This is a genomic window from Thermocatellispora tengchongensis, from assembly GCF_014202315.1.
GTDB classification, from domain to species: Bacteria; Actinomycetota; Actinomycetes; order Streptosporangiales; family Streptosporangiaceae; genus Thermocatellispora; species Thermocatellispora tengchongensis.
The window spans coordinates 225,556-280,481 of sequence record NZ_JACHGN010000001.1; the positions used below are offsets into that span (position 1 = coordinate 225,556).

The 54,926-nt window shown below is 68.9% G+C and carries 60 protein-coding genes and 2 pseudogenes (1 of these 62 running past the window's edge); 34 read left to right on the top strand and 28 right to left on the bottom strand.

The window, feature by feature from the left end; translation table 11 throughout:
• From HNP84_RS01100 to HNP84_RS01135, 8 genes are all read left to right on the top strand, one after another.
• Positions 1–448: the 3' portion of a hypothetical protein gene (locus tag HNP84_RS01100; protein ID WP_185047417.1), read on the top strand. The gene continues 53 nt to the left of window position 1, outside the view; only the last 448 of its 501 coding nucleotides appear in the window; its start codon lies beyond the left edge, outside the window; it ends in the stop codon at positions 446–448.
• Positions 449–462: 14 nt separating this feature from the next.
• Positions 463–759, top strand: coding sequence for a hypothetical protein (locus tag HNP84_RS01105; protein WP_185047418.1), 297 nt, complete (start codon positions 463–465; stop codon positions 757–759).
• On the top strand, positions 746–3,409 hold the full coding sequence (locus HNP84_RS01110) for a hypothetical protein (RefSeq protein WP_185047419.1): 2,664 nt from the start codon (positions 746–748) through the stop codon (positions 3,407–3,409). The genes HNP84_RS01105 and HNP84_RS01110 overlap by 14 nt, the downstream gene beginning before the upstream one ends.
• Positions 3,393–4,667 carry a hypothetical protein gene (locus HNP84_RS01115; protein WP_185047420.1) on the top strand — a complete coding sequence of 425 codons (1,275 nt, stop codon included), beginning with the start codon at positions 3,393–3,395 and terminating at the stop codon, positions 4,665–4,667. The genes HNP84_RS01110 and HNP84_RS01115 overlap by 17 nt, the downstream gene beginning before the upstream one ends.
• A gap of 15 nt (positions 4,668–4,682) precedes the next feature.
• Positions 4,683–5,198, top strand: a complete 516-nt coding sequence (locus HNP84_RS01120; RefSeq protein WP_185047421.1) for a hypothetical protein — start codon at positions 4,683–4,685, stop codon at positions 5,196–5,198.
• Positions 5,195–5,542 carry a hypothetical protein gene (locus HNP84_RS01125; RefSeq protein ID WP_221335720.1) on the top strand — a complete coding sequence of 116 codons (348 nt, stop codon included), beginning with the start codon at positions 5,195–5,197 and terminating at the stop codon, positions 5,540–5,542. The genes HNP84_RS01120 and HNP84_RS01125 overlap by 4 nt, the downstream gene beginning before the upstream one ends.
• Positions 5,543–5,544: 2 nt before the next feature.
• Entirely contained in the window at positions 5,545–6,363 is an 819-nt protein-coding gene (locus HNP84_RS01130) for a peptidoglycan recognition protein family protein (protein WP_185047422.1), read from the top strand.
• 108 nt (positions 6,364–6,471) lie between these two features.
• Positions 6,472–6,693, top strand: coding sequence for a hypothetical protein (locus HNP84_RS01135; protein ID WP_185047423.1), 222 nt, complete (start codon positions 6,472–6,474; stop codon positions 6,691–6,693).
• 86 nt (positions 6,694–6,779) lie between these two features.
• Here HNP84_RS01135 and HNP84_RS01140 read toward each other — a convergent pair whose 3' ends face one another.
• Positions 6,780–8,033 carry an NsdA family TPR-like regulatory protein gene (locus HNP84_RS01140; protein ID WP_185047424.1) on the bottom strand — a complete coding sequence of 418 codons (1,254 nt, stop codon included), beginning with the start codon at positions 8,031–8,033 and terminating at the stop codon, positions 6,780–6,782.
• Between the two features lie 228 nt (positions 8,034–8,261).
• On the opposite strand from HNP84_RS01140, the gene HNP84_RS01145 reads away from it, so the two are divergent.
• The 3 genes from HNP84_RS01145 (at position 8,262) to HNP84_RS01155 (ending at position 9,115) form a co-directional block, all read left to right on the top strand.
• Positions 8,262–8,474 carry a hypothetical protein gene (locus HNP84_RS01145; RefSeq protein ID WP_185047425.1) on the top strand — a complete coding sequence of 71 codons (213 nt, stop codon included), beginning with the start codon at positions 8,262–8,264 and terminating at the stop codon, positions 8,472–8,474.
• Positions 8,471–8,785, top strand: coding sequence for a hypothetical protein (locus HNP84_RS01150; protein ID WP_185047426.1), 315 nt, complete (start codon positions 8,471–8,473; stop codon positions 8,783–8,785). The genes HNP84_RS01145 and HNP84_RS01150 overlap by 4 nt, the downstream gene beginning before the upstream one ends.
• A gap of 123 nt (positions 8,786–8,908) precedes the next feature.
• On the top strand, positions 8,909–9,115 hold the full coding sequence (locus HNP84_RS01155; RefSeq protein WP_185047427.1) for a hypothetical protein: 207 nt from the start codon (positions 8,909–8,911) through the stop codon (positions 9,113–9,115).
• 304 nt (positions 9,116–9,419) lie between these two features.
• Here the strand turns inward: HNP84_RS01155 and HNP84_RS01160 are convergent, their stop codons facing one another.
• The 6 genes from HNP84_RS01160 to HNP84_RS01185 all read right to left on the bottom strand — a co-directional run bounded on the left by HNP84_RS01160 (position 9,420) and on the right by HNP84_RS01185 (position 13,998).
• The gene (locus tag HNP84_RS01160) at positions 9,420–11,630 is read right to left on the bottom strand and encodes an FtsK/SpoIIIE domain-containing protein (protein WP_185047428.1); all 2,211 of its coding nucleotides are present in this window, start codon (positions 11,628–11,630) and stop codon (positions 9,420–9,422) included.
• The gene (locus tag HNP84_RS01165) at positions 11,627–11,797 is read right to left on the bottom strand and encodes a hypothetical protein (protein ID WP_185047429.1); all 171 of its coding nucleotides are present in this window, start codon (positions 11,795–11,797) and stop codon (positions 11,627–11,629) included. Before HNP84_RS01165 ends, HNP84_RS01160 begins: the two co-directional genes overlap by 4 nt.
• Positions 11,798–12,256, bottom strand: coding sequence for a DUF3307 domain-containing protein (locus HNP84_RS01170; RefSeq protein WP_185047430.1), 459 nt, complete (start codon positions 12,254–12,256; stop codon positions 11,798–11,800).
• Positions 12,253–13,272, bottom strand: coding sequence for a hypothetical protein (locus HNP84_RS01175; RefSeq protein WP_185047431.1), 1,020 nt, complete (start codon positions 13,270–13,272; stop codon positions 12,253–12,255). Before HNP84_RS01175 ends, HNP84_RS01170 begins: the two co-directional genes overlap by 4 nt.
• A gap of 86 nt (positions 13,273–13,358) precedes the next feature.
• The gene (locus tag HNP84_RS01180; protein WP_185047432.1) at positions 13,359–13,739 is read right to left on the bottom strand and encodes a hypothetical protein; all 381 of its coding nucleotides are present in this window, start codon (positions 13,737–13,739) and stop codon (positions 13,359–13,361) included.
• 88 nt (positions 13,740–13,827) lie between these two features.
• Positions 13,828–13,998 (bottom strand): hypothetical protein, encoded by a 171-nt coding sequence (locus tag HNP84_RS01185; protein WP_185047433.1) that lies wholly within the window; start codon positions 13,996–13,998, stop codon positions 13,828–13,830.
• 146 nt (positions 13,999–14,144) lie between these two features.
• Between HNP84_RS01185 and HNP84_RS01190 the strand changes: the two genes are divergently transcribed.
• Positions 14,145–14,423 (top strand): hypothetical protein, encoded by a 279-nt coding sequence (locus tag HNP84_RS01190; protein WP_185047434.1) that lies wholly within the window; start codon positions 14,145–14,147, stop codon positions 14,421–14,423.
• Positions 14,424–14,617: 194 nt separating this feature from the next.
• Entirely contained in the window at positions 14,618–15,037 is a 420-nt protein-coding gene (locus HNP84_RS01195) for a GntR family transcriptional regulator (protein ID WP_221335721.1), read from the top strand.
• Positions 15,038–15,237: 200 nt separating this feature from the next.
• On the opposite strand, the gene HNP84_RS01200 is transcribed toward HNP84_RS01195, so the two are convergent.
• From HNP84_RS01200 to HNP84_RS01210, 3 genes are read right to left on the bottom strand one after another with little or no spacing between them, the layout of a single operon-like run.
• A complete protein-coding gene (locus tag HNP84_RS01200; RefSeq protein WP_221335722.1) occupies positions 15,238–16,473 on the bottom strand; it encodes a site-specific integrase in 1,236 nt (411 codons plus the stop codon).
• Positions 16,470–16,673 (bottom strand): helix-turn-helix domain-containing protein, encoded by a 204-nt coding sequence (locus tag HNP84_RS01205; protein WP_185047436.1) that lies wholly within the window; start codon positions 16,671–16,673, stop codon positions 16,470–16,472. Before HNP84_RS01205 ends, HNP84_RS01200 begins: the two co-directional genes overlap by 4 nt.
• A complete protein-coding gene (locus HNP84_RS01210; protein ID WP_246517696.1) occupies positions 16,670–18,184 on the bottom strand; it encodes a replication initiator in 1,515 nt (504 codons plus the stop codon). The genes HNP84_RS01205 and HNP84_RS01210 overlap by 4 nt, the downstream gene beginning before the upstream one ends.
• 113 nt (positions 18,185–18,297) lie before the next feature.
• Here HNP84_RS01210 and HNP84_RS01215 point away from each other — a divergent pair, with 113 nt between their 5' ends.
• The gene (locus HNP84_RS01215; protein WP_185047437.1) at positions 18,298–19,158 is read left to right on the top strand and encodes a GntR family transcriptional regulator; all 861 of its coding nucleotides are present in this window, start codon (positions 18,298–18,300) and stop codon (positions 19,156–19,158) included.
• 226 nt (positions 19,159–19,384) lie between these two features.
• Here HNP84_RS01215 and HNP84_RS01220 read toward each other — a convergent pair whose 3' ends face one another.
• Both HNP84_RS01220 and HNP84_RS01225 read right to left on the bottom strand, forming a co-directional pair.
• Positions 19,385–20,323 carry a DUF6414 family protein gene (locus HNP84_RS01220; RefSeq protein ID WP_185047438.1) on the bottom strand — a complete coding sequence of 313 codons (939 nt, stop codon included), beginning with the start codon at positions 20,321–20,323 and terminating at the stop codon, positions 19,385–19,387.
• A gap of 395 nt (positions 20,324–20,718) precedes the next feature.
• Entirely contained in the window at positions 20,719–20,976 is a 258-nt protein-coding gene (locus HNP84_RS01225; RefSeq protein WP_185047439.1) for a hypothetical protein, read from the bottom strand.
• A gap of 578 nt (positions 20,977–21,554) precedes the next feature.
• On the opposite strand from HNP84_RS01225, the gene HNP84_RS01230 reads away from it, so the two are divergent.
• Complete coding sequence (locus HNP84_RS01230) at positions 21,555–22,823, top strand: NsdA family TPR-like regulatory protein (RefSeq protein WP_185047440.1); 1,269 nt, start codon at positions 21,555–21,557, stop codon at positions 22,821–22,823.
• A 227-nt stretch (positions 22,824–23,050) separates the two neighbouring features.
• Here the strand turns inward: HNP84_RS01230 and HNP84_RS01235 are convergent, their stop codons facing one another.
• The 8 genes and pseudogenes from HNP84_RS01235 to HNP84_RS01270 all read right to left on the bottom strand — a co-directional run bounded on the left by HNP84_RS01235 (position 23,051) and on the right by HNP84_RS01270 (position 28,528).
• Positions 23,051–24,148, bottom strand: coding sequence for a site-specific integrase (locus HNP84_RS01235; RefSeq protein WP_185047441.1), 1,098 nt, complete (start codon positions 24,146–24,148; stop codon positions 23,051–23,053).
• Positions 24,149–24,215: 67 nt separating this feature from the next.
• Positions 24,216–24,395 (bottom strand): excisionase family DNA-binding protein, encoded by a 180-nt coding sequence (locus HNP84_RS56650; RefSeq protein ID WP_185047442.1) that lies wholly within the window; start codon positions 24,393–24,395, stop codon positions 24,216–24,218.
• 10 nt (positions 24,396–24,405) lie between these two features.
• Positions 24,406–26,021: pseudogene (locus HNP84_RS01245) on the bottom strand (replication initiator).
• The gene (locus HNP84_RS01250) at positions 26,018–26,203 is read right to left on the bottom strand and encodes an ADP-ribosylation factor GTPase-activating family protein (RefSeq protein WP_185047443.1); all 186 of its coding nucleotides are present in this window, start codon (positions 26,201–26,203) and stop codon (positions 26,018–26,020) included. The pseudogene HNP84_RS01245 and the gene HNP84_RS01250 overlap by 4 nt, the downstream one beginning before the upstream one ends.
• Positions 26,200–26,874 (bottom strand): annotated as a pseudogene (locus tag HNP84_RS01255) (cell division protein FtsK); the annotation flags it as partial. The pseudogene HNP84_RS01255 and the gene HNP84_RS01250, both read right to left, overlap by 4 nt.
• Positions 26,805–27,110: a hypothetical protein gene (locus HNP84_RS01260; protein ID WP_246517697.1), complete on the bottom strand. Its 306-nt coding sequence runs from the start codon at positions 27,108–27,110 to the stop codon at positions 26,805–26,807. The gene HNP84_RS01260 and the pseudogene HNP84_RS01255, both read right to left, overlap by 70 nt.
• A 115-nt stretch (positions 27,111–27,225) precedes the next feature.
• A complete protein-coding gene (locus tag HNP84_RS01265; protein ID WP_221335723.1) occupies positions 27,226–27,939 on the bottom strand; it encodes a GntR family transcriptional regulator in 714 nt (237 codons plus the stop codon).
• 304 nt (positions 27,940–28,243) lie between these two features.
• On the bottom strand, positions 28,244–28,528 hold the full coding sequence (locus tag HNP84_RS01270) for a hypothetical protein (protein WP_185047445.1): 285 nt from the start codon (positions 28,526–28,528) through the stop codon (positions 28,244–28,246).
• A gap of 350 nt (positions 28,529–28,878) precedes the next feature.
• Between HNP84_RS01270 and HNP84_RS01275 the strand changes: the two genes are divergently transcribed.
• From HNP84_RS01275 to HNP84_RS01295, 5 genes are all read left to right on the top strand, one after another.
• Positions 28,879–30,075, top strand: coding sequence for a helix-turn-helix transcriptional regulator (locus tag HNP84_RS01275; RefSeq protein ID WP_185047446.1), 1,197 nt, complete (start codon positions 28,879–28,881; stop codon positions 30,073–30,075).
• Complete coding sequence (locus HNP84_RS01280) at positions 30,024–30,275, top strand: hypothetical protein (protein ID WP_185047447.1); 252 nt, start codon at positions 30,024–30,026, stop codon at positions 30,273–30,275. Before HNP84_RS01275 ends, HNP84_RS01280 begins: the two co-directional genes overlap by 52 nt.
• Positions 30,272–30,814 (top strand): flavoprotein, encoded by a 543-nt coding sequence (locus HNP84_RS01285; RefSeq protein WP_185047448.1) that lies wholly within the window; start codon positions 30,272–30,274, stop codon positions 30,812–30,814. The genes HNP84_RS01280 and HNP84_RS01285 overlap by 4 nt, the downstream gene beginning before the upstream one ends.
• Before the next feature lie 394 nt (positions 30,815–31,208).
• Positions 31,209–32,357, top strand: a complete 1,149-nt coding sequence (locus HNP84_RS01290) for a DUF4365 domain-containing protein (protein ID WP_221335724.1) — start codon at positions 31,209–31,211, stop codon at positions 32,355–32,357.
• A 257-nt stretch (positions 32,358–32,614) separates the two neighbouring features.
• A complete protein-coding gene (locus HNP84_RS01295) occupies positions 32,615–33,397 on the top strand; it encodes a transposase family protein (protein ID WP_185047449.1) in 783 nt (260 codons plus the stop codon).
• 503 nt (positions 33,398–33,900) lie between these two features.
• Here the strand turns inward: HNP84_RS01295 and HNP84_RS01300 are convergent.
• Together HNP84_RS01300 and HNP84_RS01305 are read right to left on the bottom strand one after the other, a co-directional pair.
• Positions 33,901–34,053: a hypothetical protein gene (locus HNP84_RS01300; protein WP_221335725.1), complete on the bottom strand. Its 153-nt coding sequence runs from the start codon at positions 34,051–34,053 to the stop codon at positions 33,901–33,903.
• Positions 34,054–34,212: 159 nt separating this feature from the next.
• The gene (locus tag HNP84_RS01305; protein WP_185047450.1) at positions 34,213–34,614 is read right to left on the bottom strand and encodes a RidA family protein; all 402 of its coding nucleotides are present in this window, start codon (positions 34,612–34,614) and stop codon (positions 34,213–34,215) included.
• A gap of 101 nt (positions 34,615–34,715) precedes the next feature.
• On the opposite strand from HNP84_RS01305, the gene HNP84_RS01310 reads away from it, so the two are divergent.
• The gene (locus HNP84_RS01310) at positions 34,716–35,099 is read left to right on the top strand and encodes a winged helix-turn-helix transcriptional regulator (protein ID WP_185047451.1); all 384 of its coding nucleotides are present in this window, start codon (positions 34,716–34,718) and stop codon (positions 35,097–35,099) included.
• A 276-nt stretch (positions 35,100–35,375) separates the two neighbouring features.
• Here HNP84_RS01310 and HNP84_RS01315 read toward each other — a convergent pair whose 3' ends face one another.
• Genes HNP84_RS01315 through HNP84_RS01330 form a run of 4 tightly spaced genes read right to left on the bottom strand, consistent with a single transcriptional unit; the run spans position 35,376 to position 40,877 of the window.
• Positions 35,376–37,181 (bottom strand): alpha-amylase family glycosyl hydrolase, encoded by a 1,806-nt coding sequence (locus HNP84_RS01315; RefSeq protein WP_221335726.1) that lies wholly within the window; start codon positions 37,179–37,181, stop codon positions 35,376–35,378.
• A gap of 5 nt (positions 37,182–37,186) precedes the next feature.
• Positions 37,187–38,020, bottom strand: a complete 834-nt coding sequence (locus tag HNP84_RS01320) for a sugar ABC transporter permease (RefSeq protein WP_185047453.1) — start codon at positions 38,018–38,020, stop codon at positions 37,187–37,189.
• Positions 38,020–39,612: an ABC transporter permease subunit gene (locus HNP84_RS01325; RefSeq protein ID WP_185047454.1), complete on the bottom strand. Its 1,593-nt coding sequence runs from the start codon at positions 39,610–39,612 to the stop codon at positions 38,020–38,022. Before HNP84_RS01325 ends, HNP84_RS01320 begins: the two co-directional genes overlap by 1 nt.
• Entirely contained in the window at positions 39,609–40,877 is a 1,269-nt protein-coding gene (locus HNP84_RS01330; RefSeq protein ID WP_185047455.1) for a sugar ABC transporter substrate-binding protein, read from the bottom strand. The genes HNP84_RS01325 and HNP84_RS01330 overlap by 4 nt, the downstream gene beginning before the upstream one ends.
• A gap of 164 nt (positions 40,878–41,041) precedes the next feature.
• On the opposite strand from HNP84_RS01330, the gene HNP84_RS01335 reads away from it, so the two are divergent.
• The 8 genes from HNP84_RS01335 to HNP84_RS50920 all read left to right on the top strand — a co-directional run bounded on the left by HNP84_RS01335 (position 41,042) and on the right by HNP84_RS50920 (position 49,259).
• The gene (locus tag HNP84_RS01335; RefSeq protein WP_246517698.1) at positions 41,042–42,061 is read left to right on the top strand and encodes a LacI family DNA-binding transcriptional regulator; all 1,020 of its coding nucleotides are present in this window, start codon (positions 41,042–41,044) and stop codon (positions 42,059–42,061) included.
• A 119-nt stretch (positions 42,062–42,180) separates the two neighbouring features.
• Positions 42,181–43,425 carry an ABC transporter substrate-binding protein gene (locus tag HNP84_RS01340; RefSeq protein ID WP_185047456.1) on the top strand — a complete coding sequence of 415 codons (1,245 nt, stop codon included), beginning with the start codon at positions 42,181–42,183 and terminating at the stop codon, positions 43,423–43,425.
• Positions 43,426–43,436: 11 nt separating this feature from the next.
• A complete protein-coding gene (locus HNP84_RS01345; protein WP_185047457.1) occupies positions 43,437–44,327 on the top strand; it encodes a carbohydrate ABC transporter permease in 891 nt (296 codons plus the stop codon).
• Positions 44,318–45,130 carry a carbohydrate ABC transporter permease gene (locus HNP84_RS01350; RefSeq protein WP_185047458.1) on the top strand — a complete coding sequence of 271 codons (813 nt, stop codon included), beginning with the start codon at positions 44,318–44,320 and terminating at the stop codon, positions 45,128–45,130. The genes HNP84_RS01345 and HNP84_RS01350 overlap by 10 nt, the downstream gene beginning before the upstream one ends.
• Before the next feature lie 7 nt (positions 45,131–45,137).
• Complete coding sequence (locus HNP84_RS01355; protein WP_185047459.1) at positions 45,138–46,466, top strand: glycoside hydrolase family 13 protein; 1,329 nt, start codon at positions 45,138–45,140, stop codon at positions 46,464–46,466.
• Between the two features lie 7 nt (positions 46,467–46,473).
• Positions 46,474–47,490, top strand: a complete 1,017-nt coding sequence (locus HNP84_RS01360; protein WP_221335727.1) for a LacI family DNA-binding transcriptional regulator — start codon at positions 46,474–46,476, stop codon at positions 47,488–47,490.
• Positions 47,491–47,568: 78 nt separating this feature from the next.
• The gene (locus HNP84_RS50915; RefSeq protein WP_221335728.1) at positions 47,569–48,231 is read left to right on the top strand and encodes an alpha-amylase family glycosyl hydrolase; all 663 of its coding nucleotides are present in this window, start codon (positions 47,569–47,571) and stop codon (positions 48,229–48,231) included.
• Positions 48,171–49,259 carry a CBM20 domain-containing protein gene (locus HNP84_RS50920; RefSeq protein WP_221335729.1) on the top strand — a complete coding sequence of 363 codons (1,089 nt, stop codon included), beginning with the start codon at positions 48,171–48,173 and terminating at the stop codon, positions 49,257–49,259. Before HNP84_RS50915 ends, HNP84_RS50920 begins: the two co-directional genes overlap by 61 nt.
• Positions 49,260–49,394: 135 nt before the next feature.
• On the opposite strand, the gene HNP84_RS01370 is transcribed toward HNP84_RS50920, so the two are convergent.
• Complete coding sequence (locus HNP84_RS01370) at positions 49,395–49,790, bottom strand: winged helix-turn-helix transcriptional regulator (RefSeq protein ID WP_221335730.1); 396 nt, start codon at positions 49,788–49,790, stop codon at positions 49,395–49,397.
• 148 nt (positions 49,791–49,938) lie between these two features.
• Between HNP84_RS01370 and HNP84_RS01375 the strand changes: the two genes are divergently transcribed.
• The 3 genes from HNP84_RS01375 to HNP84_RS01385 all read left to right on the top strand — a co-directional run bounded on the left by HNP84_RS01375 (position 49,939) and on the right by HNP84_RS01385 (position 52,921).
• A complete protein-coding gene (locus HNP84_RS01375) occupies positions 49,939–50,772 on the top strand; it encodes an enoyl-CoA hydratase/isomerase family protein (RefSeq protein ID WP_185047461.1) in 834 nt (277 codons plus the stop codon).
• A 163-nt stretch (positions 50,773–50,935) separates the two neighbouring features.
• Positions 50,936–51,325, top strand: a complete 390-nt coding sequence (locus HNP84_RS01380; protein ID WP_221335731.1) for an AQJ64_40280 family protein — start codon at positions 50,936–50,938, stop codon at positions 51,323–51,325.
• A gap of 513 nt (positions 51,326–51,838) precedes the next feature.
• On the top strand, positions 51,839–52,921 hold the full coding sequence (locus HNP84_RS01385; protein ID WP_185047462.1) for a lipocalin-like domain-containing protein: 1,083 nt from the start codon (positions 51,839–51,841) through the stop codon (positions 52,919–52,921).
• Positions 52,922–53,012: 91 nt separating this feature from the next.
• Here the strand turns inward: HNP84_RS01385 and HNP84_RS01390 are convergent, their stop codons facing one another.
• Positions 53,013–53,426: a MarR family winged helix-turn-helix transcriptional regulator gene (locus tag HNP84_RS01390; RefSeq protein WP_185047463.1), complete on the bottom strand. Its 414-nt coding sequence runs from the start codon at positions 53,424–53,426 to the stop codon at positions 53,013–53,015.
• 165 nt (positions 53,427–53,591) lie between these two features.
• On the opposite strand from HNP84_RS01390, the gene HNP84_RS01395 reads away from it, so the two are divergent.
• The gene (locus HNP84_RS01395) at positions 53,592–54,080 is read left to right on the top strand and encodes an NUDIX hydrolase (protein ID WP_185047464.1); all 489 of its coding nucleotides are present in this window, start codon (positions 53,592–53,594) and stop codon (positions 54,078–54,080) included.
• Between the two features lie 134 nt (positions 54,081–54,214).
• The gene (locus HNP84_RS01400) at positions 54,215–54,886 is read left to right on the top strand and encodes a Crp/Fnr family transcriptional regulator (protein ID WP_185047465.1); all 672 of its coding nucleotides are present in this window, start codon (positions 54,215–54,217) and stop codon (positions 54,884–54,886) included.
• The last annotated feature ends 40 nt before the right edge of the window (positions 54,887–54,926 follow it).

Sequence of the window (54,926 nt, forward strand, 5' to 3'; positions counted from 1 at the left end):
GTGCCGCCTCCAGGTGGACGACACCGCCGCCGCTCAGCGGGCGGCGGAGGAGGCGGTGGTGGCGCTCCGGCTGGCACAGGCGCGCGGCGCGGCCCCGGAAGAGGTGACCGCCGCCCGCGAGGCCGTGACCGCGGCTCAGGCGGCGCTGGAGGCGTGCTACGCCACCGTGACCGTCACCGCGCTCCCACCGGGGGACCTGGAGGCGCTGGTGGCCGCGCACCCGCCGCGCGAGGGCAGCGACGACCGCGAGTGGAACACCGACACGTTCCCTCGGGCGCTGCTGCTGGAGTGCCTGCCCGGCGACATGACCGGCGAGGAGTGGGCGGAGTTCCTGGCCACCTCCTGCTCCGATGGTGAGGTGGCGGCGCTGGAGCAGGCCGCGCTGGCGGTTAACGTGCGGGCACCGGACGGCACGCTCCCAAAAGGCTGGATCGAGACCATCAGCTAGCGCTGGAGGTCGAGGTGGCGGCCCGCTACCGCATCCCGCACTCGGTGTTCCTGTCGTGGGATGCCGACGACCGGGACAAGGCGATCTGGCAGCACGTCCGCGAGCGGCAGACATGTGGCGGGTGCGGGACGCGCCGCGCCGAGTGGGACCCGGCGCAGGGCGGCCGGGCGGATGCCTACACCCCGAAGGCCGAGCAGTGCCCGGGGTGCGCGCGGATCGAGGTGCTGTCCAAGGGCCTGCCCGAAGGGGCCGGTCACCGGATCGTGCTGGTGCCGAACGTCGAGGAGGAGGTGAGCCGTGCCCAAGCGTGACCTGAACGTCAAGATCGATGGCGATCCGAAGGGGTTCATCGCTGCGGCCCGCGCCTCCCAGGGCGCCGCCAAGCGGTTCTCCGACGAACTGGACCGGCTGAACAAGAAGCGCGCCCTGGACAGCGTCACCAAGGGCGCGGCCGACGCCAACCGGACCTTCACCGACCTGTTCGGCACCATCGGCAAGATGGGGCCGGGCAGCGTCGCCCTGCTCGCCGCGGCCATCGCCGCCCTGCCGGCGACCGCGGGCGTGGCGGCGGCCGGGGTGACGGCCGCGCTCGGCGGCGGCCTGGCCGCGGTCGGCCTGGTCGCCGCCGCCCAGTCCTCCCAGGTCAAGCGCGAGTTCTCCGACCTGGCCGCCGACGCCAAGACGGAGCTGGCCGACATCGCCGAGCCTCTGGAGGGCAGCCTGCTACGGGCGGCCGGGGTGGCGCGCGAGGTCGGCCGCGACCTGGCTCCCGATCTTGAGGACGCGTTCGCCAAGCTCGCCCCCAAGATCGATGGCTTTGTGGCGCGGGTCGGGGCGGGAGCGGCTGAGAACCTGGGGCCCGCGCTCGACCCGGTGGCCGAGGGCTTCGGCACGCTGCTCGATGCTCTCGCCAGTCGATCGGATGTGGTCTTCGGGAACATCGGTGACGCGATCACCGAGCTGGCCGAGACCACCGAGGAGCACGCCGACGACATCGCCTCGGTGGTCGAGCTGCTGTCCTCGGCGGGCAAGGGGGCGGCCGACGGGGTGGGCCGGCTCGCGGATGAGTGGGACGGCCTGCTGTCCGGCATCGAGGACTGGTATGAGTCCGCCGGGGCGGTCGGCCCGGACCTGGACAGTTCCGGCGATGCTGCCCGCCGCGCCGCCGAGGGCGCGTTCGAGGCCGCGCGGGCGTTCGCCGAGGCCGCCACGGGCGCCGGCGACGCCGCCAACGACGTGGACCGCCTGACCACCGCTCTGGAACGGTTCTTCGAGCCCGCGCTGGCGGCGCTGTCAGCGTCGAACAACTGGCGCGACAGCCTGGCCGAGACCCGACGCGCCCTGAAAGAGGGCAACGTCAGCGCGCTGGAGCGGTCGCAACTGCTGGAACGGCTGCTCGGCGACCTGGCCAACTGGGCATCCGCCGAGGCCGAGGCGACCGGCGCCACCAAGAGGTCCAGTGCAGCCTTCGAGGCCAACGCCGCGATGCTGGTGCGGCTGGCCGGCAGCAGCAAGCAGGGCCGCGCCGCGCTGGACGCGCTCGCCGGCGGGTTCGGGTACACGATCGAGCGGGCCAAGGGCGCCACCATCGTCACCGACCGGTTCGGCAACCGGGTCAAGGTGCTGCCCTCGGGCAAGGTCGTGAAGATCGAGGCCAACACCCGGGCGGCGAACAACGCCCTGAACACAACTCGGACCCTGCTCGGGCGCATCCAGAACAAGACCGTCACCATTACCGCCGTGCGGCGGGGCGACTGGTCCACGCCGCGCAACCCGGGCACGTCCCGGGAGTTCCACGGCTCCACCGGCGGCATGGTGTCCGGGCCCGGCACCTCGACCAGCGACAGCATCCCCGCATGGCTCAGCGACGGGGAGTTCGTCGTCAACGCCCGCGCGACCGCCAGGCACCGCCAACTGCTGGAGGCGATCAATGCCGGGAAGTTCGCCCGCGGTGGACTGGTGCGCGGGTACGCCACGGGTGGCCTGGTCTCCCGGGTGCCGATCTCCGAGTTCATCGACCGGTGGCTCGGCGCGGCCGAGGGCACCACCAGATCGGACGTGACCGAAGCTCTGCGGCGGCGTAAGGATGCCGTCGAGCAGTTGCGCCGCGCCGAGCGCAAGCTACGGGAGGACCGGCGCGAGAACCGCAGCGCCCGGACCATCGCTGACTCTGAGGCGCGGGTGGCTAAGGAGCGGCGCGACCTGGCCGCGGCCACCGACAAGCTGCGCACCGTCGAGGCCCGCTACAACCGTGCCCGGTTGTCGCCGGTGGCGAAGCTGTCGGCCGGGCTCGCTCTCGGCATCAAGAACATGGCGGCGTTCATCCGCAACATCAAGCGGATCGAAGAGCGCGGCTACCCGGAGCTGGCGCAACAGCTCGTGGCCATGGGCGGCCCCGAGGCCGAGAAGATCGCCGCCGAGGCGGCCAAGCTGCCCGATGCCAAGCTTCGCTCGTTGAACAAGCAGGTGAGCACGGCGGCGCGGCAGCAGCGCACCCTGGACTACCTGCCGCAGATCCTCGCCGTCCGCGAGGCACGGCGGCGCGGCGCGTCCAACCCGGCCGCGCTGGCGGCGGCCACCGGCATGAGCGAGGAGGAGATCGCCGAGGTCCTGCGCGCGATGCAGGGCTACGCCCGCGGCGGGATCGAACGCTACGCCGCCGGCGGACGCCGCCCGGGCCCCGGCATCACGTCGAGGCCCACGGTCCTCTTCGGCGAGGGCCGCCACCCCGAGGGGTTCGTGCCCTACGACCCGGCGCACCGGCCCCGCGCCATGGGGCTGGTAGCGCAGATGGCCCGCGACTTCGGCATGACCGGCGGCGGCCACGTCACCCAGGTCACCAACGTGCACGTGACGGTCCAGGTGGCGCCGACCGCCGACCGGGCCGCGATCGGGCGGGAGATCAACCAGGCGCTCACCGAGTACGCGCGGAAGGGGGGCCGGCTTGTCACAGCTTCCTGAGGTGCACATCGAGGTGGCGTTCAGCACCGGCGCCGTCATGGGGACCGCGCTGCACCTGGACGACGCCTCGCGCGGCCTGCTCGACATGGGCACGCTGGCCGGGTCGGACCTGTGGGAGGACGTGTCGGCCTACGGGCGGGGCGTGTCCACCTCGCGCGGCTCCAGCCGCATCGAGGGGCCGGTGATCCGGTATGAGGCGGGCCGGGCGACGATCCGCCTCGACAACGCTGACCGCCGGTTCGACCCGACGAACATGTCTGGGCCGTACGTCGCGGCCGGGCGCACGCAGGTCACCCCGATGCGTGAGGTCCGCATCCGCGCCACCTGGGCGGGGGTGACCTACCCGGTGTGGCGCGGGTTCGCCGACTCGTGGGACCTGGAATGGGACGGCCCGGAGTGGGCGGAGACGACCGTGCCGTGCACGGACGGCTTCAAGGTGCTCGGCAACCGGAGGAGGGCCGCTGTCGCCCCGGTCGGTGCCGGGGAGGACTCCGGCGCCCGCGTGAACCGCATCCTCGACTCGGCGAACTGGCCGGAGCTGGACCGCATGGTTGCCGCCGGCGACTCGACGTTGCAGGCCACCACCTTGGAGGGTGACCCGCTCGCCGAGCTGCAGCTTGTCGCCGACTCCGAGGCGGGCGAGCTGTATGTGGACGGGTCCGGGCACGTCACGTTTCGGGGGCGTCTGGCCCTGCTGCAGGACGAGCGCTCCAATACCCCGCAAGGGGTGTTCGGTGACCAGGATGGTGAGCTGCGGTACGCCGACAAGGGGCTGTCCATCTCCACCGACGACGCCACCCTGTACAACGAGGTGCGCCTGACCCGCGTCGGCGGCACCGAGCAGGTCGAGCAGGATCTCATCAGCCAGGCCGAGTTCCAGATCCGCACCTTCGACCGGTCGGACCTGCTGCTGGAGACCGACGCCGAGGTGGCCGACTACGCCGCGTGGATCTTGCACGTGAGCCACGAGCCCGAGGTGCGGTTCGACTCCATCCGCATCAAGCCACTTCGTGACCCCGACGCCCTGTTCCCGCAGGTGCTCGCCCGCGAGATCGGCGACAGGATCACCATCATCCGCCGGCCGCCCGGCGGCGGCGACCCGATCGAGCGGGACTGCTTCATCCGCGGCATCGCCCACGAGATCGGCCTGGACAACTGGGAGACCACCTGGTCGCTGCAGTCGGCCGAGCGGATGTCGTTCCTGACCCTCGACCATCCCGTGCTCGGCGTGCTCGACAGCAACGCCCTGGCCTACTGAGGAGGAGACCACACCGTGGCCTTTCACACCTTCACCGCCGGCGAGGTGCTGACCGCCGCCAATCTGATGAACGTCTTCGCCCAGTCCGCGTACGCGATCAAACCGGGCGATGAGTCGGTGACCAACAGCATCACGCCTCAGAACGACGACCACCTGTTCCTGCCGGTTGAAGCCAACACCGTGTACTGGCTGGATGCGTTCATCAAGGCGGACGGTGCGGCGGCGGCCGAGATCCAGATCGGCTGGACCGGCCCGGCCGGGGCGGACCTGGACTGGATCAGCGACGGGCTCACCACCGCGGCGACCACGGGCGTCGATGCGGTGTCCAGGTCGCTGCAAGGCATCACGAACCTGCCCAACGTCGGCCTGATCGGGTCCGGCAGCAACGTCGTCATCCCGATCCGTGGCGTGCTCACCGTGGCGGGCACTGCGGGAACGCTGCAGTTCCGGTGGGCGCAGGGCGTGGCGAACGCGACCGCGACCCGGGTCCGGGGCGGATCGGTGATGCGGCTGACCCGGATGACGCCGTGAGAGGCAACGCGACGCTGGACGTGTTCATCATCGCGGGCATCATCGCCGGCGGTCTCGGCCTGCTGTTCGTGCTCGCCCGGATCGGGCGGTACCTGTGGCGGCTGTTCCAGGGCATCGACGACTTCCTCGACGACTGGCGTGGGGAGCCGCCTAGGCCGGGCGTCCCGGCGCGGCCGGGGGTGATGGAGCGGCTGGAGCGGGTCGAGCAGGAGGTCGTGGCCGTCCGGCACGAGGTCACCACCAACGACGGGTCCAGCCTGAAGGACGCGGTCAAGCGGGTCGAGACGAAGCTCGGCGAGGTCAAGAAGACGCTCGGCACCCACCTCGAAGGACTGGAGGACTGACCATGCCGTGGCTGACGCAGCTCGCCGACGTGGCGCAGCGTACGGGCTGCCCGGTGGTCGAGGTGACCGGGTGGCGTACGCGCGGCCACGGCCCCCAGCCCGAGGTGCGCGGCATCGTCTGCCACCACACCGCCGGATGGGCTGACATGCATATCGTGCGCGACGGCTGGCCAGGGCTGGACGGGCCGCTCAGCCACTTCTGGCTCCGCCGCGACGGCACGATCTACGTGGTCGCCGCCGGCCGGTGCTGGCACAACGCCCCGTCCACGTCGCCCGACCACGACAACAGCAGCTCGATCGGCATCGAGGCGGAAAACGACGGCCGCGCGCCCTGGCCCGCCGTACAGCTCGCCGCCTTCAAGGCGCTGTGCGCCGAGCTGTGCCGCGAGTTCGGCCTGACCGCCGCCGCGGTGAAGGGCCACAAGGAGGTCAACCGGCAGAAGGTGGACCCCCACAGCATCGACATGACCGCGTTCCGGGCCGAGGTCGCCCGGCTCATGAAGGGAGAGCCCGCCATGGCCACCGCCAAGGAGACCTGGCAGCACGAGCTGAAGGTGCCGTTCGGCACGCCGGAGAACCCCTCGTGGCAGGCTGGGAACATCCTGGTCAACGTCGCGAAGTGGTCGCTGGAGCAGCGCACCACGCTCGCCACGCTGGGCGCGAAGCTCGACGCGCTCATGGTGGCGAACCGCGAGCTGGCGGCGGCCCTGGCCGCGCACCACGCCGAGATCGATCCGCACGCGCTCATCGCCCGGATCGAGGCCGCGATCGAGGGCATCACGATCCGCCTCGACGTGCCCGACACGCCCGCCGGCACCTGACCGGTGCTCGACGACCTCGTCCGCCTCTACCTCATCCAGGCCAGCCGCGCCCGTGGCTGGCCTTCCTCATCCTCGCCCTCGCCCGAGGGCCGTCCCGTGGAGGGGCACATGAAGATCGGAAAGTACTGGAAGAGCATCCTCGCCACGACCGGCGCCGTCGTCGTCGCCGGCGAGGCCGTCGTCTCCGATGGCGTCATCACCGGCAACGAGTGGGTCAACCTGGTGATCGCCCTCGCGACCGCGGTCGGCGTCTACCTCGTACCCAACACCGAGGGTGGCGAGGCGGCGCGGACTCGGGGCTACCAGGGGCAGCACGGCGACCGCTTCTGACGCTGGCCCGGCGCACGACCAGCACCGCCCCCGCTCCATCCCCACGCGGGGAGGGGCGGGGGCGCCTTCGTCATGCCCAGGGGGTGCTACACCTCTCCAGGCTGATCTGGAGAGCCGAGCGCGGCGAGCGCGTCGCCTACCGCCTCGGCGGCCACGCGGGCGCCGGCCTCGGCTAGCGCATGTTCTGTGGCTCGAAGCTCCGTCATGGCATACGGGTTCACCGCGGCGGCATCCGGGGCCGTGGCCACGGCCACCGTCACCGCTGCTTCGGCGTCGCCCTCGACAGCGTGTGCTCTGGCCAGGCACGCGCCGAACCAGGCCCGGTCGCGACGGTAGGACTCCGGCAGGCCCGACAGACCGCGCTCAATCAACTCCGCCGCGCGCCGTCCTTCGCCGAGCTCCAGTTCGGCCATGCCGCGCTGCATCAGGAACCAGTGCTCGCCGTAGAAGTACATCCACGCGGGTTCGTCGTCCGGGTGCTCCGCCGCACGCCGGATCAGCTCCTCGGCCTCTCCCAGGCGGGTGCGCGCCTGGTTGGCCTCGCCCATCTGGGCGTGCCCGCGTGCGCTCATCTGAGCGGCCATCCCCTGGACTCCGAGGGAGGTTCGGCCATCGTGCCAGCGGGACGCCTCGGCGAGCCGTACGCATCGCTGGGGGTCCTTCAGGCTCCACGCCTGGTGTGCCTTCATATTGAGCGTCGTCGCGGCGAGGGAGGCGTCTCCGGCCTCCAGAGCCCAGGCGTGCGACCGGTCGTACCAGCGCAGCGCTGCGGCGAGATCGCCGGAGTCCTGGCACATCCACGCCACGAACTGCGCGTACTCCGCCAGCACGCCCACGATGCGGTCGCCGAGCGGCCCAGTGGCTCCGCGGGCGAGGTCTGCCACCGTCGAGAGCTGAGCGCGCACCACAGGAAGCAGCGGCCGGCTACCAAGGGTGTCCTCGATGCGGCGGTGCTCGGCGAGGCAGCGTTCCAGCCACTCGATCGTCGCGATGTCGATCCGCTGAGGGTCCTCGACGACGCGCGTAATCCTCTCGTACAGGTCGGCGTCGGGGGCCAGCGACGGGATCTCCAGCGTCGGGACGGGCGTCGGCTCCGTGCCGAACAGGGCGGCCGATTCGACTTCAAGCGCCCGCGAGATCAGCATGGGGTACGGGTCACGCGGCCGGTGGGCGCCGCTCTCCCAGCTCTTCACCAGCCGGATCAAAGAGGACCGTTGCGGCATGGGGATGTCCATCGCCGCGGCGATCTCGGCGATACGGCGCGCGAGGTCTTTCTGGGCCCAGCCGCGGGCGAGCCGCGCGGCGCGCAGCCGGTCGGCCAGGGCCGAGTTCTTCGTCACGGCGAACACCTCGGGGGCTCGGGGACGCCTTTATCCCCTAGTTTCCCCTAGCCGCATCTGTCCATGTGCGGTTACTCAGCGTTGAGATGGGGGGCGTCCACGTAAGCGGAGCCCGCAGGCGCGGTCACGCCGTACGGGCTCCTTGACCGCACGTCGGAGGTGCGATCCGTGAGCCACTTTAGGACAGGCCAGCACGCGCCGGGACGGCCTTACACCCCGGTCTGGCCCTTGACCTTCGAGGCCGCGTGCCGAGCAGCCGCCGCCGACCTCGATCAGCTCGAACCGTACTGGCATGTCCTGTACGGCGTTGCCTCGCGCCGGTTCTTCGCCCTCCCGCTCTGGAACGCGCCGCGCGGGTTGTACGCGCAGGCGCGCAACGTCCAGGACCTGATCGCGGAGATGCGCACCGCCGAGGACGTGTGCCGGGCAGGGATGCGATGAGGGCCAGGACCGGGATCGTGTGCCGCCCCGACCCGAGGCCCGTCATCATGCCGCCCCCGGCGGTCTACCCGTGGGAGTGCCACGACGGCACCGGCCGCACGGCCACCGGCGTGGCCCGCAGCTTCGGCCGGGCCATGTGCTACCTCGCTGAGGCCATGGACAAGATGCGCCAGCCGGGCGCGCACGGCCGGATTCAACGGGCCTGGCCGGACGGCTCACGGTTCGCGGCCTTCCGGTACGACCACCTGCCCGTGATCCGCGCGCACCGGGACGGCGACGGCACGCTCGTCATGGAGTTCACCGGTGCGTGACCAGAGCAGGCGCGGCGGCGCCCGACCCGCCCAGGCGTGCAGCCGCCGCGCCGTAGATCCCGCACGCGCCCACGCAACGAGGGGCGTTGGGCACGTGCGGGTTCCACCCCCTGGGGGGTCGCGATGACCGCCCCGCACGTCGAGGACGACGTACGGCGGCGCATCCTCGCCGAGTACGCGGTGGAGTCCCCCGACCTGTCCGGCCGACCCGACCCCGACAGCTACGAGTGGATTTGGTGGAAGGTCGAAGAGGCGCACATCAGACAGGAGCGTGCGCGCGCGGAGCGCCGCGCCCAGCTCTGGGGTGGAAAGCCGGAGTACTACACCTGACCCCCGGTCGCCGCGGCCCCACCGACCCGCGGCGGCCGGGCCCCGACGCCCCCCGCAAGGACCGCGTGTCTTCCCTCCGCGGCCGTGGGGTGGCCGCCCCGCCAGGCGTCTTGAGGTGGTGCCTGGCGGGGCCTCTTCATGGGTTAGGCCGCCGAAACCGAGTTAGGTTCCTAACCCGCCCCGTAACCTCCCCGGATCGGGCGGTGACCTGGGAGAAGTTAGATCAGTTAGGCCGGTTAGCCCGCCCTCGCGCACGGCCCTGAGAGCCCTACAGGGCAGCCTGGGCGAGGGCGGGCGACGTAACTTAACCCTCGCCTTCCTCGGCCGCCGCGCGCTGCCCCAGGGCCTCGTCGATGAGCCTCGGCGCGACCGGCCACCGGTTGCCCGTGGACGGCACCCGCACCCCGAGCGCCTCCAACTGCTCGCGCAACGCCTTGCCCGTCAACGTCTTGTACGGCGCCCACCGCGGCGCGTGCGCGGCCAGCAGCGCAGGCAGGTCCGCGGCCGGAACCGGGTCCTGGTCGAGCACCGCGGCCAGGTCCTCCAGCAGATCCCGCGACTCCTCCACCGCCACGGCCGCGCCCCCGGCGCCGATCCCGGCCTTCTTCCGCGCGGCCATGGCGCGCTCGACCACCGGCGTGACCTCATCGACGCCGGCGCCCTTGGCGATGTAGAAGGAGCGCAGCAGGCCCGGCCGGGCCTGGAACCCGCGCGCCATGCACGTCCCGACATCGCCGGGCCCCTCGGCCGTCTTCGGCTCCAGGCTGGTGGCGGAGATCCCGGCCGTGTAGGAGCCGGTGCCCAAGATAGCGTCGTTGGACTGCTGGTCACCGATCGCGAAGCACGCCTTGTTGCTGGTCACGGCCATGACCTTGCGCGGCAGCGACGCCGTGGACGGCTCCGGCGTGGCGAACACCAGCGTGACCGCGTACTTCCGCGCCGCGCTGATGAGCTTGACCGTCAGGTCGGCGGCCTCCTCGCCCATGTCCGGGTGCATGAACAGGGCCTGGCACTCATCCACCACCACGATCCGGGGCCGCAGTCGCGGGTCGGCCTCGGCCAGCTTGCGGTTCACGGCACGTTCGCCGTGCTCCTGCAGCGCCCGGCCGCGCACGCTGAGGTCGTCATACACAGCGCGCAGCGTGTCCAGGCACGCCTCCACGACCTCGTCTCCGGGCCCGGTCAGCAGTGTCCGCAGACGCGGGCGCATCGGGTCGTAGTCGGCGTTGGTGGCCATGACGAACACGTCCACCTCCACCAGCGGGTCAAGGATCGCCCCCAGCAGCAGCGTGATGATCAGCGTCGATTTGCCGGAGCCCATCATGCCCGCCACCGCGTAATTCGCCTCCGACAGGCGGCCGAGCACGACGCCGCCGCGAATGTCCACCCCGACCGGGACACCCTTGAAGTAGTCCGCACCCCCCTCGACCAGCAGCGGCCACGGCGGTACCGGGCCGGTCAGCGAGCCCTGGTCGGCCACCCACAGGTCCAGCACGCCGGGCTGTGACCTCGGCTCGGTCGGCCACACCTCGACCGGGAGCCTGACCAGGTTGTGCGCCAGCACGCTCTTCTTACGGTTGATCATGTCCACGGTGACGCCGAGCGGCAGTTCAAGCTGCGTGCGCCACCCCTTGCCGTCGCGGCCGGTGGGCAGCACGACCCGCGGCTTCCACCCGCCCTTGAACGCCTTGTCCAGCGGGCCGATGCCGAGGTTGCGCAGCGCGTTGAGGATCGCGCTCTCATCGGGGAATGCGCCGCGCCCGTCCTCGCTCACGGGGCCGCCCGTGCCGCTGGCCAGCCATCCCGGGCCGGTCGTGGCGCGGCGGCGGCCCTCGCGCCACCCCGCCACCACCAGCAGCACCGGCAGGCCGGCCACCAGCAGCTTCCACGCCAGCCCGGCGGCGGCGAACAGCCACCGCAGCACGGCCCCGGCCCAGCGGAACACGTCGAGGAAGTCACCCGCGCCGACCAGCCACACCAGCATGGCCACCACCGGCAGCAGCACCGCCAGGCCGCCGAGGACGCCGGCGGCGACCTTGGCCAGGCCGAGCGCGAGCCTGGGCAGGGCCAGCAGCCGGGCCCGGCGCCGGTCCACCGCCTGGTCCTTGCGCTCGATCCACTCGGCCAGCGCTTCACGGTCTCCGGCGGCCTCGGCGGCGCGGATCTGCCGCCGGTGCACCCCGAGCGTGGCCGCGTCCCACGCGCGTACCGCCCACGAGGCCCAGCCCCGGCCGAGCGTCACCACCGCTTCCGCAGCGCCCCGAGAGGCGCGGACCATGCGCTCGGACGGCTGGAGCTGGGCGGGCACGAGCCGCCCCACCACGGTGATGGTGCGCGGCCGGACCGGCGGCGCGGCCGGGCCCGAGGCGACCAGCTCGCCCTCGACCACGTCGGCCTCCACCGGCTCGACCTCGGCGGGGGGCACCGGCTCCAAGTCGCCGCCAGGCAGCGGCGGAGCGGCGGCGCCGTCGCGCACCACGCGCAGGTGTCCGCGCTCTGACCGTGGCTTGCTCATAGCCGCCCCCCTGCCGCCCGGCAGACCCGCAGGCCGCGCCCGTCCATCGCCGCCGCGCTCGCCGCCGTGGCGGCCAGCTTGGCGACCGCGACGGCGAGCAGGTAGAACGCGGTCCGCGTCGCGAAGAACACCACCACGACGGGCGCGGCGAGCAGCAGGGTGAACATTCAGGCTCCTCCCGCCATGATGAGCGCGGCCACGAACAGCCAGCCGACGTGCCAGGACTGGTCGAGCGCGTAGGCGCCCGTGCCCAGGTGCGGGGCGTCATCCCGGCCGGGCCGGGGCTGTCCCAACCGGTAGAAGTCGCCCTTCCCGGTGCGGTCGGCCAGCGCGGCGAGGGTGAACCGGCGGTCCGCCCAGTAGTGCGAGATGCCGTCTACGACCAGGCCGAGCACGAACGCCCACACGGGCACGCGCAGCCCGGTCACCAGCTCCACCGCCAGGACCGCGACGGCCTTGTGCGCGGCCAGGAGCAGCACGTGGTTCAGGCAGTGCCGCACGCCCTCACGGGTGCGGGCGCCCTTGCCCAGGGCCTGCCGATGGGACTGCCCCCACCAGTGGTCACCGAAGACGTGCGCGGCGTACAGCGCGCAGAACACGGCAGCGAAGGCGGCGACGGTGCTCATCGGGCACCCCCCACCGGACCGGTCCCGTTGCCGTTCCACCGGGCCAGCGCCCCGTCCGACATCAGCGCGTCCTCGCGCATCTCGGTGACCCGCCGGCGGACTTCGGGGCCCGGCTGGTCGGCCTGCTCCCGCCGCTCCTCCTCCACGTCGGTCTGGACGTAACCCGCCTGCCGCGCGCTGATCCGGGCGTACCGGCTCAGCTTCGCCCGCGACAGCTTCACCCCCTCGTCCAGACACACCCCGTAGATCATCTTCGCCAGCTCGTAGCCGTCGATCTCCGGCTGAGCGGGCACGGCCGGATCACCCTCAGAGGCCGTTCCACCCGGCCCGGCCGCGGCCTCGGGCGCGGCATCGGCGACCGCCCGCCCGTCGAGCGCTTCGGGGAACAGGTGCCGGAAGACGTGCATCAGGATGTGGCTGCCGAACGCGATCGCACCGACGAGCTGGACCGCCACCAAACCGACGATCCACCCCTCCAGCGGCCCCTCCACAAGCTTCGCGTCGGGGCCCTCGGTCATGACGAACGTGCCCAGCCCGTGCAGGTGATTGATCACGTAGCTAGTCGCCGTGAAGATCGCCACGACCGCCAGGCAGTACCAGCGTGGCCAGGGCTTATGCCGCAACACCACCGCCCCCACGAGGGCGAGCACGATCAGCCCGTCAGGGGCGAACGGGTACAGGAACGCCCCCACATCGTCGAAGTGCGCGGCCTTCGCCGCGTCCGACTGGGACGTCCACGACCCCCGGAACGCCACCGCGATCACGAGGGACAGCAGAGCGGCCAAAGCGACCGCGATCCGGCGCGCGGCCGTCGTCTGGACCACCCGCGCGGGGGTGATCCGACCGGGCCGCGCCGGCGCGTCGGCGGCGGGCGCTGACGGGGCGGACGGCTCCGCCGACGGGCGCTCGGCACGGCGCACCCGAGCGGCGAGACGGCCCCAGAGAGAGGGGCGCGGATCACCCTGCGCGGCCGTTCCGTTCGCCTCGACGGCGGCCGGTGTGAAAGTCTCGGACATGGTTCCCTTTCGGTCCTGCTGACACTGGGTTGAGGGGTTCAAGGGCGGAGGTCGGCGGTCGAGTCGCCGACCTCCGCCCGGCTTGTTCAGGCCGTGGTGCGCTCCGCCGGAGCAGGGTCGGCCAGCGCGGTGAGCGGGTAGATCGCCACGTCGGTCTGTGTCTCCTCGCCGTCGATGACGACGAACAGCTCCAGGCCGACACCGTCGTCGTCAGCCGGGTACCAATGCAGTTCGGTGTCCGGGCCGTCGATCGCGCGCTCGAAGCGCTCGGCCCACGCCTCGGCGGCGTCCTGCCCGTCGAAGGGGATCATCGGGTGCCAGCCGGCCACGCTGCCCAGGGTCGCCACCCCGTTGATGGCAACACGCGGCCGGTGGGCGAAGCACACCACCCATGTCGTCTCGACGGCGGCGTCGGCCGGAACGAGCAGGGGCAGCACGCGCGGCGGGAGGGTGAAGGTGAGGTTCATCTCGCTCCTTCTCAGGGCTGGTGATGGGGCGCGCCCGCCCAGGGGTCGCACCTGGGCCCCGGCGTCGAACCGGTCGGGCTCGTAGGGGTCAGCGGGCGGCGCGCTTCTCCAACTCGGAGAGGTATGCCAAGTCCTCGGCGGTGTCGCGGCCCTCGGCGTGCAGGCGCTCGGCCCACCCGCGTTCCTGGGCGAGTTCGGCCGGGGAGAGCCGGTCGAGGCGGCCGATGTCGGCCGCCAGCAGGTCAAGGGGATTCTGCACGGCGTTCTCCTTGCTCGGGCTTGTCGGTGGGTGTACTACACCATAGCCTCGGTGTATTACACCTGCAACCAAGGAGGGACCACCGTCCCATGCGCTACCGTGATCCTGTGCCGAGCAAAGGTCGTCCCGGGTCAAGAATCGCCAGCTTGCGAGTCGATGGCCCCGAGTGGGAAGGGCTCCGCGTCGCCGCCGACTACACGCGATCAGACCGGTCCAAGGTGTTGCTCCAGTTCATCGACTGGTACCTGTACCGGCCCGGTGCCGCACTGCCCGAGCGGCTTCCCCTCGACCTGCTCGCACAGGTACTCGCTCGGGCCGTCGAAGGGGCGCCCGAGGAGACGGAGAAGGACCGGCAGCGCAAGGCCGACCTGGAGATCATCGCCCGAGAGGTGGCCGCCCGCGCGAGAGAGGCGCAGAAGGACTGACCTGCAAACGGACAAACGCCCCCGGCCGTACGGCGGGGGGCGTTGGTGTGTCAGCAGGCTTTCGCCCCGGCCGCCGGCGAGGGCTAGTCGGGCGGCCGGAGCTACCTCGGGACACTACCTCATGTACGTACAACCAACCAGACGTACAAGCTGACAAGATCTATATGCGGCTCGTCTGCCCATACGCTGCCCGCGTGGAGATCAACCGGAGAAGCTATGTGCCACTCCACATCCAGCTCGCCGACATCCTTCGCCGTCGCATCCGCGCCGGCGACCTGGCGGCCGGCTCCACCCTGCCCACAGAACACCAGCTCGCCACCACCTACGGGATCAGCCGAGACTCCGTGCGCAAGGCCCTGGCGGTGCTTCGCTCAGAAGGCGTCGTCATGACGACCCGGGGAGAAGGAACACGCGTTCGCGCCGTGCCGGAGCGGCGCCGGATCGCGCTCGGCCCCGGCGACGAGGTGGTCATCAGGATGCCGACCCCCGAGGAGCGCGCCGAGATCGGCATCGACGAAGGAGTGCCCCTCGCCGTCATCTCCCGCCCCGGTGAACCCGATGAGATCGTGCCCGCGGACGAGGTGAAGTTCACCGGAGGTGGGGCGCCGCAGTAGCGCGGGCGGCGTGCCGGGCGTGCGTCAAACGTGCGTCAGACGCCTGAAATCTAGGGCGGTTCGGTGACGATCCCTGCGACTCATCTTGTTGTCTCCGTCCCTGGTCAAAGGGCGATTCCCCTCTCTGACCTGCGGCCCCTGATCGCTTCCTGGAACGCTGATAAGGAAGAGGTCCCAGGTTCAAGTCCTGGTAGCCCCACTCAACTCAGAGGCCATTTCCAAAGATCGGAAGTGGCCTTTTCGATCTTCTGGGTGCCTAGCTGAGTGACTACGCCGTCTCGGTGTCCGCGTTGAAGATCCGATCCATCACGTCGGCCCCTTTCAAGAAGAATCGGCCGGAGCTGCTTCCGGTAGACCTTCTCCGTCACCACGGTCCCCTTGTGCCCGACGAGCCGGGCGATGTCCTCCACGGCGACCCCGGCGTCTGACATCAACGAGACGAAGCTGTGTCGCAGCTCTCGCGGAGTCCACTCCTCGGGATTCAGGTCCGTCCGCTTGAGGATCACCCGGAAGGCACGGCGCACATTGCCGGCGTCCAGCTCTGTCCCGTGCCTGCTGGCGAACACCAGGTCGTTCTCCTGCCAGTGATCCCCCGCCTTCTCCCGCGCGAGGTCCTGCCGTTCCCGATGCGCTCGTAGTGCGTCCACGCACAGTTTGGGCAGCGCCAGCGTACGGCGTGACTTCTCGGTCTTGGTGTCTCCCCCGACCCGTACCGACCGCCACACCATGATCGACGGCGGCACCGGCGGGTCGGCTTCCGGCCGTCCGTCGAGATCCACGTGCGACCAGGTAAGCGCCCGAAGTTCTTCGGTACGAGCGCCGATGAGCAGCGACACCACGACGTACGCGTACAGGTTCGCCTTCTCGGCCGCCTTGAGCACGGACACGGCCTGGTCGAGAGTCAGCGACTTCGACGGACGTCCCTCCTTGCCCTTGGGGATCTCGCACAGCATGACCACGTTCCGCTTCACCTTGTCGCGCGCCTGAGCGCGGGCGATGGCGCGCTTGAGAATGGAGTGGATCTTTCGCAGCGTCTCGGTGCTCAGCGTCTTCGCCTTGGCCGCCAACCAGCGGTCTACGTCATCAGCGGATAGCTCCCGTAGCTTCCGCGCCCCGAGAGCCGGAATCACGTGCCGCTCGGCCAGGATGCGCCGGTTCTCGACTGTGGACGCCTCACGGCCGCTGAGCCCGAACTCCAGCCACTCCCGCACGGCATCGGAGACCGTGAAGTTCGGCGACGAGGTGGTCAGCCCGTCGTCGTAGTCACGGATGATCTCCTTGAGCTTCGCCTTGGCTTCGGTCTTGGTCTTGCCGCTGGCTTTGCGCACGATGCGCTTGCCGGCCGGGGTGTAGCCCACCGTCACCGAGGCGATCCACCGCTGGCGGTTCTCGTCCCAGTGCAGGCCGCCGTCTCCCCTGCTACGTCGTGCGGTCATGACGCTTGTGCCTCCTGTTCGAGTAGATCGATGTACTCGGCGATGGCCGACGCCGGGATCAGCCGGGTGCGGCCCTGGGTGACCGAGCGCAGACGGCCCGATCGGATCAGCTCATAGATCACGCTGCGGCTCATGCTCAGCAGGAACATCGCCTCGTGGACGCGATACAGCCGCCGCTCCGGCGGTCGCAGTGAGGTCATCCGTCCTCCCGCCGCGCCGCGATCGACCGGGCCAGCGCGACCCGCTGATGGATGTGCTCGGCCATGATCGCCTCATCCGGGGTGTAGCCGGTCCCAGCGAAGCGCCAGTGCGCCAGCGCGAGCGTGGTCTCCTCCTCTAGCCCCGGCAGCCCGTACCGCTCCCGCGCTTCGCGAGCCCGATGCTCGAAGCGCGCTCCCCGTAGCGCGCTCATGGTGGTGGAGTAGCGGCGGCTCTTAGTGGCGAAGTGGCCGCGAAAGCCGAGCATGTGCGCCCATGGCCGTAACCGGAGATCGGCGAACTCGGCCCGCGCGCCCAGTTCCCAGCAGGTGCGGATCATCTGCCGGGCGTGCTCGGTCACCGGCAGCAGGTCCAAGTTCAGGCCCGGCTTGATCCCGGTGCCCGCGCACCGCCCGCACCGCCCGCGCGCCCGTCCCGTGCCCTTGCAAGGCCCGCAGGACAGCCGGTAGTCCACCGTGCCGGACGCCTCCGCGCCCTTGCTGGCGTACTTGGCGATGTAGCCCGCCACCGCCTGTTCGCTCAGCCCTTCCAGCGCCGCGCCGAGCACGATGGGCCGGATGTCGAGCTGATCGCCCCACGCCAGGTCCCACACGCCGAGCCCGCTGTGCGGGGTGGGCACGCGCACCGCCTTGGCCGCCGCCGGGATGGCCGCGACGAGCAGCCGATGATCGGCCCACGGGGGAGGAGGTTCGCCGGCCCCGCCGGGACCGTCCAGCCGGATCACCGCGTGGAAGTGCACCAGACCGCGCCGCTGATATTCCGCGACCTTGGCGAACGACACCCGCACCCGCTGGTTGAAGGCGCGCCGTGTCATGCCCGCCGAGCGTGCCAGTTCCCGGCGCATGGCCAGGGTGAAGCGGTGCCACAGCACCCCGGCGTGCGCCTGCCACAGCACCGCGCCTGGGTAGTCGTAGCAGTCGGGGCAGATCGGCTGCCCAAGCCGGTCATCATGCGGCTCGTGGCGCTCCCGGCAGCCCACCGGCCGGTCGTGCTCACACCGCTTGGCCCGGTCACGCGGACGGCACGCCCGTACCCGTCCGTTTCGCTCGCGTCGTGTGTGCACCGGCCCGAAAGAGGGAGCGGTGAGAGTGGCGAACACGCGGGGATGGGCGCTGACGGTCTCGGGGACGCCCTTGCCGCCGGACAGGCCCGCGCGGATCAGGTGGAAGGTGTCGGCCTGGTAGATCTCCGAGCAGGCCGGGCAGACCGAGGCGCGGCGGTTGCCGCAGGCCACCAGCAGATGCCCGGACGGCTCATCGGCGGTGGCGTAGTGGTGCAGGATCTCGCCGGTCTCCCCGTCCACGATCATGGACTCTCCGGCGAGGTGGATCGGGTTGGCGCATCCGCCGGTCGCGGCGACCATGGAGCGCCAGCGCGCGAAGCCGGGATCGTTCACCACGCGCGCCAGGTCGGTGAACCACTGTGGGTGCCGTTCCATCGGCATGTCCTCTTGTTGATCGCCGTTGTTGCGTGGCCGTACCTCCTTGCTCATGTGCAACCACCTCCTCCGCATAGCTGACTACTTGTACTACAGGTTGCCATGCATAGACCGGCGATGGCAACCTGTAGTACAAGTTGCTATGGAAGGAAGCGAGGGAGAACCCGATGGACACCGAAGACAAGGACATCCGCTGGCGCACGATCGCCACCGACCTACGCGCCGCCATCCTGGACGGCCGCTATCCCCCCGGCGCGGCCCTGCCCAGCGAACCCGAACTCGTCCGCCGCTACGGCGTCTCCCGCCCCACCGTCCGCAAGGCCATCGACACCCTGGTCACCGACGGCCTGGCCTACGTCATGCGCGGACGCGGCTCCTTCGTCCGCCCCCTCCCGCAACGATCGGTGATCCTCATCGGCGACAAGCAGCGCCCCGACATCGCCGCCCCCGGCAACCACCCCCACATCCGCGCCTACGGCTGGGACCTGGGCCTACAGGACTCCGACACCCTCAAACGCACCGAGCACCCGCCCTTCGGCGACGAGCGCACCACAGCCGACCGCGCCACCGCCGCCCTGCTGTCGGTACGCCCCGGCACCCCGGTCATCCGCCGGCACAGCCACTGGACCCTGGAGAACGGCAGCCACATCGAGATCAACTCCTGGACCAAAGCCGATCTCGTTGCCGGCTGGGAGGACCAGAAGCGCTACCACCAGTTCCGCAAGCGGCCCGCGTTCTTCTACCAGACCTTGCAGCGCGAACACGGCCGCATGCGATGGATCACCGTCACCAGCGCCCGCATCGCCTACGAAGACGAGCGCGCCCCGCTCGGCCTGGACTATGCCGAAGCCCTCCTGATCATCCACCGTGCCATGGTGGACGAGCAGGCGCGAACCGTCGAGGTCACCGAAGTGAAGGCTCCCGCCAACCGCTTCGAGATCGCCCACGCCGCCGAGACCGGCCACGACGAACAGGAGCTGTACACCCCTGGGCAGTCGGCCGAGGAAGGCGTCGTGCTCATCGTCTAGGGTGGCTCAGACTTTCTTCACTGGTTCAAGGCGGCAGCGCTCCGCGCCGCCGCAGCGGCCCTGCGCCTGCCCGCATCGCCGGGCGTGCGGCCTGGGGGCCGGTCCCGGCGTGCGGCAGGACTCCGGGCCGCCAGTCGTATTACCAGTACTATGTCGATAGTCCCGGCCTACGTATTGACGGAAGCGGCGTTAATTTAAGGGTCTTAGTCCATGATCGGTGTGGCTTCTAGACGAAGATTGCCATCGGAAGAATCTGCACAGCTGGTGCATTAACGATGGGATCGGAAGCTCCAAGGTTCAGGCCCGTGTTATTCATACTCAATATCACCTGCCTTGCCTCGTCGGATCCTGTGACACCCATAACGGTTCGGCGAGTTAGATTGATCGTCTCACCTTCTCCCAGTACTCGGGTGACCTTGCCTAGAGTCGTGAACTCGCCGGCGCGCAGATATTCATTTATTGTGGTGTCGAAGTAGAGGGATGAGACCGTAAGTACAGCCTTAATGTTGCTTGGAGTTTCTAGAAGAACGTCATGAACGGGAGACTCGTCGAGATCTTGCCGCATCTTGATCAGGAGCTTCTTGGTGAGCTCTTCCTGTGTCGAGCTTGCAGACTCTAGAGCCTGCTCCGGGGCCTGGTTCGTTCCTCGCTTGGCCGGATTGCCGGACCTTCGACGCGCGGAGGAGGTAGCGCCTTTGCCTCCGTTCGACATCTCGTCGAGGTATGGGAGTATCTGGGCGATGAATGCGAGTATATCTTCTAGGGGATTGCCTACGTATCGCCCTGAAATCTCCACCAGTTGCCCTGGCGTCAGAGAATCAATGTGTTCCGGCTTGTCGATGGTTACGATTTGCTCGTCATCATGAAGATATGAGTAGAGAAAGTTGAAGAGGCTAGCATTGGTGTGCTGTCTTGCGGCCTTGTACTCTGATGAGTCTTCAGATTTGCCGCTCGCGAGGAGGTTGGCGTTGGCCTCACCTCCGAAGAAAGATCCGATGGAGGGTATCTTAAACTTCCCCCCACCTTCCCCCTTTATTTCTCGCCCCTTTGTTGTGCGATCGATGGCCTCTGTTTCGAATGCTACGCCGCCGTCCAAAAACGCGAGAAAGCTCACCATCATTTGGGTGTCGAGATACAAAGGATGGGCAAGGCTGTACTTAGACATGCCAAGGTTATAGCACGGATCTAGCAGGTGTGTGTGCAGACTGTGTTCAGGCACCCTCTCTTCGCGTATCTCTGTCCAACTTCGTGCGGGATGGAGATATGTGACGCATGAGACGGGCGTTTCCTGAACGTGTATTTTGCTCACATATAGCGGTTGGGGCGTCGTGGCTGAGGTCCGTGCCTCCCCCGCCCCCGCTACCGGATTGTTCGTGGCCCTCGGTCGGCGTCAACTCCGTCTGTGCGGGTTGGGTGGGGGGGCTCGCGTGTACGTCGTGGCGGAGGGACACGCGAAGACGGATTTGACACCTCGGTCGGGCCACGAGATCCGGCAGCTATCGGGGGCGGGGGAGAAATGGGCCAGGTTTGATTCCTGGCGGGCGTGGCGAGGCGGTCCCCTCAGATCGCGTCGCCACGCCGGTCCTTGATGATCTCCCACTCCTCATCAGAGACAGGTGGGATGCCGAGCGACCGTGCCGCCTCATCCAGCCCAGGCCGGGACAGGTCCCAGCGGCGGACGACATCAACCGCCTGCTTGTCCCCCTCACGCGCCACGATGACCGCCAGTGCGGCGCCTACTCGCGCCACCGTTTCACGCGTGGCCCTGATCTGCTCCTCCGTTCGGGGCGGCAGGTCGGCAGGGTCCCACGTCGGCATGGGCAACATCAGCCGACGCCACCCACGGGGGTTCCGGCCCGATGAGCCTCCTGCAACGCCAGACGGCGATCAGCCACGCACCGGGCGACGGTGGTGGGGTTGTCGGTGCCGTACGTCGTGTACAGACGGCGGCCCGTTCGCTCCGATATCTGCCCGGTCCACCATCGGTAGACGTAGCCGTCCGTCCACACGAGGAGATCTGCCCAGACGGACACCAGAGCGACGCCGTGACCCTCGTGGACATCCGTGGAGACGCTCAGGGACAGGAGCGCGTCCTGCAATCGCTCGGCTGCCCGTGCGGCAGGGGTGCGGCGGACGGCGGTGTGTGGTCGAGTCGTGGGCTGGGCGAGACGCATCTGTTGTGGGTCGAGCGGCAGCCGTATGGTCATAGGCTTTGGCACGGATCGCACCTCCAGCGTGCGGTCAAGGGACCCGTACGGCGGCGCAAACGCCGGCGGGTCCCGCTGTTCGAAGACGTCGTGTCCATGACATCGCCGCAGGTGCCCCCGCTGACAGTGCGGATGAGGGAGACTGGGGGAGACGAGCGGACCTCCGAGTCTCCCCACGAGGTGGACGCGATGCGTGATGTTCCGGTTTGGGCGGCGCGGCTGAGCCGTGAACGACGGGAACGGCTGTGGACACAGCGCGAGATGGCCAAGCGGCTCGTCCAGGCCGCAGACGACCCGCAGGCCCGCGCGCACTTGCCTGAGCGAGAGTCACTGGTCCGCATGATCAAGGACTGGGAGGCGGGCAGGCACAAGCCGAAGGACCCTTACCGTGTGTTGTACGGCCGGGCGTTCGGTATCGACGAGGCCGAACTGTTCGATGATCGGCAGGCGACTCGGGAGCCGACGTCCGCCGAGGTTACGGACGTTCCGATTCCTTCGCTGCCGCTGGCAGCCATAGCGCCCGATGCGGACCTGTTCGAGCGGATCACTCACGCGGTCGAGCAGCCCAGCCGAGTTGATCAGCAGACGGTGGAGTGGCTGGAGACCTGCCTTGCCGAACACCGCAAGGTTGAGGACACCATCGGTTCTCGGCCGTTGCTGGGGATCGTGCGTCAGCAACTCGGCGTAGTGGTCGAACTGGCTCAGCACGCCAGGGGTTCGCTCGCCGATACGGTGGTAGACCTGGCCGCGCAGTACGCACAGTTCGTCGCGTGGATGTCCCTGGACATCGACGACCAGGCCGCCGCGCTCGCCTGGTACGACCGTGCGCATGACTGGGCACTGGAGATCGGCGACGTGAATATGGCGACCACCACGCTCAGCATGAAGGCGCACCAGGCATGGAGCGCGGGCAACGCTCGCAGGTGCATCCGACTCGCCGATGCCGCGCGCTGGCACGACGGCCAGGTCACGCCCGGCGTACGGGGCATGGCTCAGCAGATGGCCGCCCGAGGTCACGCGCTCGCGGGTGATGCTCGGCCTGCCCGTACGCTGCTGGACGGAGCCGAGGCCCTGATCCGGCAGGCCGCCGAGCGCGCCGACGACGAGCCGGCCTGGATGTACTTCTACGACGAGACGTGGTTCAGGCTTCAGCGCGGGATGATCGAGCTTCAACTTTCCAACTGGTCCAGGGCGATCGACCTGCTGTCTGAGGGGTTGTCCGGCCTACCGGAGACCTACAAGCGGGATCGTGCCTGGTACGGCTCATGCCTCGCCATGGCGCACACCGAAGCCGGAGACGCGCGGGCGGCTGTACAGGTGAGCCTGCCCATCGTGCGCGAGGCCGTGACCCTCAACCGGCACGCACGCAAGGAGTTGGTCAACGTCTCGGCCATGCTCGCCGAGCGCAGGAGCCCCGAGGCGAATGTCCTGGTCGAAGCCCTAAGGGAGGCTTCCTAGGTGGGTGACTAACTGGGTGACGACGACCCCGGACAGGGTCGAACAGCGCTGGACGCGGATGGATCGCTCGCCCAGGTGGGAGCGGGTATCGCCCATGATCCCGCCCCCACCAAGGTTGCCTGATAAGGAAGAGGTCCCAGGTTCAAGTCCTGGTAGCCCCACCACGGAAAACGCCCCGAAGCGATCAAGCTCCGGGGCTTTTTGCTGCAACGCGTACTGCAACGGCCTCACTCGAACAGGTCGCCTACCTTGGTGATGGCGTTCTGCCGGCTCTCCTCGTCGCCGTGCGTGTAGATCTCCATCGTGACCGAGATCCGGCTGTGCCCGAGGATCTCCATGGCGTCGCGCGGCGCGACACGGAGCTTCTTGAGGAGCGACGCGGCGGTGTGCCGAAGATCGTGAACCCGTATCGGCCGCAGGCCCTCCGCGTCGATCATTCGGGCGAACGACCGAGCGAGGTTGCGGGGCTCGATCGGCCGGCCCGACTTCGTGGTGAAGACGAGCCCCGTTTCCGTCCAGCTCTCCCCCGCCCGATCCTTAAGGATCTTCTGACCCGCACGCTGGATCTCCAGGGCTTCGCGTACGACGCCGACCATGGGCAGGGAGCGATTTCCCGCCCTAGTCTTGACGGGCGCCTGATGCAGTTCCTTGCCCACTCTGACGAGCTGCTGGCGAATGTGGATCTGGCCCTCATCGAAGTCCAGGTCCATCCACCGCAGGCCAAGGGTCTCCCCACGGCGCAGGCCGTACACCAGGAGGAGCACGAAGGCCGGATAGAGCGGATCGAACCGCGCAGCCTGGAGGAAGGTACGCGCCTCATCAGCGGACCATGGCTGGTTGCGCTTGGACTCGTTCGCCGGGAGGGTGGCCAGCCGGGCGACGTTCCGGCTCAGGATTTCCTCCCGCATCGCACGGCTGAGCGCAGCGCTCAGGACGTTCCGCATGACGTGAATGGTGCCGATCGAGTGCTCTCCGTTGAGCTTGCCGTTCAGGAACGTCTGAACATCGGCCACCGTGAGTCGGTCGAGCTTCTTACGGCCGAGTCCCGGCTTGAGGTAAAGCCGCACCATGGTTTCGTACTTGGCGTAGGTCGTCTTTCGGATCGAGTTGCGGGCGACCTCGTTAAGCCAGTAGTCCAGATACTCCCCCACCTTCCAGGGACGGTCGGCGGTGGGAACGCCCCTCCTGGACTTGATCTTCATGTCGTCGATCTTGGCGCGCACCTCGTCGGCGGTCTTGCCGTACACGGTCTTGCGCTTCTCGGTGCCGTCCGTGGTGAGGACGTAGACCTGTCCACACCACTTGCCGTCCGGTCGCTGGTACACGGTGCCCTCATTGTTGGCACGCCTGCGCCGGGTCTTCCTGGCAGAGTTCTGGGAAGAGCGTTCGCCATCACGCGGCCTCTTCCATGAGGTGGTCAACGAGCTGGGTTATCGAGGTGACTGGTACGAGCCGACGCCGACCGGCCTTGATCGTCTTGACTTCGCCTGACCGGATGAACTTGTAGAGGGTCCACCGGCTGACGCGGAGCTGTGAGGCGGCTTCTTCCACCGAGAGAACAGGTCCGTCCATCGCCACTCCCCTAGGCCGCTTCCGTAGTTGCCGAAAGATCTTGACCGTGTGCTTGGGCTTCCAGATCGCGCAGGTGGTTGCGCCATCGCTGGCGTTCGTGGATGGAGCGCAGAAGTCGTACGGCCAGTGGGGGCACGTTGCCGTCTCCGGCCGGGACGGGCTTCCAGGTGTAGCGGCGAGGGTCGGCCGGCTGCTGGTCGATGCCGAGGGCTTGCAGGACCCAGGTACGGCGGTCCTGCTTGTGTTCGGCCAGGGTCTTGTTCGACCACTTGCGGGAGACCAGGACGCGGCGACCGGCGTAGCCGAGGTGGTCGGGCTTGTGTGCCTTGCCCCGGCACCGGCCGGGGGTCATCCCGGGTTTGGCGGCCTTGGGTTGGATGCCGTAGCGCAGCCAGTTGGCGCAGGTTGGGGAGCAGGGTTCGTAGCGCAGTGCCTCCACCAGTCGCGCCGCGTGTTCACGCCTGGTGGGGGCGTCAGTGTCGAGGGTGTCGCCGATGCTTTTGGTGAGGTACTTGGACAGGTAGCGGATGCACTGGTCGGCGTCCGGGGTGCCGGCGAGCACGCCTTGGATGTCGAGCTGGTCGCCGAAGCGGATCATGTGCCGGGGTTCGGCGGTGTCGTCCTGGTCGAGCTGGTCGAGGGCTTCGTGCCAGGTGGTCAGGACCTCACCGGTTGCCGGGTCGAGGTAGCCGACGCTGTCATCCCAGACGGGCAGGTGCTCGCCGTCGAAGATCGCGCGATCGACGGGAGGCCACCACACTTGGTGGTAGGTTGCCGCCGCGATCTGCTTGACCTCGCGTCGGGGGAGGGTGCCGCGGATGGCCATGTGCAGGTGCGGGGAGAGCCGCTTTTGCGGTTCGACGGTGGCGAAGTACTGCACGTCATAGTCGGCGACGCGACGGAGGTTCTGCACGAACCGGTCGACCAGTTTGGAGAAGTGCAGCGCATCGCGAGCGGCACGGGCGTAGCGTAGGTGTCGGGATCGATCGGCACGCCGTCGCGCACCCGCCCGTAGGAGGGCAGGGTGAGGGTGACGAACAGCGACGGCCGGTAGGTCTTGCCGTCCGAGCCGACGAACGTGCGGCCGAGGGTGGTGTGGGTCATCTTCCGTCGAGGGAGGTCGGGCGCGTCCTGCCGCCGCTTCGTTGAGCGTGTGCGCTTGCCCGCCGTACGGCTGAGCACGTTGCCGCGCATCCCGGCCGCGTTGATCTCGGCGTCGATGCCGGCTATGGCCGCATCCAGGTCGGTGGTGTCGTGGCCGGCCTTGGCCGCCCGGTCACGTTGAGCTTGGACATCGGCGCGGAACTCCACCAGCCACCGCTGTTCGTCGGTGGGGTCGTCGGGGGTGATGGCGGGTTCTTCGTCGAGGTGCCAGCCCTCGCGGCATTGGGCCATGCGGAGCTGCCGGTTGCGCTTGGCGCACGGCGGACAGATGTTGTCGAGGGTGGCCCCGCACGGTACGTCGATGATCTCAATTTGTCCGGTGTGGGTGTCGGTGCGCTGGAGCGGGACGGGCCGGATGCACACGCCGTGTTGTTTGGCGACCTCTTCCACCACATCGCGAGCCAGCGGCATGGCTTGGCGGACGGCGCGAGGCAGGGCGCGGTTCGGGTTCGGGGTGGTCATGCCGCCCCCCACTCGCCGAAGTCCTCTCCCTCGTTGCCCTGGTCGTATGCGTCGTGGTGGATCAGCGCCCGCTGCCCGCACTCGCCGCACTCGACCATGCCGCGTACCAGGTCCAGCCACAGCGCGTCGAGGGTGCCGCAGTCGGAGCAGCGCAGTCCTTCCAGGCGGTGAGTCGGCCTCATGCGGCATCACCGCCGTAGGCAGCCGCCATGTCCCGGATGTCGTCGTCGCAGACGTAGGCCGCCCGAACCCGGACCGGATCCGGACTGGATTCGAGTCGGACGTAGGCGACGCCGGCCCCCTGCTGCGGGCGGGAGGAGATCAGGTCCGCGTGTGCGCCCCGGTCCCGCGCGCCGTCGCCGAGGACCATGTCCACCTGCTCGGACTCATCCAACCTGAGTGCGATCTTGTCCGGGAACAGGTTGCGGATGTTCATGACCTCCTTACGCGGGTCCTGAAGCGCGGCCAGGACGCCGACGCCGACCGCGCGGCCTTGGGTGGTGAGGGTGGCCAGCGCGGCGGAGATTCGTACTCTCAGGCTCTTGTCGGACTGGTAGGCGGTCAGGAACGCGACCTCATCGACCACCACCAGGATGAACGGGTCCTGTTCGGTGGGGGTGTGGTTGCGCTGGATGCCGGCGAACCGGTCGGCTCGTTCCTGCATCACCGCAACGGCCGCCTCTAACAGTTCGGCGCACTCGGCCGGGGTCGCGGCGTACCGGTCGCCGAACAGCTCTCGGCCGTAGGACAGTTCCATCCGCTTGGGATCCAGCGCCCAGATCTCTACCAGTCCGGCGCGGGTGGCGGGAAGGAGGCCCCGGATGATCGACCACAGCCACGAGCCTTTGCCGGCGGGGCGGGGGCGAGAATCTTCACCGACACCGTCTTCTGCGCGGCCTTCAGACTCGGGTCGGCGTCCATGACGGCGACCTGCCAGACCAGCTCACCGGAGTGCTTGTCACGGGCCTGGACGAACCGCTCACGGGTTGAGGCATCGAAGTCCTTGACCGGCTCCACCTCGCCGACGAGGTAGCAGCCGTACGGGAAAACCTGGGTGAAGGTGACGGGGATCGGACCTTGCAGAGCCATACGAGCTATCTCCTTAACTCGACTGACAGGCACTTGACCTATCAACTCCTCCGAGCATAGAAAGAGCCCGCTTGATAGGTCGAGTGCCTAAGCGGGCTCGGGTGGTGAGACTCTGCTAACCGATCGGATAGGCATCCTCCAACTCGTGACGATCCGCCGGCAACAACACCTCAGCCACCGCCAACGGCTGCCCCGACGCATCCCGCACGGTCCCGTAGACCGCCAGCAGCGGCACACTGCGCCCCATGCCCAGCCGTCTGCTCTCCTCCGCGCCGGGCATCCGAGCAGTGATCTGCTCCACCACATGATCCGGCCGCAACGCCTTCCGCGCCGACAGATGATCGGCAATGCCCTCCGTCAGCGGTTCGGCGCTCGTCAGATCGGTACCTTGGGCCAACTCCGAGGGCACCCACACCGACACCAACTCGGCCGGCTCACCATCCCGGCTGATCAGCCGCCGCCGCACGAACGCCTTACCCTTCGCCGGCAGGCCAAGCAGAGCGGCGACCCGGTTAGGCGCGGTGAGCACACCAGCTTCCAGCAGCTCCCCGGCCGAGCCGTCCTCCGGCGCGGTCAGATACGCCTGACCGGTCCGAGGGCGATCCGCCTCACGGGCCGGGCGCCCCCGCACGAACCGGCCCTTGCCCTGCTGGGACTCGATCCACCCCTGTTCACGCAGCACCCGCAGCGCCGCCACCACAGTCGGGCGGGAGACGCCGAATTCTTGGATGAGCTGGTTCTCACTGGGCAGCAGCGAGCCAGGGGGATAGGTCCCGGATTCGATCCGCCGTTGCAGGGTTTGCACCAGTTGCGCGTACTTCGGCGGCACGGACTCTAGCGACATGATGACCGTTTCTCACCCGACAGGTTGTTTGACTAAGCTGAGGGTAACTCCGCCCCGCCCTGCCTGTCTACGCGCGCCAGCGCCACACAGCAGGGCGCTTCACAGCACAAGGCCCCGGCAGAGGACCGAGCACGAGGGGCACCTTGGGTGGGGCGTGACGCGCGACTCGATCATCTGCCGGGGGATCGTGAGGCGTGACGAGGCAACGAATTCCGCTCCCTGGTCACGGTCCGGCGCTCCCCCTAAAGACCGCCAGCCGCCCAAGAGGGCCGCGCCCCGCCACGCCCGCCTATGACCGGCCCAAGAACTCGGCCAGCGCCGCAGCCGCGCCCACCGGATCGTCGGCCGGATGCCGTACCTTGCCCGACTGCCAGGAGTAGAACGCGCCGCCGTAGCTCATCACCACCCACAACGGCGTACTGTCCTCCCGCGGAATCATCAACGCACTGTTGTTGTCCCGCAGGTTGGCCACCACCCCCACCGCGATGAGCTGATCACGTAGCCGGACCAGCCTCGCCGCGTCCTGTCCTTCCATCGCCACCTCTGTCAGCCTGGCGGCCATCAGTGGGTTCACCGCTCGCTCCCTTCGACCCGGCCGCTTGCGAGGCAGTCGAGACACTCCCGCTCCCCAATCCGCTCGTCATCGCCGGCCCCGCCGTCACCGAGCAAAAGGGCACGGCGAGAGCTGAGCAGCTTCCGACCGCGTCCCCGACATGCCGGGCAGGGCAGTAACTCGCTGGTCTCATCTGGCCGGGGCACCGTCGCCATCTCCTCATGTGTTCGTCCGGCGCTCCCTACTGCGGAAGCCCGCTTGACGTACCGTGGTTGGTTGATGGCAAGTCCACCGGCAAAGCGAGACGAGGAAACCCCCCACAAGCCCCCCTCTTAACCCTTTTCGATCCCCCATCGGAAAGCAGGCCATCGATGCCAGAGACGCAACCGAATGTCCGACTCCGGGAATGGCGCACCAACGCGAATTTGTCACGCGCAGAAATGGCCAAAATGGTCAACCTCACCCGTAGCGGCATCAGACATGGCCTGACCTGCGATGAGGAACGCATCCGCCGATGGGAGGCGGGGGAGGTGTCCTGGCCTCGCGAGCCGTACCGCCTGGCGCTGGCCGAGCTGACCCACCGCGATCCCGAAGACCTGGGATTCGCCCCCGTCAAACGTTCCCGCGCGCAGACAGGGGTCAGAGATTCCCCCATACGGGTTGATACCCTCACAATCACGCCAAGCGTGACGGACCTCCTCAGCCAGGGAGAGGACGAGGACGACGTGCGACGCCGCGAATTCGTCGGCCTTACCGGGGCCGCTCTATTCACCGCGGTCATCGGCGAGGCCAGCCACACCGGCACGACCGATGACCCCATTGAAAATCTGGCCGCCGTCCTGGTCGACTACTCCACCCCGGTAGACGGCCCCATCGACCTTGACCGCCTCGCCGCCACCATCGCGACCGCCAAGCAGAACTACCAGGCGTGCCGCTATTCCCAGGTAGCCAGCGCTCTACCGGCCCTCCTGCGCAACGTGCGGGCAGCCTGCGCACTGCTGGACGGCGACGCCCGGCTACGCGCTCACGCATTGTCCGCCGAGGCCCACCAGGTCGCGGCCTCCATCCTGCTCAAGCAGGAAGACAAGGGCATGGCCTGGCTTGCAGCCGACCGCAGCATCCACGCCGCGCACGCCAGCCAGAGCCCGCTCATGATCGGTGCCAGCTCACGCACCATCACCCATGCCCTGATGGACGGCGGACACCACCGCGCCGCTACCGATGTCACCCGCATCGCCGCCCAGCGCATGAACGCCGACCTTCCCGCCAACCCATCGGCAGACGAGTTGTCCATCTACGGATCGCTGCTGCTGCGGGGAGCCGTCGCCGCCGCCAAGACCGGTAACCGGCACGCCATCGCCGAACTTCTCGACGAGGCAGCCGACGCCGGCCGCCGCCTGGGCCACGAGGGCAACCACATGTGGACGCGTTCGGCCCCAACAACGTGCTATGCCACCGCACCAACATCGCGCTCCAACTCGGCGACGCCGGAACCGCGATCGACTACGCCCGCCAGGTGGACATCAACGCCCTGCCAATCCACGAACGCAAAGCCACCCTGCTCGTAGACACATCCCGCGCCTTCCTGATGTGCGGCAAACACGAGCGCGCGCTCAACATCCTGCGCGCCGCAGCCGACATCGCCCCCGAAGAAGTCACCGGCCGCCCCGCCGCTCTACGCCTGGTGCGTGACATCCTGGCCACCGCGCCCATCAGCGTCCGCCGCGAAGCCCGCGAATACGCCGCCACCCTGGGAGTTCACGCGTGACCCAACCCGGCAAGGTCCTCTACATCATCGTGTGCGCCGCCGGCCCCGCCGGAGATGTCGGCCGCCTGGTCACCCTGGCCCACGACGAAGGATGGACCGTCCAGGTTATTGCCACCCCCAACGCCACGGACTTCATCGACATCCCCGCCCTGGAGAAACAGACCGGCCGCCCCGTCCGCAGCCAGTACCGCAAACCCAGCGAACCCAAGAGCCCTCGCGCCGACGCCATCATTGTGGCGCCCGCCACCTACAACACCATCAACAAGTTCGCCCAAGGCATCGCCGACACCTACGCACTTGGCCTGCTCTCCGAAGCCCCCGGACTAGGCATCCCCGTCGTGGTCCTGCCGTTCGTCAACAGCGCCCTAGCCTCCCGCGCGCCGTTCCGTCACAGCGTCGAATCGCTCCGAGCTGAAGGCATCCGCATCCTGCTCGGACCCGGCCAGTTCGAGCCTCACGCGCCGAGCACCGGGGGAGACCGCACCGACGCCTACCCATGGAGCCTCACGCTCAAAGCACTTGCCGAATTGGCCTCATAGGAATCAAGCGGCGGCGCGCCGCGCCGCCGTACCCCCGGCCCTCCGCCCGCCCGCCGTCCGGGCGTGCGGCCTGGGGGCCGGTCCCGAACGGCGGCGGGACACCGGGCCGGCCACCGCACGCCAGCCCCGCCGTACCAACCGTACGCACCGGCCGGGGTTGCCGTGCCGCCGCACAGATGCAGCCCTTACGATCGCCACGGCATGACCGGTCACCGTACGTGCTTTGGGGCGATCGACGAGCCAGGGTTCGTTCCTCACCCTGGCTCACCGGATGGCGTGGTCGGCCAGCATCTCTGGTTGATGTGGCGCGTCCGTTTCTCATCCGCGTTCCAAGAAAGACATCCCAAGGGAAGGAGCTTCCGATGGCCATGGGCGAGGGGAATGCCGTGATGCCGTGGCAAGCTCCCTCAGAAGCATTCGTGGCACGGTCCTGTCGGTGGTGGCGATTAAAGTCATATCGCGATTGACGAAGGGAGAAGAGTTGCCCAGTGTTCCCAAGAGTCGCAGACCAGGCCGTGCCGCTGTCAATGCGCTTCGCACGCTGCTGGAACAGCATGATCATATAGTTCAGGAGATTGATGGCCAGAACGACTTTGGTGAGGACCTGCACGTAACCTTCACCCAGGACGGTCGGGTTACGGGCGACATGATCAAGGTGCAGGTCAAAGGCGGGAGCTCCTGGCGCAGAGGGGGCGGGTACGGCGTTCCAGTCGGTCACCACGCCGATACCTGGGCCGATGGCAACGTACCAGTATTCTGTGTCGTCCATGACGCGGAGACTGGCGTCCTGCACTGGGCCAATGCCACGGAGCAACTGCTCTTGGCACGCCGCGAACGAGTGATGCTGACGACCATCGAGGTCAACTCCAGAGACCGGCTGGACGATGCTTCCCTTGCCGCTTTCGTCCTGCAGGCCCGGCAGTATGCGAACCGCTATCAGGGCAACCAGGCGTTGCGCATATGGCTCGGCGAGATGGCGGGTGTGGAGTTCGGGACATCCGACGTCGTGATGCACTTCGTCAACGCCTTGGGCGAGGACCTGATCTTCTGGCAGCGTCAAGGTGAGGGATACGCTAAGTTGCTCCACAGCGACCTTGACTGGGAGCCGCGCTGCATCTGGCCCGAGGTTCTGCGGTTCAGGAGCGCTGTCCCCGTGGTTGCGGACATCATCCTCGACAAGGCGGAGGCATTCTGGCTGGCCGCCTGCTTTGAAGCAACCGACTGGGCGCGCAAGCCTCTCCCCGGGCGCGAGCCAGCCGAAGCTGGGACCAGGGGTCGCTGGGAGTACGGCTTCTCGGCTCGCGTCGGATGGCCGAGCGATAGATTGACCTCCCGGCGAGAACTCGTTACTGCCAAGGAACTCGTGGCGGGTGACCGGATCTACTGGCTAAGCCGGCGCTGGAAGGAGCGGGGACGGCTCGTCTCCGAAGTCTGGGAGTCTACTGAGGTGCCCGGCGCCGTCTGCGTCCGCTTCGATCAACTGATGCTGGGGGACACCTTCTGGCCGGACGAGCGCTTTGCTCGGCTGAAGCAGGAACGTTAGATCCGATCGTCGGTCCTCGTTCTGATCGGCACCGTCACCCGGCTGTCGATCTTGGTCGAAGGCGCGATGGGAGCGCGGATCGATCGCTGCCCGGCCCTCTTGCCGCAGCCCCCATGGCGTGCAATATACGTGCAATGAGGCTTTTCCAACCTGATCGCGCACGTTAGCAGGGGTGTGCGCCGGGGGGTTGGCATGAGAAGAGGCTCCCGGTAAGACAGCAGTCGACCAAGATCCGATGCCCCAACCGGAGAGCCTCGTTGCTGTCTTACCCTGCCGCCATCCCGCTGTCCAATCACACCCTGATCCGGCTGGCCGATCTGATCCGCGCGCATCGGGCCGAACGCCGATCACGATGGCGACGTCTGGATGCCGCCCGGCAGGCCCTGCTCGTCCTCGCCCATCTGCGTAACGGCGACACCTACGCCCGCTTGGCCGCCGGGTTCGCCATCAGCACCACCACCGCCTGGCGCTACGTCCGCGAAAGCATCGACCTGCTCGCCGCACTCGCCGATGACGTTCAAGCCGCCGTCTTACGTGCCGGTCGGCTGGCCTACGCCATCCTCGACGGCACCTTGATCCCCATCGACCGGCTGGCCGATGAGCGGCCGTACTACTCCGGCAAGCACCGACGCCACGGCATGAACGTGCAGGTCCTGGCCGATCCAGCCGGTCGGCTGGTGTGGGCCTCGCCCGCCCTGCCCGGCGCCACCCACGACCTGACCGCGGCCCGCACCGTCGGCCTCATCGACGCCCTGACCACAGCAGGAGTGCGGACCTTCGCCGACAAGGCGTACCAGGGTGCCGGCGGAACCATCCGCACCCCTTTCAAGCGCCACCGGCACCGGCCTCGACTGTCACGCCACCAGAAGGCGGTCAACCGCTCGCACGCTCGCATCCGCGCCATCGGCGAGCGCGCCGTCGCCACCCTGAAGACCTGGAAGGTCCTGGCCAAGCTGCACTGCTGCCCGCGCCGCACCACGCGGATCATTCAGGCCATCCTCGTCCTGCAAAGGATCGAAGACGGCCGTTACTCAGGATGAAAGGGCTCAATGATCATGGCATTGACGGCGCCGGAGGCATGATGCATACCAGGTCAGATACTCCCTCGTCGTTGGAACGGGCACGCGCTGTAAAACCGTCGGCGATCGCTCCGTGCGGCGACCGTGGCGGTCTCGTCCCCCTCGCTGGTTGAGTGTCCCAGGCGCGACCGTCGTATCAAGGGCGCCTACGGCGTCGCTATGCGATCAGCTTCGCTGACCCTTGACACGGCGGCCTCGTCCTGGGGTATGGCAGCTACGAGGAGGACGGAGGAATGGGGGATGGGGCCATACTGCAACCGGTACTGCAACAGCCCCTCACGACCGCTCACGATGACGACCTCTGGGCACCGTCGAGGGCAGTAGATGTGCCCCCGATCGTGTGCCCGAGGGTTCTGATAAGGAAGAGGTCCCAGGTTCAAGTCCTGGTAGCCCCACTCAACTCAGAGGCCATTTCCGAAGATCGGAAGTGGCCTTTTCGATCTTCTGGGTGCCTAGCTGAGTGACTACGCCGTCTCGGTGTCCGCGTTGAAGATCCGATCCATCACGTCGGCCCCTTCAAGCAGAATCGGCCGGAGCTGCTTCCGGTAGACCTTCTCCGTCCCCTTGTGCCCGACGAGCCGGTCGATGTCCTCCACCGCCACCCCGGCATCCGACATCAGCGAAACAAGCTGTGCCGCAGCTCCCGAGGAGTCCACTCCTCGGGGTTGAGGTCCGTCCGCTTGAGGATGACCCGGAAGGTGCGGCGGGCCTTGCAATCGCGTGTACCGGGGTTGCGCGAGTCTTACCGGCACCCCGGGACGTGCGAGGAGGAGACCTCAAGCGGGCAGCTTCGTGTCGATGACGAAGCTGATTTCGATGACCTGGCCGGGCAAGGTCAGTTCAGTGATGCCCACGACCGTGCTGGCCGGGCGGTGGTCGCCGAAGTACCCCAGGTTGCCCTCCGCCGCCGCCGCGGCATTCTGCCGCAGGTTCACCACGTACAGGGTCTGCGAGACGACCTGGTTCCGGGTGGCGCCGTAGTGGTCCAGGACCTTGTCCATGTTGGCGTAGGTCTGCTTGAGCTGGGCGGCGAAGTCGCCCGCGTAGAGGAACTCGCCTGCCTCATCGAACGAGAGCTGCCCAGAGACGTGGATCAGGTCGCCGGACCTGATCGCCTGTGAGTAGCCGAAGTCGCTCTCGGCCGGCACGTTGTAGGTGAAGACATCAACGGTGGTCACGGTGCTCGCCTTTCCGGTTCGCTCTCTTGTAGTTACTCGGAAACTGTAGGAGAGTGACGGTTGACATGGAAGAACGCACTTTTCGGTGACTGAGGAACCTGATGGTGACCAAGCAACTACTCAAGGGCCTGCCCGAGAACGCTGACCTGCGGCGCGCGGACTCCCTGGCGCGGGAGATCTTCTCGGATGTCGCCAACAAGTGGGCGCTCCTGATCATCGAGGCGCTCGGCGAGCGCACCCTGCGCTTCGGCGAGCTGCGGAACGAGGTCGAGGGCGTCAGCCACAAGATGCTCACCCAGAACCTGCGCATGCTGGAGCGCAACGGCCTGGTCGACCGGAAGGTGCACCCCACCGTGCCGCCGCGAGTCGAGTACACCCTCACCGAGCCGGGCCGGGCCCTGCGCACCGCGGTCGACGCCATATGCGGCTGGACCCACCAGTACCTCGGTCACATCGAGAGTGCACGCGGCCGTTTCGACGCCTGACGGGGCACGCAGCGACACCCTCGCGTGTTGCGTGAATCCTTGATGGGGGCGGCCAAGATAAGCCGAAAAGGGGCAACGCCCAGGCCAGAGGGGTACCGGGCGGCGGCCCGGCCGCGGCGGCGGGCCGCCTCCAGGCCGTCCCTGGTCTTGCTGACAATAACGACGGGTGTGCGGGGAGATGGGCGTCGCGCTGACCGGGGCGGCGCTCGCCTCCCGCACGTGGGCCGCTGCCGCATCACCCCCTCGACGGGCTCGCCCGGTCAAGTGTCGCTTGGGCTAACGGCTGTTTTCGAGTCGCCACACGTGGAAGGCCGGGCCGTCGGCGGGCAGGGTGACGGTTCCGTCCGGGGCGGGGGTGATTTCGGGGCCTCCGTGTCGTGGGGTGCCGGCGACTCCGAGGGGCAGGCGTACGGGGTCGTGGGCCGCGCGGGCGGCGAGTACGAGCAGGCGCTCCCCCGCTCGTTCGCGGACGAAGGCCAGGGCGTCGGCGGAGGCGTGGAGCCAGCGCAGGCCGCCGTGCCGTAGGGCCGGCTCGTCCCGGCGCAGGGTCGCGAGGCGGCGGTAGGCGTCCAGGGTGCCGGTTCGCCACGAGTCCGGGCGATGCCAGGGCATCGGCCGGCGGCCGTCCTCGGCCCAGGCGCCCTCCAGTCCGAGCTCGTCTCCGGCGAGGACCATCGGGGTGCCCGGCAGGGTGAACAGCAGGCCGGCGGCGACCTCCACCAGCGCCTCGTCCCCGCCGCACACGGTGCGAATTCGAGCGGTGTCGTGCGAGCTGAGGATCGACCAGGAGTGGACGAGCGAGCGCCAGGACGTCAGGGCGGCGAAGGCGCGCATGGTGCGTACGGCATGGTCCGCGCCGAGGCGGGGGATGGGCGCCGGCAGGCCGAGGAAGGGCAGGCGGACCTCCGGGCCGCGTAGCCAGGACCATACCGGCCGGGTGAAGCCGGCGTAGTTCATCGTGCCGTGCCAGCCGTCGCCGTCGAGGTCCGCCGAGGCGTCGTGGGCGTGTTCGGCGATGAGCACCGACTCGGGGTTCTCCTCGGCGGCGGCGTGCCGGATGCGGGCCGCGACCTCACGGGTGAGGTCGATTCCGCGCAGGCGTCCGGTCATGTTGGCGACGTCGATCCGCCAGCCGTCCAGGCCGAAGCGGAGCCACCTGCGTACGACGGATTCGGCGTCGTCGGCCATGAGACGGCGGAGGCGCTCGCTGGTCCAGTTCAGCTTCGGCAGCGAGGCCACGCCCATCCACGCCTCGTAGCCGAGCGCGTCGTCGCCGAAGTGGAACATCTCCCGTTCCGCGGCGTCCTTGTCGCGTGCCGCCGCGGTGAACCACGGGTGGGTGGAGCCGCAGTGGTTCGTGGTGAGGTCGCCGAGGACGCGGATGCCCCGCCGGTGCGCCTCGTCGATCAGGGTGCGGTAGGCGGCGTCGCCGCCCAGCAGCGGGTCGATCTCGGTGAAGGAGGAGGCGTTGTAGCGGTGGTTGGACGGCGCGGGGAAGACCGGGGTCAGGTAGAGGGTGTTCATCCCGAGGCCCGCCACGTGCGCGAGGTGTGCCGTCACGCCGTCCAGGTCGCCGCCGAAGAGCTGGACGGTCGTCAGCGGCCCTGCTCCGGCGACCGGGTCGTCCCAGGCGGCCGGGACCGCCCAGTCGGGGTACGCCCGCTGCGCTCCGGAACGGGCGAAGCGGTCGGGGAAGATCTCGTACACCATCGCGTCGGCCGCCCAGGCAGGCGGGGCCGCGTAGGACAGCAGCCGGAAGTCCCCCGAGTCGGGGACGTCGTGGTCGTGCAGGCCCGCCGCGTTGAGCCAGCGGTAGCCGCCGTGGCCGGTGAGCAGGAAGCGGTAGCGCGTCACCGGGTTGCGGACGACGACATCGGCCCGCCACCAGATCTCGTCCCGCGTCTCCCGGTCCACCACCGCCTCGGTGAAGTGCGGTTCGCCGTCGGGCGTCGAGCGCACGTGCACGCCCGTCCTGTGGTCCTTGGGGGTGCGGAGGAACACGGTGACGGTCTCACCGGGCTCCGGCGTGAGCGTGCTCACGTGGTCGGCGGAGCCGTCGTGGTGGAATCCCCGATCGAGCAAATGAGTCATCCTTTCACTGCGCCCGCGGTGAGCCCGTGGACGATGTATCGCTGCAGGAACTGGAAGACCGCGACCGTCGGTATCGCGGTGAGCAGGGTGCCGACGGCGAACATGCCGAAATTCGCGTTACGCTGGTCGGCCAGCAGGCCGAACAGGCCCACCGCCAGGGTGCGCGCGTCGTCTCCGGTCAGGAAGACGCTCGCGATGAGGAACTCGTTGATGGTGGCGATGAACACCAGCAGGCCGCTGATCGCCAGCACCGGGGCCGCCAGGGGCAGCACCACCCGGCGGAACGCCTGGGTGTGGCTGCACCCGTCGATGAGCATGGCGTCGTCCAGCTCTCTCGGGATCGAGTCGAAGAAGCCCTTGATGAGCCAGGTGTTCACGCCGACCTGTCCCCCGATGTAGAGCAGGACGACGCCCCAGACGCTGTTGAGCCCGAACTCCGGCCAGTTGTCGCTGATCGTGCTGAAGATCACGTAAAGCGGGACGATGGCCAGGAACTGCGGGAACGCCTGGATGACGAGGAGACTCGCCAGCCCCGCCCGCCGTCCGGCGAAGCGGAACCTGCTGAAGGCGTAGGCCGCCAGCGCCGCGACCGCGACCGACAGCACGGCGGTCAGCGCGGAGACGACCACCGAGTTCCGGTACCACGTCCAGAAGGGCGTGGTGGTGAACAGCTTCACGGCGTTGCCGAGCCCGGCGCCGCGCGGGACGAGGGTGGCCGAGTTCAGGGTCCCGATCGGGTCGAGCGCGGCGGAGAGCACGAACACGATGGGCAGCACGGCGAACGCCGTGACGGCGATCGCGGCGGCATGCCGCACGACCATGCCGCGCATCAGCTCACCTCCTTGAAGGCCCTGGTGCGGCGGAACCCGATGATCGAGATCACGGCGACGATCAGGTAGACGTAGATGGAGATCGCCGAGGCCAGGCCGTACTGCGCGCCCTGCTCGCCGAAGGCGAGCCGGAACGTGTAGGTGATGAGGAGGTCGGTCGCCCCGACCGTCGGGTTGTCCGATGGGAAAGGCCCGCCGGCGGTCACCAGGAAGACGCCGTTGAAGTTGTTGAAGTTGAAGGCGAAGGACGAGACGAGCAGCGGTGCCAGCGCGAGCAGCAGCAACGGCAGGGTGACCACGCGGAACCGCTGCCACGCGGTCGCGCCGTCCACCTGCGCCGCCTCCAGATACTCGGCCGGGATCGTCTGCAGCGCGCCCGTGGCCACCAGGAACATGTACGGGAAGCCCAGCCACACTTGCACCAGCAGCACCGAGACCCGCGCGGTGAGCGGCGTGCCGAGCCAGTCCACGTCCACGCCGAGCATCCGGTTGACCAGGCCGAAGTCGGTGTTGAACATGTCGCGCCAGACGAGCAGCATCGCGAAGGCCGGCATGGCGTAGGGCAGCACGACCAGCGTCCGGTAGATCCGTACGCCGCGCATGCGCGGGTGGTGCAGCACGAGGGCCGCGGCCACCCCGAGCGCGGCCGTCAGCCCGACCACCGCGATGGCGTAGCAGAGGTTCCAGACGAACACGCCGAGGAAGTGCGTGTTGATCTTCGGGTTGGTGAGCGCGGCGGTCAGGTTGGCCCACCCGACGCCGACCTTCCAGCCCTGGGCCAGCGAGGTGCCGTCCGGGGCGGTGAACCTGCCCCGCTCGTCGTCGGCCCGCCAGGTCGTGGTGCCGTCGCTCACGCAGTCGCAGCCCACGTCGTAGCCGAGCGTCGCCCTGCCCTCGTACGCCCGGGTCAGGCCCTGGGCGCGGATTGCCCCGCCGTCCACCGGCACGGCGAAGGAGCTGACCTCCTCACCGCGTGCGGCGGCCTGGGCCGGGGTCAGGACCGTGTATCCCTCCGCCGCCGTGACGCGTCCTCCGGCGCCGAAGGACGCGCCCCTGATCTCGCGCAGCCCGTCCTCGGTCCCCGCGTACGCCCTGCGCCGGGCGGGGTCGGCCAGCAGGAAGACGAGCGAGCCGTCCGTCTCGGCCACCGTCAGCCGGTACTCGGCCGAGCCGGGCTCCCGGCGTACGGAGGACGCCTCGATCGCGGCGATCGCCTCCTGCTTGGTGCCGAGGTGACCGTCGCCGATGTTCGTGAGCGCCAGCGACATCGTGTACAGGACGGGGAACACCTGGAACGCGACCAGCAGCAGCGTGGCGGGCAGCAGGTACTTGGCGGGCAGCCGCCGCGGTGACATGTAGACGTAGACGGCCAGCGCGGTCACCCCTGCGACGATGCCGACGCCGATCCACTGGCGGGCCGACACCAGCGGCGCGGCGGCCCACAACGCCACTCCGATGATCAGACCGAGGGCGAGCACCCGGCCCAGCGTCGCCGCGGTGGAGCCGGGCCCGGGGAACCGGTCCCGGCCGGCGCCCTCACGGGACGGAACGGCGCGGCGGGGCCGGCTCCGGGGGCCGTGCGTCACGGTCATTCCGTCTGCCCGAGCTGTTCGGCGATGGCCTTGCCGGCCGCCTTGACGGCCGGTTCGACCGGGTCGCCCTTGACGATGGAGTGGATCAGGGCGTTGAACGGCTGCCACACCGCGACCATCTGCGGGATCGCGGGCAGCGGGACGCCGTCCCTGGCGGCGGCCTCGAACTTGGCGACATCGGGGTCTTTCGCGGCGGCGTACTCCAGGGCGGTCTTGAGCGCGGGCATGCGCGGCTCCGCGTCGAACAGGGCCTTGGCGACGTCGGCGGAGGCGAGGGTGTTGGTCACGAACTCCTGCGCCAGGGCCTTGTTCCTGCCCTTGCTGGCCACGAAGAACGCCTGGACGCCCACGAAGCCGCGGGCCGGGTCGCCGTCCTTGAACGCCGGCACCGGCGTGACGTCGTACTTCACGCCCGCCGTACGGACCTCGGTGAGCCGCCAGGGCCCGGCCACCAGGAACGCGGTCTTGCCCTGGACGAACATGGCGGCGGAGTTGTCGGAGGTGAACGAGCGCTTCAGCGCGCCGGCGCCCTTCTCGCCGAGTGCGGCGATCTTCTTGAACGCGGCGATCGAGGCGGGGGTGCCCACGCCGAGGTCGGCGGGGTCGGGGTCGCCGTTGGGCTTGGTCCCGAACAGGTGGGCGCCACCGGAGGTGTACAGCGGGTACATGTGGTAGGTGTCGCCCGACTGGCCGTTCTGCTGGCTGATCGGGTAGCCCACGATCTGCTCGACCTCGCCCTTCTCCTTCAGCTCGCGCCCGGTGGCGATGAGTTCGTCGAAGGTCGCGGGCGCGTCGGGGACGAGGTCGGTGTTGCGGTACAGCGCCAGGTTCTCCACCGCGTACGGCACGCCGTAGACCTGTCCGTCGTACGTCACCGCCTTGCGGGCCACGTCCACGTAGCCCGACTGCTGGTCCTCGGTCATGTGGATCGGCTCGATGAGCCCGTTCTGGACCAGGTTGCCGATCCAGTCGTGCGCACCGACGAGGACGTCAGGGCCCTTGCCCGCCTGCGACGCGGTGACGAAGGTCTGCTGCTGGCCCTGCGCGACCACGACGATCTCGGCCTTGACGCCGTTCTCCTCGGCGAACGCCTCGGCGAAGGGCTTGAGGGTCTCCGACCGTTTCTGATCGGCCCAGATGGTCAACGTGGCCGACGCCGCCGACTGCTCGCCCGCTGACGCGTCTCCCGGTTTCCTGTCCGCCGCGGTGCCACCGCAGGCGGTCAGCGACAGGCAGGCGGCCAGCACGACAAATGATCTGCGCATGCATTGCTCCAGGTGAGACAGGCCGAGGCCCGAGAAAAGGGGGGTAACCGCACGGCGTGGCCCGAAGTTAACAGCCGGTCTCCCCGCCTGGAAGACGTTGCAGAAAATTGCGGATATGTTTCAAGATGCCTTGCGGCGTTCCAACGAACTGATCGGAAACAGCGATGATGGCGGCACGACTTGAGCAGATCGCCAGGCAGGCGGGAGTGAGCAAGGCCACGGTCTCACGGGTGCTCAACGAGCGCCCGGGTGTGAGCGCACGGACCCGCATGGCGGTCATGGCCGCGCTCGAATCGCTCGGCTACGAACGGCCCAGCACCTTGCGCCCGCGCAGCTTCGGGCTCGTCGGCCTCATCGTCCCGGAACTGCAGAACCCGATCTTCCCCCTCTACGCCGAGGTCATCGAGACCAACCTCGCCAGGCACGGGTTCACGACCATGCTCGGCACGCTGACACCGGAGGGCTCCGGGGAGGACGAGTACGTCGGCATGCTGCTCGACCGCAAGGTGTCCGGGATCGTCTTCGTCTCCGGCCTGCACGCCGACACCCGCATCGACCGCTCCCGGTACGACGACCTCGAACGCCAGGGGGTGCCGTTCGTCCTGGTCAACGGGCAGGTGCCCGGTCTTCGCGCGCCCTCCCTGTCGTGCGACGACGCCCTCGCCGGGCGGCTGGCCGTGCAGCACCTGATCCGGCTGGGACACCGGCGCATCGGTTTCCTCAGCGGCCCGGACCGCTACTCCACCGTCCAGCGCCGGCTGGCCGGTTTCCGCCTCACGATGCGCCAGCTCGCCGGGCCCGGCACCGGCGAGCTGATCGAGCTGGCGTCCTTCGACATCCCGGGCGGCCAGTCCGCCGCGACACGCCTGCTGGAACGGGGTGCGACGGCACTGGTGTGCGGCAGCGACCTGATGGCACTCGGCGCGATCCGGGCGGCCCGCCGCCAGGGCCTGCGCGTCCCCGAGGACGTCTCGGTCGTGGGCGCGGACGACTCGCTGCTGATGCCCTTCACCGACCCCGCTCTGACGACGGTGCGCCAGCCGGTGCTCGCCATCGGCGCCGCCGCCGCGCGGGCGCTGGCCGAGCTGGTCAAGGGACGGGCGAACCACGGCGGTGAGCGGCTCTTCGATCCGGAGTTGGTCATCCGCGCCTCCACCGGTCCCTGCCCTCCAGGTCTCGGGTAGGGCCGCGCGGGCGGGGCGGAGGCCGCGAACGATCAGGCTCGGGGGGCTTGACGCTGCCGAGGTAAACGGTCTATTAACACGAGTTAGAAACACGTTTCCCACCCCCGACGGAGCCCACGATGCGGCTGCTACGTCTTACCGCCCTGCTGGCGTCCGCTCTGCTGACGGCCACAGCCTGCGGACCCTCGTCCGAATCGCCCACCGCCGCCGGCGAGCTGACCGTGTGGCACTACTGGGACGGCGCCAACGCGCAGACCTTCCAAGCCCTCGCCCAGCGCTACGAGCAGCAACATCCCGGCGTCAAGCTCAAGCTCGTCAACGTCCCGAGCGCGGAAATGCTGACCAAGTTGCAGACCGGGGCGGCCAGTCGGACCCTGCCCGACCTGGCGATCGGCGACCTGGTGTGGGTGCCGCGGCTGGCCGCCACCGGCCACCTGGTCGATCTCAAGCCACTCGTTCCGGACAGGATCTGGTCGGACATCTTCCCGGAGATGCTGAAGTTCGGGGCGTCCGGAGACAAGCGACTGTCGGTGCCGGTGTCGGCCAACACCCTGGCCATGCTGTACAACACCGACCTGTTCACGCAGGCGGGGCTGGACCCGAAGGCGCCACCGGCGACCTGGGAGGAGCTCAGGCGAGCCGCCAAGACCATCCTCGACAAGACCGGTAAGCCGGGCTTTGAGCTGTTCACCCAGCCGGGTGACAGCGGCGAGGGCCTGACCTGGAACTTCCAGGTGAGCCTGTGGCAGGCGGGCGGGGAGTTCCTGACCCCGGACAACACCAGGGCCGCCTTCAACTCCGAGGCCGGGCGCAAGGCCCTGAGGTTCTGGACCGACCTGGTCGAGGACGGATCCAGCCCGCTGGGGCCGTGGGGCGCGTTCGAGAAGGGGGCGGCCGCCGCGGCGCAGGAGGGCTCCTGGATGGTGGGGATCTGGAAGGACCAGCCGCCCTTCCCCTTCGCCGCAGCGGCGATCCCCCATCCGGAGGGCGGCCGGCCCGCCACCAACATGGGCGGCGAGCAGGCGGTGGTCTTCGACACCGCCAAGGACGCCAAGGCCGCCGCCGCCTTCCTGGCCTGGTTCTCCGATCAGAACCTGGAGTGGAGCAAGACGACCGGGTTCCTGCCCACCCGCAGGTCGGTCGCGGAGAGCCAGGACTATCTGGCCTCGATCGACCCGCTGAGCAAGCCGTTCGTGGCAGCGCTGCCGACCGCGCGGGCCCGGCCCGCCAGCCCGGTCTACCCCAAGGTGTCGCTGGCCTTCGCCAAGCAGGTCGAGCAGGCGTTGCACGGCAAGAAGAGCGTGGAGGCGGCGCTGGCCGACGCCGAACGCGAGGTCAACGCGATCCTGGCGGCCGGCCAGTGATCACGACGCAGGTGGCCGGCGCGTCTGCCCTCAGGCGCGCCGTCCCGGCCAGGCGCCGCAGGCGCGGCGACACCTGGACCGCGGCGCTGTGCCTGGCCCCGGCGCTGGCGGTGATCGGCGCCTTCGTGATCTACCCGATCGTCGCCACCGGACGGCTCAGCCTCACCTCGTGGAACGGCGCCACTCCGGAGCTGCCCTTCGTCGGCCTGGCCAACTACGCCGAGATGGCCGCCGACCCGGAGTTCCGCAACTCGCTGGTGGTCACGATCCTGTACGGCCTCGGCGTCACGGTCCTGGGGGTCGTCTCCGGACTGGGGCTCGCCGTGCTGCTCAACGCCCCGATCCGAGGGCTCGCCCTGTACCGCGGGATCTTCTTCCTGCCCGTGGTCACCTCCTCCATCGCCGTCGCCACGGTGTGGAAGTACCTGTTCGAACCCGATGGGCCGTTCTCGGCCGGTCTCAACTGGCTCGGCGATCCGTCGCTGGCGCTGGTGTCGCTGACGCTGCTGACGGCCTGGAAGCAGTTGGGGCTCAACGTGGTGCTCTACCTGACCGCGCTGCAGGCGATCCCGGCCCACCTGTACGAGGCGGCCGCGCTCGACGGCGCGACCCGCTGGCGGCGGCTGCGGCACATCACGATCCCGCTGCTCGCGCCGATGACGTTCTTCGTGATCCTGGAAGGACTGATCGCGACGTTCCAGGGATTCGACCTGGTGTACGCGCTCACCCAGGGCGGCCCGCTGGGCGGCACCGAGGTGCTGGGCTTCCTGGTGTACCGGACGGCGTTCGCCTCGGGAGAGTTCGGCTACGCCGCCACCATCGCCTACGCCGGTTTCGCCCTGGTGCTGGGACTGAGCTGGATGAACTGGCGGCTGCAGGGAGGCGGTGCGCGATGGTCGTGACCCCGCGGCGTCCGGACCCGCGGCACCTCGTCCTGGGCGCCGCCTCGCTGGTGACGGTGGCGCCGTTCGCCTGGATGGTGGCGACCTCGCTGAAGAGCCTCCCGAACGTGCAGCACATGTGGCCGCTGGAGTTCGAATGGGGCAACTACCCGGAGGCGCTGTCGGCCGCGCCGTTCGCCCGCTACTACCTCAACACCGCCGTGATGACGCTGGGTATCGTCGCAGGTCACCTGATCCTGGACACCCTGGCCGCCTACGCCTTCGCCCGGCTGCGGTTCCCGCTGCGCAACACGATCTTCGCGGTGCTGGTGGCGACCATGCTGGTGCCGACCTTCCTGACCATGCTGCCCGCCTTCGACCTGGTGGTGCGGATGGGCTGGTACGACTCCTGGGCGGCGTTGATCGTGCCCCGGCTGGCGGACGTGTTCGGCATCGTGGTCCTGCGCACCTACATGCAGACGCTGCCCCGGGAGCTGGACGAGGCGGCCCTGGTCGACGGCGCGGGACGGATGCGCATCCTGTGGCACGTCGTCGTCCCGCTGTGCCGTCCCGCACTGGCGACGGTGGCGGTGTTCAGCTTCCTGTTCGGCTGGAACGACTTCCTGTGGCCGTTGCTGGTCACCGCCGACGACGCCACCCGGACCGTCCAGCTCGGCCTGTCGGTCTTCACCAGCAAGTACGGCCCCTATCCCCACCTGTTGATGGCAGGCACGGTCGTGGCGGCCGTACCGGCGATCGTGATCTTCCTGTTCCTGCAGAAGGCTCTCGTCCGCGGGCTCGCGGGCACCGGATCGAAGGAGTGACCCGCCCATGGGACCTGATTGGGTACGTGACGCCGTCTTCTACCAGATCTTCCCCGACCGGTTCGCCACCAGCGGCCGGGCGACGTACGTGGAACCGTGGGGCACTCCCCCGACCCGCGAGACGTTCTGCGGCGGCGACCTGGACGGGATCGCCTCGCGTCTGGACCACCTGCGCGATCTCGGCGTCACCGCGCTCTACCTCACGCCGATCTTCATGGCGCGCACCAACCACCGATACGACACGACCGACTATTTCCGCATCGATCCGGTGCTGGGGGACGAGGAGATCTTCGCCCGCCTGGTGGAGTCCGCGCACGCGCACGGCATCAAGGTGGTTCTGGACGCCGTCTTCCACCACTGCGGCGACGGGCACCCCGCCTTCCAGGACGTCCTGCGCAACGGGCCGGCCTCGCGGTATGTGAACTGGTTCTCCTTCCAGCAGTTCGAACCCGAGCCCGCCTACCTGACCTGCAGCGGCTGCCACTACCTGCCGAAGCTGAACGTGACCAACCCCGAGGTGCGCGACCACCTGTTCGCGGCGGCCGAGAAGTGGACCCGGATGGGGATCGACGGCTGGCGGCTGGACGTGCCGTACATGATGGACAACCTGCCGTTCTGGCGGCAGTTCCGCCGGCTCGTCAAGGGCATCTCACCCGACCTCTACATCGTGGCGGAGGTGTGGGAGGCGGCCACGGACTGGACGCGCGGCGACACCTCCGACGGGGCCATGAACTACCGGTTGCGCGACGCCATCCTCGGCTTCGTCACCGACCACCGGCTCGGCGGCGAGTGGCTGGCCACCGAACTCGACACGATCACCGGCGAGATCGGCGCCGAGGCCAAGGGCCTGATGCTGAACCTGCTGGGCAGCCACGACACCGAACGCGTGCTCACCCGATGCGGCGGTGAGCCCCACGCGGCCAGGTTCGCCTTCTCCCTGCTGATGGCCGCCGAGGGCGCGCCGATGGTCTACTACGGCGACGAGATCGGCCTGCGCGGCTTCAACGACCCCGACTGCCGCCGCTGCATGACCTGGGATCGCGCCGAATGGGACCAGGAGACGCTCGCCTGGCTGAAGACCCTGATCCGCCTGCGGCGCGATCACGTGGCGCTGCGCCGCGGGGTCGAAAGCACCGTACAGGCCGGGGAGAATGTCATCGTCCGGGCCCGCACGCACCCGGACGAGACGGTGCTCGTGCTCGCCAACCGGGGCAACGCCGTCGAACAACTCGCCGTGGGGGCGGGCACCGGACGCGACCTGATCAGCGGTGAGCAGGTCAAGCTGAGGGCGGTAGCCGTACGACCGTGGGAGGTACGTTTTGTCCGGCCCGACTGAGTCGCGGGTGACGAGCAAGGACGTCGCGGCGGCGGCCGGGGTGTCGCGCTCGGCGGTCTCCTTCGCCTTCAACGACCCCGCCAAGATCGCCGACTCCACGCGGCAGCGGATCCTGGCGGTGGCCAAAGAGCTCGGCTACACCCCCAATCCGGTGGCGCGCATGCTGCAACAGGGGCGCACCCGCTCGCTCGGGGTGCTGCTGCCCCAGGACCTGCCGCAGATCATGGAGAACCCGTACTACTCGCAGTTCTTCGTCGGCCTCGGCCAGGTCTGTCACCGCGAAGGGCTCACGCTGCTGCTGACCCCGCCACTGCGCAACTCCATGCTCAAGGCGATCCCGTACGCCGCCGTGGACGGGTTCGTGGTCTGCGGGCTGGAGGTGGACCGCGGTGAGGTCGCCGAACTGCGGCGGCGCGGCATCCCCTTCGTCCTCGTCGATTCCGACCCGCCCGAGGGCGTGCCCTCTGTGGACGTCGACGATCAGGCCGGCGCCCGGGAGGTGGTCCAGCACCTGCTCGACCTCGGCCACCGTCGCATCGCGGTGATCTCCTTCGACCCCGGTCCCGACAAGGAGGCGTACGGCTACCGAGGCCCCCTCGCGCGGCGCATGGCCGGCATCCGCGAGGCCCTGGCCGGCGCCGGCCTGGCCATGGACGACCTGCCCCTGATCGAGGTGCCCTGCACCCGCGAGGACGGTTACCACGCCGCCAAGAACCTCATGCTCCTGGACGAGCCGCCCACCGCCCTGGTCACCCTCTCCGACATCCTCGCCGTCGGCGCCATCGACGCCATGCACGATCTCGGCATCGACATCCCCGGCCAGATCTCGATCACCGGCTTCGACGACCAGCCGGAGGCCGCCTGGGTCCGCCCCCGGCTCACCACGGTCCGCCAGCCCATCATCGCCAAAGGCCGCGTCGCGGGTGACTTCCTCATCTCCGCCATCCGCGGCGAAACCCAGCATCCCCACCAGGTCCTGCACACCGTCCTGATCATCCGCGAGTCCACCGGCCCGATCCGCTAACCCACCCGAGCCCGATTCCCGGCCCGCGGCGCCGCCACGGGCCGATCCCGCCATGCCCACGAACGGGAGGAACCACTGATGAAACGGTTGTTATCCGCCCTGCTGCTGCTCATCCCCCTGCTCGCGTTCACCCCGCCGGCGCGGGCCGTGACCTCACCCGGGCCGCTGGCCGAAGGCGACGTCATCTACCACGTCGTCGTCGATCGCTTCCACAACGGCGACACCAGCAACGACGACACCGGCAACGGCGAATACGACCCCGACGACCTGGGGTTCTACCACGGCGGCGACTGGGCGGGACTCACCGCCAAGCTGGACTACATCAAGAACCTGGGCGTCACCGCGATATGGATCTCACCGGTGTCGGAGCAGGAACCTCTCAGCCGTGACCAGGGTGAGGCCGGCTACCACGGCTACTTCACCAAGAACTTCGCCACTCCGAACACCCACTTCGGCTCCACGGCCGAGCTTCAGACGCTCATCGACACGGCGCACGCCAAGGGCCTGAAGATGATCCTGGACGTGGTGCCCAACCACACCACCGACTATCTGGCGGGCACCTCCACCGTCTACAACCCGCCCTCCTACAAGCCCGCCCCGCCGCTGGACAACGCGAACTATTTCCACCACATCGGCGACTGCGACTTCGACGGCTCCATGACCCAGGCCCAGTTGGAGCTGTGCGACCTGGGCGGCCTGGACGCGCCAGCGACAACTTCCAGCGCCTGCGCAGCGCGCTGACCTTCATGCTCACCGCCCGCGGCATCCCGGTCATCTACTACGGCACCGAGCAGGCCGACGACGGCAACTTCAACCCGTGGGAAGAGCCGATCGCCAACAAGGACAACCGCAAGGACATGACGTCCTTCGACGAGAACCACACCATCTACAAGCACATCAAGCGCCTCACCGAGCTGAAGAAGGCCTACGCGCCGCTGCGCACCGGCACCCAGCGCGAGATGTGGAAGGACACCAGCGTCTACGCCTTCTCCAGGATCTCCGGCACCCAGGAGACCATCACGGCCGCGACCAACAGTTGGACCGCCCAGACCCGGACCATCCCGCTGCGCGCCGAGAGCCCCATAGCGGTGGGCACCGTGCTGACCAACCTCATGAACACCGGCGACACCGTGACCGTCCAGGCCGGCGGCGTCACCGGCAAGCAGATCACCGTCACCCTCGGCGAGCACGAGGCCAAGGTGTACGCCCCCGGCGCCCCGGTCTCCGCCTACACCCCGCCCGCCCGCACCATCACCAAGATCCGCGTCCACTACAACACCGGCGCCGACCACAACATCACCATCCGCGGTGACGGCTCGCCCTTCCGCTGGGACCGCGGCCGGGCGGCCCGCAACGTGGCGCCCGATGTGTGGGAGTACGAGTTCGAGCGCATCCCCGCCGGGCAGACCTTCCAGTTCAAGCCGCTCATCGACGACACCCACCACTCCACCGGAGGCAACTACACCGGCGTGGGCGGCCAGACCATCGACATCTACCCGGCCTTCCCCACCCTGACCACCATCCGGGTGCACAAGGACGTGGGTTACGGCAACAAGGTCACCATTCGCGGCTCGGCCGCCCCACTGTCCTGGACCGCCGGGCAGGACTGCGCCAACAGGGCCTCCGACCTGTGGGTGTGCACCGTCGCCGGCATCCCGTCCGGCACGTCCTTCCAGTACAAGCCGCTGATCAACGACACCACCTGGTCCCAGGGGGGCGACTACACCACCACCGGCGGCTCCACCGTGGACATCACCCCCACCTTCTGAACCCCACCTTCTGAACAGGGGTGTGCGGCCCTCGCCGCACACCCCGGGCGCGTCCCACCGCTCATCAGGGGCCGGCGGGGGAGTCACCCAAGATGAAAACGTGGCCCGCCGTGCCGGATCACGGCCGACAAGCGCTCAACCGTCACCGGGCGGGCGGGCAGTTGCGGAGCGCGCGTCGTAGGCCCGCTGCCGGGCCACGATGTCGTCGGCGTGCTCGACCGCCCAGGTGTAGAGGTGCGAGAACGGCTCGCGCAGCGACTCGCCGAGTGGCGTCAGAGAGTACTCCACCCCTACGGGCGAGGTCGGCAGGACACGGCGTTCGATCATGCCGTTGCGTTCCAGGCGGCGCAGGGTCTGGGTGAGCACGCGCTGGGTGACTCCCTCAAGCCGGCGCTTGATCTCGTTGAAGCGTTTCGGCTCGGCCAGCACCGCCATCGTCATCATCGACCACTTGTCCGCGATCTGGTCGAGGATCGGACGGGTCGGGCAGTCGGCGCGGAAGACCCACTCCGGCTCGGTGGTCTTGGTCACGCCAGGTATCCTCCGTGATTCCTGAGATGCTCAAAGTGCGTTATTGACGCCCATCGGCGGTCACCCAACCATAGGTATACATCAGATACCTAGCGGCGCGGCGGCCACTGTGGCATTGCCGTCGCCGCCTCCGAACGGAGTTCCCGGCGTGACTCAGCCCACCTTTTCGACCCTGCACGTGACGCGTGACCGCGGTGTCGTCACGGTCGTCATCGACAACCCGCCCGTGAACGTTCTCAGCCTGGCGATGATGGCCGACCTGATGACGCTGCTGACCACGTTGCGGGAGGACGAGACGGCCAAGGTCGTCGTGTTCGAGAGCGCCGACCCGGAGTTCTTCATCGCCCACGTCGACATGACGCTCGTGGACGACGAGGAGGCCGCCGCCGACCCGACCGCCGGGGCGCCGGCTGGGCTCAACGTCTTCCAGGCACTCGGCGAGGCCCTGCGCACCCAGCCCCAAGTGACGATCGTCAAGCTGGCCGGGATGGCCCGTGGCGGAGGGGCCGAGTTCGTCGCGGCGGCCGACATGAGTTTCGCGGCGATCGGCCGGGCCGGGCTCGGCCAGATGGAGGTGCTGGGCGGCATCGTGCCCGGTGGCGGCGGCACGCAGTATCTGCTGGACCGGGCCGGCCGCAACCGCGCTCTGGAGATCGTCCTCGGCGCGGATCTGTTCGACGCGCAGACGGCCGAACGCTACGGCTGGGTCAATCGCGCACTGCCGGCCGACGAGATCGACGCGTTCGTCGACCGGCTCGCCCGTAACATCGCGGACCTGCCGGACGGCACGATCGCGGCCGTCAAGAGCGCCCTGCCGCCGCAGGACATGGCCGCCGGGATGCTGCGCGAGCACGAGGCGTGGGCGAGCCAGTTCGCCCGGCCCGCCGCGGAGAAGCTGCTGCGCGGCGCGCTCGCGGCCGGCGCCCAGACCCGCGACGGCGAGCGGCGCCTGGAGCAACTGCTGCGCTCGGTCGCCCTCTGAGAAACCTCGGCCGACCGGCGGTCTGGTCAGCGCCGTGGCGCAGGAAGGTCCGCCCGAGGGTCGTGCCGGGAGGCGTCCAGGGCTCCACGTTCCGCTCGTGGAGCGGACGGGACAAGGGCAGGAATGCGAATATGGCCATACCTGACAAAAGATCGGAACGGGGATGGGCATGCGCGCGGAAGTGGAATGGGTGGACTCGCGGGAGAGGCTGCCGGAGGACGGAACGACCGTGGCCGCCGCGATCACGGGCCGTTTCGCGGCCGGCGCGGACGAGGAGGATCCGATCGCCGGGAAGGAATTCTGGCTGGTGATGCCGATGTCCTTCGTGACCCGTCACTTCGATGAGGACGGGCGTGAGTACAACGACTGCTTCGTCGACTTTGACGGTTACGTCCGCCCGCCCTACGGCCGGGATGGTGACGACCCGCAGATCTGCGACGACCCGATCACCCACTGGGCCGAACTGCCCACTCTGCCGGGCACCACCGCCCACTACCTGGTCGGCGAGGAGGCGAAGGCCGCCCGCGACAGGGCCTTGGGTGAGGGGACCTGACGGCGATCACGTCGATCACGTCGATCACGGCGATCACGTCGATCACGGCGATCACGTCGATCACGGCGATCACGGCGATCACGGCGATCACGGCGCGCTCGCGATCCCATGAGCCACGCCGGCGTGGCATCGCCACCCGCTACTGCACGACCGTTCGTTCTCATCAAGCCGCCGTCACCCTGGCCGCTCCACTGATGCGGCTGTGACACGTTGACGACAGGCCCAGCCGGCCCCCGCTCCCGACTCGGATCGCAGGAGCGGGGGCGCTTCAGCGTTCGCGCCCGGCCTCTGTGGCGTCGCCTTCCTGACCGCCTGGTCACCCCGTGAGTGAGGCGGGCCCACACTGCGCTTGACATGGTTTGCAATACCAACCAATATGAAGTTGTTGGCATTACGAATCAATGCCCGGCCAGAGGTGACTCCGCGACGATAGTGATCATCTGCGGGCTTTGCCGGTCGGCGCCGGTGGGTGAGCGACGGTCTCGTCCACCCCTGATACAAGGAGGAATCCTCATGCCCGCAATCGGGACCAAGCGCCGAGCGGCAGCCCTGGTCACCGCGGCAGGGGTATTGGCGTTCGGTACGTTCGTCGGCTCTTCGGCCCAGGCGACCGTCCCGTCCGCGACACCGACCGCCCGCTCCGCCACGTCCGGGATCCCGGCCCTGGTCGATGCCGCGGCCGACCTGGGACGGCACGCGGCCGGGCCCCAGCAGACCTGGTTCGACTCGATCTACTTCACCAGCTCGGTGAAGGCGAACGGTCAGGAGTTCGGTATTCAGGTCCACACGCGGATCCTCCCGAACAGGGACGAGGCCGCGTACCGCTGGACGCTCTCGGTGATCAACAAGACCACCGGGTGGTACAAGGACTACGCGGCGATGGTCGAGCCGAAGGACTATCGGTGGAGCGAGGGCAAGCTCGACATCAAGGCGCCGGGGCTGAGCTGGACGGGTGACTCCGTCCGCCAGTCGGTGCAGGTCCAGACGCCGTGGGGATCTCTCGACGTCCAGCTCGTGCCCACCGGCCCGGCCATGAACTACGCCTCGACCGGCGTTTTCAACCTGGCCGACGGCGTGCCGAACTACGAGTTCGCGCTCCCGGAGATGCGGACGTCCGGAACGCTCGTCGTCGATGGCGAGAAGCACACGATCAGGGGCACCTCCTGGCTGGACAGGCAATGGGGCGAGATGCCGACGTCGCTGACCCGGTGGACGTGGATGAACCTCAGCATGCCCAACGGCGACAAGGTCGCCATCTGGGACACGATCGGCGCCAAGTCCAAGGACAGTTGGGCGACGGTCCTCCATCCGGACGGCTCCTACGACGTGGTGGACGTCGAGCCGCTCGCGCAGGGCGCCTCCCGGCAGTGGACCAGTCCGGCCACCGGCCAGACGTACCCCACCCGTTGGCGCATCCGGATTCCCGCCCTGCAGTCCGAGCTCGACGTGCGGGTCACCGGAAATCCGGACCAGGAGATCGAGACTCCCGACGGAAGCGGCTACCTGGAGGCCACAGCGGCTTTCACCGGCAAGTACAACGGCAAGCAGGTCCGTGGCGAGAACTACGTCGAGATGACCGGCGAGTGGAACTCCTGATCACCGGCGAAGCCGTCCTCGCCTGACGCGGTCCGGCATCGCCCCGGGATCGACCACTGATCCCGGGGCGAACCATTGGGAGAGGACGGCCTCAGTCGGGGGAGGGCAGGACAGCGCGCAGGAGCTGGACGAGCTGGTCGCGGTCCTGCGGGTCGAGCCGGTTCGTCACCGGCGCCAGTGCGCGCCGGACCTCGTCGTACACCTGCTCCGCCAGTTCCAGGCCGGCCTGGGTGAGGAACACATCGACGACGCGGCGGTCGTGGGGGTCTTTGCCCCTGGCCACCAGCCCTCGGCGTTCGGCCCGGTCGATGAGGCCGGACAGGGTTGATTTGTCCAGACCGAGGAACGCGGCGAGCTCCGTCATACGCGGGCGGCGGTCGCGGAGGATGCCGAGGACCCGCAGTTGGGTGAGTGAGAGGTCGCGCTCGGCTCCGATGCGGGTGAGCACGCCCACCACCTGGAAGGTGCTGCGGACGAGAGCATCCACAAGGGCGTCGGAAGTCATGCGCCAACGTTACTCGTCATGCTTTGTACTACAAACCACGGGTGAGCATGGCCGGCTCGCCCAGCAGTCCGCGCCCACGGCCACGTGTGCTCGAACCTGTGTACGACTCCTGTGGAAACTGTGGATAACTCCGCCGCGGCCCGGCGCGACCGGTAGGACGGATCCATGGATGACACCCTTGCCACCGACGAGGAGGGCAACGCCCTGACGGCGTTCCACCCTCTCGCCGAGGATTCCCCCTTCGACTTCGACGGTGCCCCGCTGACGGTCGCGCTGGTCGCGGTATGGCACGAGGAGCGGCTTCTGCTCGGCTTCAACCGGTCGCGCCGCTACTGGGAGCTGCCGGGCGGCATGATCGACCCCGGGGAGACGCCGCGCCACACGGCCGTCCGCGAGCTGTACGAGGAGACGGGCCTGCGCATCGAGGACCCCTCCTTCGCCGGCTACGCGCGTTTCGTCCTGGCGCCCGACCGGCGCGCGGAGTACGCCGCGATCTACATCGCCCACCTGACCGGGCCTCCGGACGCGGCCCCCGGCGTCGTCCCCAATGACGAGATCAGCGCGATCATCTGGTGGGACGGCGTGCGGCCCCTGGCTGGCCGGGTCCAGATGCTCGACGTGCTGTTGGCCCGCCTGGCCAGAGCCGCTCATTGAGGCGGTGAGAGCCGAGCCGACTTGCGGGACCGACGGACGGATCAGCCCCGGCCATGAGATTACTGAACTGGATCGGTGTCGGAGTTTGTCGGAGTTCCGGAGGCGAGATCATGACATGGCCGACGGGGACCTTCATGGCAGCCCTTGACCAGCGCGCCCGGGACGAGTTCCTCGCCTTGGGCGAGCCGCGCAGGCACGAGTCGGGCGAGGTGCTCATCCACCAGCACGACCTCCGGTGCGACCGCGTCTACCTGCTGCGCTCGGCTCGTACGGGCGCCTCGGCATGCGCGAAGGTCACCGCGAACCTCGACAACGGGATGGAGATCCTGCTCGGCGTACGGGTGCACGGTGACCTCATCGGCGAGATGGGCGTGCTGCGCGGGGCGCCCCGCTCGGCCACGGTCACCGTGTGCTCGCCGAGCCTGGCGTATCGGATCCCGGCCTCGGCCTTCCTCGCTTTCCTCGACCGCAACCCGCGCGTCGGGGTCGCGCTCGCCGGGATGATCGCGGAACGGTTGCAGTGGGCCAACCAGCGCCGCCTCGACTTCGCGGCCTTTGACGTCCAGGCACGGCTGGCGCGGGTGATCGGCGAACTCGCCCGGAGGCACGGCGTCGCGGTCCCCGATGGCACCGACCTCGGCGTCACCCTGTCCCAGCAGGAGCTGGGCCTGCTGGTGGGAGCCCGCGACGCGGCCGTCGGCAAGGCCATGCGCGCCCTCCGCGAAGGCGGCGCCCTCCGCACCCGCTACCGCCGGATCATCATCACCGATCCGGTCCGCCTGGAAGCGGCCCAGAGGGCCACCTGACGCACACCCTGCCGATCCGGCCCGGCGCGCCGGCCTCCCC

Bases quoted from the DNA above. Each gene is read 5' to 3' on its own strand.
- HNP84_RS01250 (WP_185047443.1), bottom strand. From the start codon at position 26,203: ATGAGGCCGACTCACCGCCTGGAAGGACTGCGCTGCTCCGACTGCGGC.
- HNP84_RS01325 (WP_185047454.1), bottom strand. From the start codon at position 39,612: ATGACCGTGACGCACGGCCCCCGGAGCCGGCCCCGCCGCGCCGTTCCG.
- HNP84_RS01355 (WP_185047459.1), top strand. From the start codon at position 45,138: ATGGGACCTGATTGGGTACGTGACGCCGTCTTCTACCAGATCTTCCCC.
- HNP84_RS01135 (WP_185047423.1), top strand. From the start codon at position 6,472: ATGAAGATCGGAAAGTACTGGAAGAGCATCCTCGCCACGACCGGCGCC.
- HNP84_RS01400 (WP_185047465.1), top strand. From the start codon at position 54,215: ATGGCAGCCCTTGACCAGCGCGCCCGGGACGAGTTCCTCGCCTTGGGC.
- HNP84_RS01260 (WP_246517697.1), bottom strand. From the start codon at position 27,110: ATGGCTCTGCAAGGTCCGATCCCCGTCACCTTCACCCAGGTTTTCCCG.
- HNP84_RS01335 (WP_246517698.1), top strand. From the start codon at position 41,042: ATGATGGCGGCACGACTTGAGCAGATCGCCAGGCAGGCGGGAGTGAGC.
- HNP84_RS01390 (WP_185047463.1), bottom strand. From the start codon at position 53,426: ATGACTTCCGACGCCCTTGTGGATGCTCTCGTCCGCAGCACCTTCCAG.
- HNP84_RS01230 (WP_185047440.1), top strand. From the start codon at position 21,555: ATGCGTGATGTTCCGGTTTGGGCGGCGCGGCTGAGCCGTGAACGACGG.
- HNP84_RS01200 (WP_221335722.1), bottom strand. From the start codon at position 16,473: ATGACCGCACGACGTAGCAGGGGAGACGGCGGCCTGCACTGGGACGAG.
- HNP84_RS50915 (WP_221335728.1), top strand. From the start codon at position 47,569: ATGAAACGGTTGTTATCCGCCCTGCTGCTGCTCATCCCCCTGCTCGCG.
- HNP84_RS01350 (WP_185047458.1), top strand. From the start codon at position 44,318: ATGGTCGTGACCCCGCGGCGTCCGGACCCGCGGCACCTCGTCCTGGGC.
- HNP84_RS01275 (WP_185047446.1), top strand. From the start codon at position 28,879: ATGCCAGAGACGCAACCGAATGTCCGACTCCGGGAATGGCGCACCAAC.
- HNP84_RS01320 (WP_185047453.1), bottom strand. From the start codon at position 38,020: ATGCGCGGCATGGTCGTGCGGCATGCCGCCGCGATCGCCGTCACGGCG.
- HNP84_RS01170 (WP_185047430.1), bottom strand. From the start codon at position 12,256: ATGAGCACCGTCGCCGCCTTCGCTGCCGTGTTCTGCGCGCTGTACGCC.
- HNP84_RS56650 (WP_185047442.1), bottom strand. From the start codon at position 24,395: ATGGACGGACCTGTTCTCTCGGTGGAAGAAGCCGCCTCACAGCTCCGC.
- HNP84_RS01160 (WP_185047428.1), bottom strand. From the start codon at position 11,630: ATGAGCAAGCCACGGTCAGAGCGCGGACACCTGCGCGTGGTGCGCGAC.
- HNP84_RS01150 (WP_185047426.1), top strand. From the start codon at position 8,471: ATGAGGGCCAGGACCGGGATCGTGTGCCGCCCCGACCCGAGGCCCGTC.
- HNP84_RS01395 (WP_185047464.1), top strand. From the start codon at position 53,592: ATGGATGACACCCTTGCCACCGACGAGGAGGGCAACGCCCTGACGGCG.
- HNP84_RS01330 (WP_185047455.1), bottom strand. From the start codon at position 40,877: ATGCGCAGATCATTTGTCGTGCTGGCCGCCTGCCTGTCGCTGACCGCC.
- HNP84_RS01165 (WP_185047429.1), bottom strand. From the start codon at position 11,797: ATGTTCACCCTGCTGCTCGCCGCGCCCGTCGTGGTGGTGTTCTTCGCG.
- HNP84_RS01155 (WP_185047427.1), top strand. From the start codon at position 8,909: ATGACCGCCCCGCACGTCGAGGACGACGTACGGCGGCGCATCCTCGCC.
- HNP84_RS01180 (WP_185047432.1), bottom strand. From the start codon at position 13,739: ATGAACCTCACCTTCACCCTCCCGCCGCGCGTGCTGCCCCTGCTCGTT.
- HNP84_RS01385 (WP_185047462.1), top strand. From the start codon at position 51,839: ATGCCCGCAATCGGGACCAAGCGCCGAGCGGCAGCCCTGGTCACCGCG.
- HNP84_RS01210 (WP_246517696.1), bottom strand. From the start codon at position 18,184: ATGAGCAAGGAGGTACGGCCACGCAACAACGGCGATCAACAAGAGGAC.
- HNP84_RS01380 (WP_221335731.1), top strand. From the start codon at position 50,936: ATGGGCATGCGCGCGGAAGTGGAATGGGTGGACTCGCGGGAGAGGCTG.
- HNP84_RS01205 (WP_185047436.1), bottom strand. From the start codon at position 16,673: ATGACCTCACTGCGACCGCCGGAGCGGCGGCTGTATCGCGTCCACGAG.
- HNP84_RS01220 (WP_185047438.1), bottom strand. From the start codon at position 20,323: ATGTCTAAGTACAGCCTTGCCCATCCTTTGTATCTCGACACCCAAATG.
- HNP84_RS01300 (WP_221335725.1), bottom strand. From the start codon at position 34,053: ATGTCGGATGCCGGGGTGGCGGTGGAGGACATCGACCGGCTCGTCGGG.
- HNP84_RS01130 (WP_185047422.1), top strand. From the start codon at position 5,545: ATGCCGTGGCTGACGCAGCTCGCCGACGTGGCGCAGCGTACGGGCTGC.
- HNP84_RS01310 (WP_185047451.1), top strand. From the start codon at position 34,716: ATGGTGACCAAGCAACTACTCAAGGGCCTGCCCGAGAACGCTGACCTG.
- HNP84_RS01175 (WP_185047431.1), bottom strand. From the start codon at position 13,272: ATGTCCGAGACTTTCACACCGGCCGCCGTCGAGGCGAACGGAACGGCC.
- HNP84_RS01225 (WP_185047439.1), bottom strand. From the start codon at position 20,976: ATGCCGACGTGGGACCCTGCCGACCTGCCGCCCCGAACGGAGGAGCAG.
- HNP84_RS01340 (WP_185047456.1), top strand. From the start codon at position 42,181: ATGCGGCTGCTACGTCTTACCGCCCTGCTGGCGTCCGCTCTGCTGACG.
- HNP84_RS01215 (WP_185047437.1), top strand. From the start codon at position 18,298: ATGGACACCGAAGACAAGGACATCCGCTGGCGCACGATCGCCACCGAC.